Raw genomic sequence first — 57,671 nt, forward strand, 5'->3', positions numbered from 1 at the left:
GTGTATCAGTCAGTCTGGCAAAATTGCCTTGAAGCACTCCAGTCTGAATTGCCGGCTCAGCAATTCAGCATGTGGATCCGCCCTTTACAGGCCGACAGTTCGCATGACGCTCTGACCTTGTTCGCGCCAAACCGCTTTGTGCTGGATTGGGTTCGTGACAAATACCTGAACCGGATCAATGAGCTGATCCATGACTATTGTGGCGATCATGCGCCCAGATTACGCTTTGAAGTGGGTAGCAGCCAAAAAGCGATGAAAGCGCCGATGCCTGCTGTGGCCACCAGACCAAGTCAAAGTGTACCTGCTCAGCCGGTGGCTGTGGCAGAAGTTGCTGAGCCTGCGCCAAAAACCATAGTGCGTAGCAATGTGCGGGCAAACTATACCTTTGATAACTTCGTAGAAGGTAAATCAAACCAGTTAGCGCGGGCTGCAGCCAGTCAGGTCGCTGACAATCCTGGTACTGCTTATAATCCGTTGTTTTTATACGGTGGCACCGGTCTGGGTAAAACTCACTTATTACATGCCGTGGGTAACGGTATTCTGGCAAAAAAACCGGATGCCAAAGTAATTTATATGCATTCAGAGCGCTTTGTGCAGGATATGGTGAAAGCGCTGCAGAATAATGCGATTGAAGAATTTAAGCGTTATTACCGATCCGTTGATGCTTTGCTTATCGATGATATTCAGTTTTTCGCCAAGAAAGATCGTTCCCAAGAAGAATTCTTCCATACTTTCAATGCCTTACTTGAAGGTAATCAGCAGATCATTCTGACATCAGATCGGTATCCGAAAGAAATCGACGGTGTAGAAGAGCGCCTGAAAAGCCGTTTTGGCTGGGGTTTAACCATTGCGATTGAACCACCGGAACTGGAAACACGGGTGGCGATCCTGATGCGTAAAGCGCAGGAAAACAATATTCGGTTACCGGAAGAGGTGGCATTTTTTGTGGCGAAACGGCTGCGCTCTAATGTGCGTGAGCTGGAAGGGGCGCTGAACCGCATTACCGCCAATGCCAACTTTACTGGTCGGCCTATTACCATCGATTTTGTCCGCGAGTCATTACGTGATTTGCTGGCGTTACAGGATAAATTGGTCACCATCGAAAATATTCAGAAAACGGTGGCTGAGTACTACAAAATCCGGGTTGCAGACTTGTTATCAAAACGTCGTTCCCGTTCTGTCGCCAGGCCTCGTCAAATGGCGATGGCGCTGTCGAAAGAACTGACCAATCACAGTTTGCCGGAAATTGGGGATGCCTTTGGTGGTCGTGACCACACCACAGTGCTGCATGCCTGCCGCAAAATTGAGTCTCTGAAAGAAGAAACTCATGAAATTAAAGAAGATTTCCAAAACTTGATTCGGACTTTGTCGTCTTAATAGGGAAAGTTTATGCAATTTTTCATTGACCGTGACACGCTGCTGAAACCATTGCAAATGGTGTCTGGTGCCATCGAGCGCCGTCATACTTTGCCTATTTTGTCGAACGTGTTGCTGGATGTCACGCCGGAGCGGTTATCGCTGACCGGCACCGATTTAGAAATTGAGCTGGTGGCGGCAGTGGCACTGACGCAGGTGCAAACGCCGGGGCGGGTGACTATTCCGGCGAAAAAATTGCTGGATATTTGCCGGTCGTTACCAGAAGGTTCGCCGCTGCACATTTCGTTGCAAGGTGACAACTGCATTGTCAGCACTGGCAAAAGCAAATTTACCTTATCGACGCTCAGTGCCAGTGATTATCCAAATCTGGAATCCTGGCAAGGCGAAGTGGAGTTTGATTTAAGTCGGGCTCAGTTACGTAAGTTACTGGACGACACTGCTTTTTCGATGGCCAATCAGGACGTGCGTTATTACCTGAACGGCCTGTTATTCGAAGTTGATAACGGCACTTTGCGCACTGTGGCGACTGACGGGCACCGACTGGCCCTCAGCTCAATGGAACTGGCCGTGACTGCTGGCCAGCAAAAACAAGTGATTATTCCGCGTAAAGGTGTACTCGAACTGATGCGCTTGCTGGCGAACGACGATCAAATGATTCGGTTGGCGATAGGTCAGAATCATATCCGGTTGCTGGATAGCCAGTTCAGTTTCAGTAGTAAGCTGATTGACGGCCGTTTTCCGGATTATCGTCGGGTGTTACCACGCAACAGTTCTAAACAAGTGACAGCGCATCGCTCGGTGTTAAAAGATGCTTGTGTGCGTGCTTCTATTTTATCGAATGAAAAATACCGGGGTGTGCGTTTTACTTTAAGTCCGGGCGAGTTACAGATTGTGGCAAATAATCCGGAGCATGAACAAGCCGAAGAAGTGATTGAAGTCGAATACCAGGGCGATACCCTGGAAATTGGCTTTAACGTTGGGTATGTGCTGGACGTGTTAAATACGCTCGCCACCGATCTGATCATTATGCATTTAAGTGATGCCAATTCCAGTTCGCTGGTCGAAGGTGTTGGCAATCAGGGCGCCTTATACGTCGTGATGCCAATGCGGCTGTAGTTTTGTTCTGATGGCGCTGGCGCAGTTACAGCTGACTGAGTTTCGCAACATTGCAGCCGCCAACCTGCAATGTTCGCCTGCGCTCAATTTGTTTTATGGCGAAAACGGCAGCGGCAAAACCAGTTTGCTGGAAGCCATCTACCTGTTGGCGCATGGTCGTTCTTTTCGCACCAGTAAACCGCAGAAACTGATCCGGGACCTACAGTCACATTTTGTCATTCACGGTAAGGTGCAGTGGGCGCAGCAATTGCTGAGTGTCGGTATGCAACGGGATCGGCAGGGTGATTGGCAGTTGAAGTTGAATGGTGAAAAAGTGCAGCGGGTGGCCGATATCGCAACTTTATTACCAGTTCAGTTGATTACACCTGACAGTTTTCGGTTGTTTTTTGGTGGGCCGAAAGAGCGGCGGCAATTTTTTGATTTGGGATTGTTCCACGTGGAACCATCCTTTTTTGAGCACTGGGTGTTCTTTCATAAGGTTTTAAAACAACGTAATGCCTTATTAAAAAGCAAACAGCCTTATAGTGACTATTACCATTATTGGGATCAGCAGTTGGCGACGTCCGCTGTGGTGATGCAACAATTGCGGCAAAAGTATATTCAGCAATTAACGGTCGCATTGCAGCCGTTAGTGGCTGACATTCCTGCCTTGCAACAACTCGAGTTAGAGCTGATTGCCGGCTGGCCGCTGCGGCAAGCGGATGCTGCAGAGTTTAGTCAGTTGCTCCGTGATCAGTTTGCGACCGATTTGAAATTTGGCTTTACCCAGCTTGGGCCACAGAAAGCTGATTTGCGGATTAAAGTTGCAGGTCAGTATGTTGATGAGTTTTTGTCACGTGGTCAGCTGAAGGTGTTGTTGTTTGCGCTGAAAGTAGCGCAAAGTAATTTAATTTTTTCCAGTGGCCATAAACAGCCACTGTTGTTGATCGATGATTTGGCGTCTGAGTTGGATGACCACTCCAAACGGCAAATCTTTAGTTTTTTACATCATATCAATTCGCAGGTTTTTATCACTGCAATTGAAGCTGCTCAGGTCTTACCGCATGTGTCAGACACTGAGGTTGGATTGTTCCACGTGGAACATGGGCAGATAGTACGGACGGATGAACATGGCCGAAGAACATAATTATGACTCCTCCAGTATCAAGGTACTGAAAGGTTTAGACGCAGTCCGGAAAAGACCGGGCATGTATATTGGTGATACCGATGATGGTTCAGGTTTGCACCACATGGTATTCGAAGTGGTGGATAACTCCATCGATGAAGCATTAGCTGGCTATTGCAGTGATGTCTTTGTGACTATTCACAGCGACAACTCTGTGTCGGTGCGTGATAACGGCCGTGGTATTCCAACCGATATGCACGAAGAAGGGGTGTCGGCCGCTGAAGTTATTATGACAGTGCTGCACGCCGGTGGTAAGTTCGACGACAACTCCTACAAAGTATCCGGTGGTTTGCACGGGGTCGGTGTGTCGGTAGTGAATGCTTTATCGGACAAATTGGAACTGACGATTCGCCGCAAAGGCAAAGTGCATAACCAGATTTATCGGTTAGGTGTACCGGACGAGCCGTTAAAAGTGATCGGCGAAACGGATAGCACAGGCACCGAAATTCGGTTCTGGCCAAGTGGTACCATTTTTACCGATATCAATTATCACTATGACATTCTGGCAAAACGGCTGCGCGAACTGTCATTCTTAAACTCAGGTGTCAGTATTATTCTGACCGATGAGCGGGATGATAAAAAAGACCACTTTAAATATGAAGGTGGTATCGAAGCTTTTGTGCAGTACCTGAACCGGACTAAAACGGCGATTCACCCGAAAGCCTTCTATTTTTCTGCCACCAGAGAAGATGGTATTTCGGTCGAAGTGGCCATGCAGTGGAACGATTCCTTCCAGGAAGGTATCTACTGTTTCACCAACAATATTCCGCAGCGCGATGGTGGTACTCACTTAGCTGGTTTCCGCTCGGCGCTGACGCGGGTGCTGAATACCTATATCGATGCTGAAGGTTATGCCAAAAAGATGAAGGTGTCTGCCACCGGTGATGACGCCCGTGAAGGTTTAACCGCTGTTATTAGTGTCAAAGTGCCGGATCCAAAATTCAGCTCACAGACCAAAGACAAGCTGGTTTCCAGCGAAGTGAAGTCTGCTGTTGAAAGTGTGATGCATGAAAAGCTGAACGAATATCTGCTGGAAAACCCGAACGACTCCAAAATCATTGTCACCAAGATTGTGGACGCAGCCCGCGCCCGCGAAGCAGCGCGTAAAGCGCGGGAAATGACGCGGCGTAAAGGGGTACTGGATATTGCCGGTCTGCCAGGTAAATTGGCGGATTGTCAGGAAAAAGACCCAGCATTATCTGAACTTTACCTGGTCGAGGGTGACTCGGCGGGTGGTTCTGCCAAGCAGGGCCGCAACCGCAAAAACCAGGCGATTTTGCCACTGAAAGGTAAAATCCTCAACGTTGAAAAAGCCCGCTTCGATAAGATGATTTCATCTCAAGAAGTTGGCACGCTGATCACGGCCTTAGGTTGTGGCATTGGCCGGGAAGAATATAACCCGGACAAAACCCGTTACCACAGCATCATCCTGATGACGGATGCTGACGTCGACGGCTCGCACATCCGCACGCTGCTGTTGACCTTCTTCTACCGGCAAACGCCAGAGTTGATTGAACGTGGTTACATTTATATTGCGCAGCCACCGCTATACAAAGTGAAAAAAGGTAAACAGGAGCAGTACATCAAAGACGATGCGGCGATGACTGAATACCTGACCACTTTGGCATTGGATGAAGCGACGCTGCATGTCAATGCCGATGCACCAGGCATTGGTGGTGCGCCACTGGAAGCGCTGGTGGGCCAGTACCACAAGTGTAAAGCGACTATTGAACGGCTGGGTCGTAAGATCCCACTGAACCTGCTGAACGAATTAGTGTACGTGCCAGGCATCACGGTTGAGATGTTAAAAGACGCCACGCTGACCAAAGAGTGGGTGGCTAAGCTGGCGAAACGCCTGCAGGAAAAAGAAGGTGATGGCTCCAGCTATACCTTTGATGTCACTGAAGATCGTGAGCGTAACTTAACCTTACCGAAAATCGTCATCCGCCAGCATGGTATCGACAACGAATACGTGCTGCATTATGACTTTATCACCTCGATTGATTATGGCCGTATCGCTGCACTGGGCGATGCTATCCGCGATCTGATTGAAGAAGGTGGTTACATCCGCCGCGGTGAAAAAGTCAAACCAGTCACCAGCTTTGTCGAAGGTCTGGAATGGCTGATGACCGAATCGAAAAAAGGTCTGTATATCCAGCGTTATAAAGGTCTGGGTGAAATGAACCCGGAACAGCTGTGGGAAACCACCATGGATCCAAACACCCGCCGGATGCTGCGGGTAACCATCGAAGACGCCATCGGTGCCGACCAGCTGTTTAACACCCTGATGGGGGACGATGTCGAACCACGCCGCGCCTTTATCGAAGAGAATGCACTACGGGTGGCGAATCTGGACGTGTAAGTCAGTTCTAATTATGAGATGTTTGATTTATTGATAAAAAGCCGCTTTTTTTGAAGCGGCTTTTTTAATTCAAAAAGAGATACAAAAAAATTGTGAAGATATGAACTGGGGAGGGATTTAGGGATATATCACAATAACTTTCCCTTTCTCGTGATGCATAATCAGAACCTATTCCTGAACCACACAATCATCTCTAAACTTATGTTTTAAATAAAGCTTCGCTTGATACGCAGACTTCATGCGTACAGCTTTGTTAAAGGTAAAGAGACTAAATAACAAAATACTAAATGCGAGCCAAACGAATGATTTCTGGTTGCTGATTGTTTTGTTTATCCGCTCAATTTGTTTTATATCGGTGAAAAATTGACAGATATTAAGAATATTTGCTGGTTTTAATTTTGATTGCGTGGAAATTAATGCTAAATCGAATTGTTTTTGTAAGCAAAGATCGGGAGTTATTCGCCAGTCATGATCACTGACCTGAAAAGGCTTGATCACTATGCTGTATGCAGCATCATGCTTTAACCACATCCACTGTGTTTCATCTTTGAATTTGACCAAAGCTGCATCATTAACTGCTAGCCCACATAAAACAACGGAAAACATAGCGAGTATTAAAGTGAAGCCGAAGAAGTAAGCATAAGCTAGTCGGTAATAGCCTTTCCTGACTTCTCTTTTTTCCATATCAAAGAGGTCATTAAGCTTGGTAAGCTTTTGGAAATCCAGCTCATTCCGGTCAACCCACTTTATAAATTGATTCACCTCTTTGATGGACTTAGCTCTGGTATTAAACAGAGCATTGAAATGTTCAACGTCTTTGCGTTCGTTCCAGAATTCAGTAACAGCAGGATTATGAAATTCTCTGCCGCCAGTCACTATTGCATAGAGCCTGTTTAGCAAGCCATAAGATGTGCCAGTTCTGAAGCGAAACCAGAGCACTAGGTAGGCTGTTAAAAGAACAATTGATAGCCAGGGGGCAATGTCAGCGACAAGCTTTAACGATTCGATTTCCATGGTTAGTACTCATTAATTTTTGATTGGTTTTTGGTTAGTAAGCTATTCTGAAAGTCAGAATTTGAAATATCCGCCATGTTAAACAATTGCATGAGAATAATGTTCATTGAGATAAACGAATTTTCAGTAAGTGATCATATACTTCAAAAGTTGAGCTGGAACAATATATTGCTGAATTGTGGCCCTGCGCCAACCTCACTCAATGGCCAGATATTGTTGATGAAACAATGCGGCTGTATTGGCTGGCGTCAGCTGGATGTCGGTGCCGCTGATATGCTCATGCTCATTAAGCAGCAGTTGGTTGCAGCCAAACGCTGCCCAACCCCGTCTTGGCGATCTGCTGGCATGTCAGACTGAGTAAGCAGACATGCCAAAGTGATAGCTCACGAGCAGCTGGATGACATTAAGCAGCGCTTTGTGCTGCTCTCCAAATTGTCTAAATGCCTGGGGTGCTGAACTGAACTCAGGTTACCTGATGCGCTACTTTGCGACTAAAAAAGTGTATCAGAGAGAAAATCTGGCATTTAAGCCTGGCGATGAATGGTGTAAAAAACAATCACGACTGGTTGGTTGTTTAAACCTGAAATTCTGACATTAATACAGATATCAGAAACAGTTAATTTTGACATGCGGGATGACCTCTGAGCAGTAAAATGATCTGATCCAGTAGTACTGGACACCGCGCTAAGTGAGTAAAATCACATAACGAGGTGACTATGACAATCAAAAAGAACCGCAAGACTTATACCGCTGAATTTAAAGCAGAAGCCCTGAAATTGGCTGAACGTGTTGGCGTGGCTGAAGCCGCCCGGCAGCTGAAGATTTACGAAACTCAGATCTATAACTGGCGTAATGCTGCAGAGAAAAAATCCACAACCAGCCAGCGCGAAGCTGAACTGGCCGCTGAAGTCGCGAAGTTACGCCGGCAATTGGCTGATCAGGCTGAGGATTTAGCCATTCTAAAAAAGGCCGCAACCTACTTCGCCAAGAATCAAAAGTAGCGACTTTTGAATTTATGCTGGAGCACCAACACCGGTTCCGTCTGCAGCGCATGGCGGCCGTGTTTGGTGTATCGCGAAGTGGGTATTATCAGTGGCGTCGCACCGGTGCAGAACCTGGCGAGAAAGCGCAGCTGCGTGCAGCCCTGGATCAAAAAATCAGTCAGGCTTTTACGCAAGGTAAACAGCGTGACGGTGCCCGCCGTATTCAGGTTGAGCTTGCTGAAAATGGCGATAAAGTTGATTTGAAAACGATATTTAACAGCATGAAAAGACAGGGATTAAAGGCCAAAGCCGCGCGGAAATTTAAGACAACCACAGACAGCCATCACCAGCTGCCAGTAGCGCCAAATCTGCTGGAACAGGACTTTAGCAGCGATGCGCCAAACCAGAAATGGGTGGGTGATATCACGTATTTGCTGACCAATGAGGGCTGGCTGTATCTGGCCGTGATCATTGATTTGTACTCGCGCGCCGTGATTGGCTGGTCGATGAATGTAAGGATGACGGCAGAGCTGACGTGTGATGCATTAAAGATGGCGCTGTTCCGGCGTGGTTTCCCTGAAGGGGTTATCGTGCACAGCGACCGGGGCAGCCAATATTGCTCGATGGCTTACCGAGATCTGATTGCAAAACATCAGCTTACGCAAAGCATGAGTCGCAAAGGCAACTGTTGGGATAATGCGGTAGCGGAAAGCTTCTTCCATACGCTGAAGGTCAAATTGCTCAAAGATGAACCGTTAACGGACCGGGCCACGCTGAAACAACAGGTATTTGAATATATTGAAGTTGATTACAACAAAACCAGACGGCATAGTGCTATCGGTTATCTCAGCCCAGAAAACTATGAGCTAAAGAAAATAGCTTAGTGGCGTGTCCAGTGTTGGCGGATCAGATCAAAATTCTATTCATTGTTGAATGAGCACAGTTAAGCTCATGAGTCAGCTGTGCTGATCTGTTTGCAACAAGCGACCTCAAACAAGTTGAGTTTGTCGAATAAGAACGGCGAAACAAGAATGCTTTGGCTAACAGTCCATTCTGCTGCAGCACTATCAATTGGTTCAAAGTTTTGTGCTGGGTTGATAACGCGTATAAAAAGCGGAATGATCGAAGAGGGCCACATGAGTTCTACAGGAATAGCTGCTCGGATTGGTAACTGGATTTTGTCATAGCTAAGGTTGAGCACAACCTTGAGTGGGTTGAGGTGTTGCCGTCGAAATAACCACAGCATTTGCGCAGCCAAAGCGCAAAATGGCAGCAATCCACTAATTTTCCGCTCATTCCGACAGAAAATGCCGCGAAGCGCTACAGAAACGCCACGTAAATGGGTATACTTTTCGGTCATTTTTGCAGACTTCCTTCAGCGAACAGGTGCGCCTTTTATGCACAATTACGATATCAAAACTTTTCAGGGACTGATCCTGGCTTTACAGGATTATTGGGCACGCCAGGGTTGCGTCATTGTGCAGCCACTGGATATGGAAGTGGGCGCCGGGACTTTCCATCCGATGACCTTCTTACGCTCGTTGGGACCTGAGCCAAGCAATGTGGCTTATGTGCAGCCATGCCGCCGGCCGACCGATGGCCGTTATGGCGAAAACCCGAACCGCTTGCAGCACTATTATCAATTCCAGGTCATTCTGAAGCCGTCGCCGGACAATATTCAGGAACTGTATTTAGGTTCACTGCGCGAACTGGGTCTTGATACCCTGGTGCATGATATCCGTTTTGTCGAAGACAACTGGGAATCACCAACGCTGGGTGCCTGGGGCCTGGGTTGGGAAGTTTGGTTAAACGGCATGGAAGTCACGCAGTTCACTTATTTCCAGCAAGTCGGCGGCCTGGAGTGCCGGCCTGTGACCGGCGAAATTACCTATGGTTTAGAGCGTCTGGCGATGTATATCCAGGGCGTAGACAGTATCTATGATCTGGTCTGGACCGATGGCCCTATGGGGCTGGTCACTTATGGTGATGTGTTCCATCAGAACGAAGTGGAACAATCGACCTATAACTTCGAATACGCTGATGTGCCGGCACTGTTTGCCGCTTTTGATCAGCACGAAGCTGAAAGCCATAAGCTGATTGAACTGGGTTTACCTTTGCCAGCCTACGAAAAAGTGATGAAAGCATCGCATGCATTTAACCTGCTGGATGCCCGTCATGCCATTTCTGTCACTGAGCGGCAACGTTATATTTTACGCGTCCGTACCTTAGCCAAAGCTTGTGCTGAAGCTTATTACGCCGCCCGTGAGAAGCTTGGCTTCCCGTTATGCCGTAACCAAACCCAAGCCAAGCAGGAGGTTTAAGTGGTGCAGGATTTTATTGTTGAGATCGGGACTGAAGAGTTACCGCCAAAGGCGCTGCAAACCTTAGCAACAGCCTTTGAACAGAATATTATTGATGAGCTCACCAAGCTCGGTTTGGCTTTTGCAGGCAGTGCCTGGTACGCGGCGCCCCGTCGGTTAGCGGTGCGGGTGAATCAACTGGCAGCGCAACAGGCAGACAAAATCGTTGAGAAACGTGGTCCGGCCTTAGCAGGCGCTTTTGATGCCGCTGGTGAACCAACCAAAGCGGCGCAAGCCTGGGCTGCATCCAATGGTATCAGCGTGGCACAGGCTGAGCGGCTGGAAACTGATAAAGGCGCCTGGCTGGTGCATAAAGCCACAGTCTTGGGTGCTGCCACCGTCAGTTTATTGCCAGCTGTGGTGACAACAGCACTGGCGAAATTACCCATTGCCAAGCCAATGCGCTGGGGTTATTCCACCGCCGAATTTATCCGGCCTGTGCATACCGTGGTGATGTTATACGGCAATGACATAGTACCAGCCACTGTACTTGGCAAAACCTCTGGCCGTCATACCCATGGCCATAGATTCCATGCGCCGGCATTGGTGGAAATTGCCAATGCAGATAGTTATTTAGCCACGCTGGAACAGGCTTATGTGGTGGCTGATTACGCCAAGCGCCGCGCCTTTATTGCCGCTGAAGTAGCGAAAACGGCCGCCAGCTTACAAGGTGTGGTCGCGCCTGATGAAGCCTTGCTCGATGAAGTCACCTCGCTGGTGGAATGGCCGGTGGTGCTGGTAGGGAGCTTTGAAGAGCGTTTCCTGCAAGTACCTGCTGAGCCGCTGATTTCAACGATGAAAGACAATCAGAAATACTTCCCGCTGCTGGATAGCCATGGCAAGTTACTGAATAAGTTTATTTTTGTTACCAATATCAACAGCAAAGATCCAAGCCAGATTATTTCCGGTAACGAAAAAGTGGTGCGGCCACGGCTGACCGATGCCCAATTCTTCTTTGGGGTGGATCAGAAAACCAAGCTGGCCGATCGGCTGGACAGCTTAAGCACGGTGTTGTTCCAGCAAAAGCTGGGCACCTTGCGCGAGAAGTCAGAGCGGATTGCCCAGTTATCCGCTTATATTGCCGGTAAAATTGGTGCCAATGTGGAGCATGCCGAGCGCGCCGGTCTGTTATCCAAAACCGATCTGATGACCAATATGGTCGGTGAGTTCCCGGAAACACAAGGCATTATGGGGATGCACTATGCGAGGCTTGATGGCGAGCCAGAAGCGGTAGCACTGGCGCTGAACGAGCAGTATCAACCACGTTTTTCTGGTGATTTGTTACCAGCGCAGCTGGAAAGCTGTGCTGTGGCCATTGCTGACAAAATGGACTCGCTGGTGGGTATTTTTGGCATCGGCCAGGCACCAAAAGGCGATAAAGACCCCTTTGCGCTGCGGCGTGCCGCCATCGGCGCACTGCGGATCATGGTAGAAAAACAACTGCCACTTGATCTGCTGGAGTTAATTGCCGTTTCACAACAAACCTTTGGCGACAAACTGACCCAAGCCACAGTCGCGGATGAAGTGCTGGAATTTATGCTGGCGCGTTTCCGTGCCTGGTATGAAGCTGAAGGTTATGCGGTTGACGTCATTCAGGCGGTGTTAGCCCGTCGGCCAACCAATCCGGCCGATTTTGACCGTCGGGTGAAAGCGGTGGCCGAGTTCCGTAAACTGGACGCCGCCAGTGCTCTGGCTGCAGCCAACAAGCGGGTGGCCAATATCCTGGCAAAAGTGGAAGCTGAGTTACCGCAGCAGATCAACAGCAATCTGTTACAGCCAGGTGCCGAACAAGAGCTGGCCAACGCACTGGCAGCCAAGCAGACTGAGTTAAGCCAGCTGTTCCAGGCCGGTGATTACAACACAGCATTAAGTACCTTGTCGTCGTTACGGCAGGTGATTGACCAGTTCTTTGATGAAGTGATGGTCAATGTCGAAGATCAGGCGGTGCGACAAAACCGGCTGGCGCTGTTGAATCAACTGCGGCAGGCGTTTTTATTTGTCGCCGATATTGCTGTGTTGCAATAACGGCACTTGCTAAGTCAGATTCAGTTAGACAAAAAGGAGCTTCGGCTCCTTTTTTGCAATTGGCGAAGCCAAATCAACAACTCACCAGATTGCGGCCATTGGCTTTAGACTGATACAGTTTTTGGTCGGCCAACTGAATAGCCTGCAGAAACTGGCTGGCGTCCGTGGCCGCCGCCACGCCAAAACTACAGGTAATGACTAAATCCGGATGTTCTGCCAATAACCTTTGCTGGGCAATGGCGGCCCGCACTTTGTCAGCCACTTTGCAGGCATCATTCAGTGTCGTGTGCGGCAGCAACAATAAAAACTCTTCGCCACCATAACGACAGGCTAAATCCTGGGTGCGTAATTTATGCCGGAATAACAAGGCGATTTGCTGCAACACTAAATCGCCCTGACCATGACCAAAACTATCATTGATGTGTTTAAAGTGATCCAGGTCCGCCATCATCACCGCCAATGGAAAAAAATGCTCCGGCTGTTGCAGAAAATGTTCCGGCAGCGCTTCGTCAACAAAACGCCGGTTGGCCAGTTGGGTCAGCGCATCGGTATTGGCTTCGTTCTCTTTACTGCGTTGTAATAATGCCATTGACTGATGGCTGCGTTCACGAAAATGTTCGTTGATCCAGCTGACGGCCGTCAATGTGATTAACGATGCAATAAAACGTGATTTTTCGGCGTCCTGGTACTGCGCAATAATCAAATCCGGCCAATACAGCAGCAGTGCCAGCAATAGACATAATACTAAACTCAGGCTTAAACCATAACGGGAGCCGAGCAGGCCAAAAATAATGGGTGGAAACGGAAAAGCCCAATACAGGGCGGTATTGTGGTAGCCACCTTGCGCCACCAGCCCCAACACAAAGATCGACACCAAAGCGCTTTCTATCCAGCAGGCCAGCTCTAACTGCTGGCTATAGTGAAACCAGCCAGCATTGAGTAAAAACACGGCCGCACTGCCAAACAGGATCAGTTGCAACAAGGTGTCGTCATGCCACAAATGCTGAATGGCCAGCACCAGCATCATGGCAGAGGTGATATAGCTGACAAACAGCAGGATAAAACGGCGGCGGACCTGATCAATGGTTGCTGCTTTGCTGATCAAAGGTTTAGGCTGTACCACATCACAGGATCCAGAGCAGATGAATAGCATTGAGTCTGGAGTGGTAACGCCAAAATAACAAGTTTAGCCGGCGTTTTTTTTCAGCAGATAACGATATGGCAGGCTACTGGTGTCTTGAGCCAGTAATTCATGCTCCATAAAACGGCAAAAAGCCGGAATATCGCGGGTGGTCGCCGGATCGTCGGCAATAATCAGTAAGGTCTGACCCGGTTGCATCTTGCGGATACAAAGCCTGGTCATCATCACTGGCTCAGGACAGCGCAAACCCAGCGCATCCAGTTGTTGGTCAGCATGGAGAAACAAATCCGACATCAGCTTTATCCGCAGCAATAAAAGCCGTTATGGTAACGGCTTGTGCGGTTGATTTCAAAAAAAATGACTGGTTGGCAATCGGCGGCAAGGTGACACAAGGCGTCAGCAAGTCGCCAAGCCTATCAAGATGACTGCAGCAACTGATAATAATAATGCACGCGATCCCGTGGCACGCCATCGACCACATCCAGTTGTTCATGTGAAAAGATAAAACCAAGTTTCTCGGCAGCGCGGCGGGAGCGCATATTGTTGCTGCCAATACAAAGCCAGGCCACCTCGGCAAACTTTGCGGCATAATCCAGCATCAGTTTTTTCAGTTCAGCATTGGTGCTGCCGCCCCAATAAGGCCGGGTTAAAAAGGTATAACCAATGACGATATGGCGTTTGACCGGATCCCAGTCGTAATAACGACTACTGCCAATCACTTGTTGCTTGTGATGATCGATAATAGTAAAAGCACTGCCCGAAGCCAGCGCGCCTTGCAAAAAACCGGCAAACACCTCGCGCTGATAGCGGTTCGGTTCCGGATGCTGTTGCCAAATCAGTGGATCGCTGGCGGCCTGGGTTAAATCGTCAAAATGCGCCGCTTGCAAGGGTAACAAAGTGATATGTTGACCTGTTAATATGGCTGGTAGTGGCAGCTCTGTCATTGTTGTTCCCTTTGATTGTTATTAACTTATTTTTGACAATTTAACATAAAACAAAGCAAAGATCTGCCACCCGGTGTTGTCCTGAAATCGCGATAGCTGGCGGATAAAGGATGCTGTAAGGTCAGACATGAGCAGCGAATTGCACATTGATGAGATGAGAGGTGAAGCTATGCATTTTTTATTAATTTACCACACCACCGCCGATTATATCGCAAGGCGTGGCGAATTCCGGCTGGCTCATCTGGCGTTGGCCTGGCAGGCCGCTGAACGTGGTGAATTGTTGTTAGGTGGTGCTGTTGGTGAGCCGGCAGATGGCGCCATGTTGTTGTTTCGTTGTGACAGTGCCGACATTCCGGCCGCTTTTGCCAAAGCCGATCCTTATGTTGTAAACGGCCTGGTCAGCAGCTGGCAAGTGAAACCCTGGCATACTGTGGTTGGTGATACTGCGGCGACGCCAGTTAAACCTTAATCATCAGCGGCCTGCTTGCTTGTTGGTGCTGTAAATGACATAAAAAAGGGCTGAGTCTCAGTCAGCCCTTTGCAGATCCTTGGTCAGCAGACAAAATGGTTCAGTTAGCCATCAACCCGCTCAAATACCGTCGCAATGCCCTGGCCTAAGCCAATACACATAGTGGCTAAACCGTATTTGCCGCCTTTGCTTTCCAGCACGTTCAGTAAAGTGGTCGAGATCCGCGAACCAGAACAGCCCAGTGGGTGACCGAGTGCAATAGCACCGCCGTTTAAGTTAACCTTGGTTTCTTTCACTTCAAGCAAACCTAAGTCTTTCATCACCGGCAGCGCCTGCGCCGCGAAAGCTTCATTCAGTTCGAAGTAGTCGATTTGACCAATGTCTAAGCCGGCGGCTTTTAACGCCTTTTTCGAGGCTGGCACCGGGCCGTAACCCATGATAGATGGGTCGCAACCGGCCACACCCATGCCAATGACGCGGGCGCGGATTTTCAGGCCCAATGCGCGGGCTTTGTCTTCGCTCATCACCAGCATGGCAGAAGCGCCATCGGATAAAGCTGAAGAGGTGCCAGCCGTGACTGTGCCGTTGGCCGGATCAAACACCGGACGCAGCGCAGCTAAGGATTCCACGGTAGTTTCCGGGCGAATCACTTCGTCGGTATCAAACAGCTTCAGCACGCCATCGGCGTCATGGCCTAAACAGGGCAGAATTTCGTTTTTAAAACGGCCTTGAAGCGTTGCTTCATGCGCTAAGCGATGTGAGCGGGCACCAAATTCATCTTGGTCCTGCCGGCTGATGCCATGCATTTTACCCAGTAATTCAGCAGTTAAACCCATCATACCGGCAGCTTTCGCCACAGAAACACCAAGGCCAGGGTGGAAATCGACACCGTGGGTCATTGGCACGTGGCCCATATGCTCCACACCACCGATGAGATACACTTCACCCATGCCCATGGCAATAGAGCGCACGGCATCATGCAGCGCCTGCATCGACGAACCACAGAGACGGTTAACGGTCACTGCCGGCACTGAATGCGGAATACCAGCCAATAAGGCGGCGTTACGCGCCACGTTAAAACCTTGTTCCAGCGTTTGTTGCACACAACCCCAAATCACGTCATCAATCTCGCTTGGATCAAGACCAGGGTTACGTTCTAAAATGCCGCTCATCACATAAGCAGACAGTTGTTCAGCGCGGACATTACGGAAAATACCGGCTTTTGAGCGACCCATCGGGGTCCGGATGCAGTCGACAATCACAGCTTGTTTCATGGTAATTCTCCGCAATTAAACCGGGTAAAACACCTGGCCGTTGGCAGCCATGGCGCGGGTTTTGTCAGTCACCTGGTAGATTTCACCCAAGTGCGCGTATTGGTCGGCCATGGCTACAAAGTTGGCCAGGCCAATGGTATCAGCATAACGCAGCGGACCACCGCGGAACGGAGGGAAACCTAAACCGTAAATCAAGCCCATATCTGCTTCAGCCGCTGATGCAACTATGCCTTCTTCTAAACAGCGGATCGCTTCGTTGATCATCGGTACCATAGTGCGGGCGATAATTTCATCGGCCGAGAATTCTTTGGCTGGTGCTGCGATACCTGCTAACAAAGCGGCACTGGCGGCATCCAGGTCTTTTTTCGGTTTACCTTTGGCATCTTTGCTGTAGGCGTAAAAACCGAGGCCATTTTTCTGGCCAAAACGCTGGGCGTTGTACATAGCGCTGACCGGGTCGTTATCAACTTTTGCCATCCGGGTCGGGAAGCCATCTGCCATCACGTCAGTACAATGATGGGCAGTGTCTAATCCCACCACATCCAGCAGGTACGCCGGGCCCATTGGCCAGCCGAATTGTTTTTCCATCACTTTGTCTACTTTGGCAAAGTCAGCGCCATCCAGCACTAATTTGCTAAAACCGGCGAAATAGGGGAATAACACGCGGTTGACGTAAAAACCTGGGCAGTCATTAACGACGATGGGCGATTTCCCCATTTTTGCCGCATAGGCCACCACGGCAGCGATGGTTTCATCTGAAGTATCTTTACCGCGGATAATTTCCACCAATGGCATCTGGTGCACCGGATTAAAGAAGTGCATGCCACAGAACCGGCTTGGATCTGCTAAATTCGCCGCTAAGGTATTGATCGAAATTGTTGAAGTGTTGGAGGTGATAATCGCATCCGGGCCAACCACAGTTTCAATGTCTTTCAGCACAGCGCCTTTGATTTTCGGGTTTTCGACCACGGCTTCGACTACGATGTCGACACCTTTGACGGTTTCATTCGACAGTGTTGGCGTAATAGACGCAATCACTTTGGCCATGCCAGCCGCATCTAAGCGTTTGCGCTCCACTAATTTGCCGAGCAGCTTCATGGCTTCGCCCATGCCCAGTTGCAGCGCTTTATCGTTGATATCTTTCATCACCACCGGCACGCCTTTGGAGGCTGACTGGTAAGCGATACCGCCGCCCATAATGCCTGCGCCCAATACTGCTGCTTTATGGATGGCTTTTTTCGCCAGTTTACCGGCTTGTTTGGCTTTGCCTTTGAGCAACTGATCGTTCAAGAACAAACCAATCTGGGCGGTCGCTGCATCGGTTTTCGCCAGTTTGGCAAAACCGGCGTTTTCCAGCGCCACAGCGCCAGCACGGTCTAACTGGGCGGCTTTTTCAATGGTTTCGACTGCCAGCATCGGTGCCGGGTAATGTTTACCGGCATTGGCGAACACCATGCCTTTGGCGGTATTGAAGCTCATGATGGCTTCAGTTTTATTCAGTTTGAGTGGCGATAATTTGGCGGCGCGCTTTTTGCGCCAGTCCAGCTTGCCGGCAATGGCGTCCTGGACCATGGATAAGGCCGCGGCCATCAGTTTGTCTGGTGCCACTACGGCATCTATTGCGCCTTCTTTTAACGCTTGCTCAGCGCCACGCTCTTTGCCGGTGGTGATCCACTCCATCGCAGTGTCAGCGCCAACAATCCGTGGTAAGCGGGCGGTACCGCCAAAACCAGGCATCAGACCGAGTTTAACTTCCGGTAAACCAATTTTGGTGCTGGTATCCGCCACCCGGTAGTCAGCCGTTAACGACCATTCACAGCCGCCGCCTAAGGCAAAACCTTTTAAAGCGACGACTGTTGGAACTGGGAGATCCTCTGCCAGGTCGAAGATGTCGGACGCTTGTTTAATCCAGGGAATTAAATCTGCCTCCGGCTTTTGGAAAGTAGCGAGGAATTCAGTAATATCAGCACCAACGATGAAGGTTTCTTTGGCACTGCTGTAGATTAAACCTTTGAGATTGTTATCCTGATGCAGGATTTCCAGCGCTGCGCGGCAATCAGCCAGCGTCTGCTGGTCAAATTTGTTTACCGAGCCGGCTGCGTTAAAGGTAAACTCGGCAATACCGTCGGCAATGTATTGCACGGTAATGCTGGAACTCTGGTAGATCATGGATGTTCTCCTTCGTCGCATGGGTGACAGATGCTTTTATATTGCAACAGGTCAGATGAGTCTTGTGCAGGTCCAGTGTGTCGCGGTTCAGAAAAAAATTCAACCGTTATTTAAACGCTTGTTTGAATTGGCCGTCGGCACCTGTGTAACTATAGGTGGTATTTATACAGATGTGGCAACTGAAATTCTGGTTATCAGGGACAACCCCGGCGCGCGCTTTAGTGCTGGCGTCGGCCTTAGGGATGTTGACACTGCCGGTGCTGGCTGCACCGTCGGATGCTGTGCTGCGTGAGCGTTTTCTGCAGGCAGAAAAGGGCATTCACAAAGCAACGCCGGAGCAAGCAGCGCGGATGTTGCGTGATCTGCATGATTATCCGCTGAAGCCATATCTGGAGTTGGAATTACTGAGCCGTTCGCTGGGGGATACCGGCCGGGTGCAAAACTTCCTTAACCAACATCAGGGCTCACCGCTGGAATGGACGCTGAAAAAGCGCTGGCTGATGTATTTGGCCAGTGTCGGCCTCAGTCAGCCTTATCTGAAAAATTATCAGATGGGCAGCGATACGGTGCTGGATTGTTATGCGCTGCAATTGCGGCTGCAAAATGAACCCGCCGCTGGGATCTGGCCTGCAGTAGCAGACATCTGGACTGTCGGTGAGTCCAGACCGAAAGAATGTGATGCGTTATTTAGCCGCTGGCAAAAAGCCGGCCAGCGTACGCCTGAGGTGATCTGGGCACGGCTGAAGAATGTCGCCAATGGTGGCGACGAGCGGATTATTCCTTATCTGCGCACTTTACTGCCGAAGAATCAGCAGTATCTGGGCGATAAATGGAAGCAAGTGATGGAAAATCCCGGGCTGGTGCAACGACAAAAGTTCCTGCCGCTGAAACATCGCTGGGAGCGGGAGATCCTGGCTTATGCGCTGAAAAAAATGATTTGGAAACAACCGGAACAAGCGCTGAAGGTATGGCAGCGTTTTGAAGCCGATCCACAGTTTACTAAAGGGCAACGTATTGATGTAGCAAGGCAGTTTGCTATCGCGTTGGCCAGTAAGGATGATCCGCGTGCCAGTAAATTTATTGCCATGGTGCCGGTAGAACTGAAAGATGATTTGTTTATTCAGTGGCAACTGGCGTCGTTATTACGGCAACAGCGCTGGGCTGACGTCGAAAAAATGCTGCTGGAACTGCCGCAGGAAAGTCTGAAAAAAGATCATCTGCAGTATTGGCTGGCACGCTCTTATCAGCAGCAAGGCAAAACTGATGCCGCCAGGCAAGTGCTGGCGGATGTAGCCTTGCAGCGCAGTTATTATGGTTTTATGGCGGCGGCTAAACTGGGATTAAAACCCAGCCTGGCGCACAAACCTGTGCCGGTAACGGCAGCGCAATACCAGGCTTTTAAGCAAAGTGGTTCTATTGCCAGGATGTATGAGTGGGAAGCCATTGGCCGGCCAAACGCCGCCAAACGCGAGCTGACTTTCCTGCAAAAATACGGTTCGGAAACGCAGAAGCTCAGTGCGGCCAAGTATGCTTATGATAAAGGCTGGTATGACAGAGCGATTTTCGCGCTGGCGGATGCCGGTTATTGGGATGACGTTGATATGCGTTTCCCGATGGTGTTTAACAAAGAAATTCAGAAGCATGCCAAGGCAGCCAGGGTTGATCCGGCCTGGGCTATGGCAATTACCCGGCGCGAAAGTACCTTTATTCCGACGGCAAAATCGCCGGTCGGAGCCCATGGTCTGATGCAAATTATGCCGCAAACCGCCAAGCACATCACGGGCCGGCGGGTGGCGGTAGAAACTTTGTATAATCCGAATACCAATATCGATATGGGCACCGATTATCTGAATTATCTGATGCGGCAAAATGACAATAATCTGGTGTTTGCCACCGCTTCTTATAATGCCGGTTACAGCAGAGTGAAAAGCTGGTTGCCAAAAAACGGCCAGATGCCGATTGATATCTGGATTGAAACCATTCCCTTTAAAGAAACGCGGGAATACGTCAAAGCTGTGCTGGCTTATTATCAGATTTATAATATCCGGATGAACCAGTCACACGATGTGTTTGTACCTTTAAGTACGATGCAGGTCGGGCAGGCGTCTTAACCCTGACGACTTCGTTACATTTGCCAGCCGGCAACAGGTGAACGCCTGGTTGCCGCTGTTTTTCACTATCACAATGGGATCAGCCATGCGACCAGCTTACCAATCTTTGTACGCCGCTCACTTGTTTGAGTTACAACAACGCACCAAAGCCGTATTAGCCCGGGAAAATCTGGATGCGCTTGTCATCCATTCCGGCCAGGCCAAACGGCAGTTTCTCGACGATATGGATTATCCGTTTAAGGTCAATCCGCTGTTTAAAGCCTGGTTACCACTGGTAGACAACCCGCATTGCTGGTTGCTGGTGGATGGTATGAATAAACCTAAGCTGGTGTTTTATCTACCGGTCGATTTCTGGCATAAAGTACCGGATGCGCCGACTGACTTTTGGGCTGGCTTTTTTGATATTGAACTGATTGATAAACCCACCAAAGTAGAAAAACTGCTGCCTTATGACAAAGCGCGACTGGCTTATCTGGGGGAACAGCTGGAACTGGCGCGGGCGCTGGGTTTTACTGAGTTAAATCCGGAAGGGGTGCTGAGTTACCTGCATTATCACCGCGCTTATAAAACCGATTATGAGCTGGCCTGTCTGCGGGAAGCCAACCGTATTGCGGTGACCGGTCATCGTGCCGCCGAAGCAGCATTTCGCGCCGGTGGCAGTGAATTTGACATCCAGCTGGCCTATTTAGCCGCAGTGCAGCAAAGCGAAAATGAAGTGCCGTATGGCAATATTATTGCACTGAATCAGAACGCGGCCATTTTGCATTACACAGTGCTGGCGCGGCAGCAGCCTGCAGAGCATCACTCGTTTTTAATTGATGCCGGCGCTTCTTTTCATGGGTACGCTGCCGATATTACCCGCACTTACAGCGCGCAGGATAATGAGTTTGCCGCTTTGATCCAGGCGATGAATGCGGTGGAGTTGCAGTTGGTCGATAGCCTCAAACCTGGCATCAAGTACACTGAAGTACATTTAACATCGCATCAACTGATTGCCAATGTGCTGGCGGATTTTGATCTGGTGCAGCTAGGGGCCGATGCAATTGTCGAAACCCAGATCAGCCGCACTTTTTATCCGCACGGCATTGGCCATCACCTCGGCCTGCAAGTGCATGATGTGGGTGGTTTTATGGCAGATGAGCGGGGTACTCACGTCAGTGCACCGGACAATCATCCGTTTTTGCGTTCGACCCGGCTGATTGAACCTGGCATGGTGTTTACCATTGAACCAGGGCTGTATTTTATTGATTCATTGCTGGCGGATCTGAAACAAACTGAGCATGGCAAATACGTCAACTGGCATAAAGTCGATGCTTTCCGCAAATTTGGTGGCATCCGCATCGAAGACAACGTCATCGTCCACCGTGATCGCAATGAAAATATGACCCGCGAGCTGGGTTTGGCGTGATTGGCTGGCCGTATCAACGCCCAGTGTTTGCCCTCACAACGAAGCACTTTGATTGCGCTGCTTCGTTGTGTGTGACCTGAAGGAGCAGGATCAGATGACAACACAACCGATATTACCAACTAACCAGTTAATGTTAAGACCTTTTTCCCTGAGTGATGCGCCAAGGTTGCAGTTGCTGGCAGGGGATCGCCGGGTGTCGGTGATGACGGTGAATATTCCTTATCCTTACACGGATGGTCTGGCCGAGCAATGGATCAGCTCACATGCCGCCAGCTACCAACAGGGCGATGCCATTATTTATGCCATCACCCTGGCGCACAATGATGAGCTGATTGGCACTGTCAGTCTGACCCAACGCACCAGCGCTGACGCCAATCTCGGTTACTGGATTGGCGTGCCGTACTGGGGGCAGGGCTATTGCACCGAAGCCGCGGCTGCTTTGCTTGAATTCGGCCTGAAGCAGTGCGGTATTCCGCTCATTTATGCCAGACATTTGCAGACCAACCCAGCTTCGGGCCGGGTCATGCTGAAGAATGGTTTTCGTCATATCCGCACCTTAAGTCTGGATATCCATGGCAAAACCCTGATCATGGAGCATTACGAGCGCAGCGCATAACGGTCATCGATTGTCGGTTGTCACGGATCCGGCGGCAACAGTTTGGTGTAAAATGACCGGGCATCCTCGTATGCTTTGGTTTTATTGTTTGATGATTGGAGTCTGACCAGATGATCCCTTGGTATCTTGCCAGCGCTGTGGTGGCAAAAACGTCGTTATTAGGTTTAGGTGCAGTCACTTTATTGCTGTGTCTGTTGGCATTGCTGGCTCTTCGGCTGTTTGGCGGCAATTTAACCGCGCCATTACGACAGCGCATTGGCCAAATTTTCCGCACCGGTCTGTATTTGCATCTTGCCACTTACCTGATGCTGCTTGTCAAAATGTGGCTGCTTGAAGGCTGGCAAGATGTGCCGGCATTTTTACTCAGCCATCTGGTACTGCACCATGCTTTTTCGGCGCTGATTGCGACTGTGCTGATTGTGCTCACGATCCGGATTTATAACCACCGTAGTGCCGGGGTGTTGTAGTTGTTGACGGGTTGGTCGTTAGTCCGTGAAAACGGATAGTTTTTGTTTTTTTAGCCTGCAGCTGGCGGTTTTGTCACAGCGTTTCGCCGTTGGCGAGTTTCTTTCTTTTGCTTCGCCAAAAGAAAGAAACCAAAGAAAAGGCGACCCCGGATCGCTCGAAAGCCCGCAATAAAATCAATGGTTTGAGGCGCTGGGGCAACTCGGCCGCCGCTAGCGTCGGCGGCCTCAGACACTCCCCAGCTTAAAACCTCAAACCACTAATTTTATTTCGGCTCGCTCGACGGGGTATGAAACTGATTGAGTTATGTTCTCATTTTACTTGTCAGTTAAAATACGCCAGTTCCAATCTCGATAGGGTTATTAGACATATTAAAATTTTTAACAACTTTATTTTCATCAAAAAGCAAAACGAGTTCATGTCTTGTGCCTTTTGCTTTCGTGCCAGCGATACCTAAGGTGAAAACCACTGAACCAACAGTTTCGGGAGTTAGCGCAGAGGTATCGTCATATTGATATGTCCAGATTGCCAGGCCGCCATCAGTGAAGCTTGTTTGGAAAGGTGAGCCGAAATGAGCTTTAACATCATTTTGCGTGGTTTTACCTACCGTGATTATTTGTTGAATATCTGCTTCTGTGATCCCTTTCAGTTTGACACTCCCAACATTGGCACATCCTGCAACTAGTACTGAAAATAATAAAGTTATTACAGTGGCTTTTATCAATGACATAACAAGTCCCTATCTTAAAATTTCCATTAATTTGATACGATAAAATTATAATAAGAATAACTATTTTCAAAATAATTACAATAAGAGGGCAGGTGGCTAAAGTCCAGCAGGATCCCCCACGAATGAGAGTATGAAAACGCAATTGGCATGCAGTGTGCCACCACAGTGCAACCTAAAGTGGCACTGTGGTTTAAAGGCAAACCACTGTTGATGATTATAAAAACAACGCACTGACCTGGAATAAGCGTTCCACTTCGCCGATGTACTTTTTATCCACCAGGAACAAAATCACATGGTCGTCGGTGGCTATTTCGGTGTTGTCGTGGGCGATCATCACTTCGTCACCGCGGACTATGGCGCCTATGGTGCAGCCTGGTGGCAGTTTGATTTTGCCAATGGTCTGGCCGACCACTTTCGAGGTGGTTTTGTCGCCGTGCGCAATGGCTTCGATGGCTTCGGCGGCACCGCGTCGCAGCGAATACACGTTGACGATATCGCCGCGCCGGACGTGGGTCAGCAGTGCTGAGATGGTGGCTTGTTGCGGTGATACTGCAATATCGACTTCACCGCCTTGCAGTAAATCGACATAAGCGCCGCGTTTAATCAGCACCATGGTTTTTTGCGCGCCCATCCGCTTGGCTAACATCGCGGACATAATATTGGCTTCGTCATCGTTGGTGACCGCCAGAAATACATCCACCTGGTCGATGTTTTCTTCTTCCAGTAACTCTGGATCTGAAGCATCGCCGGCGTAAACCACAGTGTTTTCCAGCGCGCTGGACAGATATTCGGCCCGCTCTTTACTGCGTTCAATCAGTTTCACACTATGGGTTTTTTCCAGCGCTTTGGCCAGACCAAAACCAACATTACCACCGCCGGCAATCATAATGCGGCGATAACTGGATTCCAGTTTTTGCAGCTCGCTCATTACGGCGCGGATATGCTTAGTCGCTGCCACAAAAAACACTTCGTCGTCGGCTTCAATAATAGTGGTGCCAATAGGTTTGATAGCATGGCCACGACGGTAAATGGCGGCGACCCGGGCATCAATATGCGGCATATGCTCGCGCAGCGTAGAGAGCGCATGCCCGACCAGTAAACCGCCATAATAGGCTTTTACCGCCACCAGGCTGACTTTACCACCAGCAAATTCAACGACTTGTAAGGCGCCAGGATAATCAATCAAGCGGCGGATATAGTCAGTGACCAGGGTTTCTGGCGCGATAAAGTGGTCGACCGGCATATCATCTTTATTAAACAGCTGATCGCGGTATTTAATGTATTGGTTGGTCCGGATGCGCGCTACTTTGGTCGGGGTATTAAAAATACTGTACGCCACCTGGCATGCGACGATATTGACTTCGTCGCTGTTGGTGACAGCAATAATCATATCGGCATCTTCGGCGCCGGCTTTTTTTAAAATATCCGGATGGGCACTGTGACCATGCACCACCTGTAAATCCAGCTTGTCTTGCAGCGCGCGCAGTTTGTCGGCATTAATATCAACCACAGTGATGTCGTTTTCTTCACCGACTAAGTTTTCAGCCAGGGTTGCACCGACTTGGCCAGCACCTAAGATTATGATTTTCATCCGTTTGCCTTTTTCTGCAGTTTGGCGTAAAAGAAGCCGTCAGCGGCTTGTTCACCGGGTAACAATTGCCATTGACTTGCTGTAATATCCAGCCCGAGCGCCACTGCGCTGGCATCTGGATGATGCGCCAGAAATTGCTGAATTTGTTGCTGGTTTTCCGCCGGCAATACGCTGCAGGTGGCGTATAACAAAGTGCCGCCTGGTTTGAGCAAAGGCCAAATCTGGATCAGAATTTGTTGTTGCAGTGTCGCCAGCGCGGCGATATCAGCGGCTTTGCGCAGCCAGCGAATATCCGGATGGCGACGAATCACGCCGGTGGCAGAGCAGGGCACGTCCAGCAGGATGCGGTCAAATTGCTGGCCATCCCACCATTGTTTGGGGGTAGCGGCATCAGCGGCCCGAATGTCGGCCTGATGACCCAGTCGTTGCAAGTTGTCGCGCACCCGTTGTAACCGGCTGGCGTCTTTATCCAGCGCCAGCACTTGTGCGGCGGGGGCAAGCTCCAGCAAATGACCGGTTTTACCGCCAGGGGCACAGCAGGCATCCAGCACACGTTCACCATCTTGTGGCGCTAACAACAGGGCCGCAAATTGTGCTGCTAAATCTTGCACGGCAAACCAGCCATCGGCATAACCCGGCAGCAGCAATACATCCATCGGTTGTGTCAGCAAAATGGCTTGTGGCAAGCGGGGTTCTGGCTGGCTAAAGGCTATGTCAGCTGCACTGAGCGCTGTGGCGAAAGCTTCGACGGAGATCCGACGCGTATTTACCCGTAGCCACAGCGGCGCTTTTTGCTGGTTAGCCGCCAAAATGGCCTGCCATTGCTCAGGATAGGCCTGTTGCAGTGACTGCACCAACCAGGATGGATGGCAATGTTGCACCGCAGCGGGCGCCTGGGTTAACTCAAACAGTTCAGGTTTGCGCTGTACCGAACGCAACACGCCATTGATCAGCTTGGTCATCGACTGACCTTTCAAAGAGCGCGCCGCTTCCACTGTTTCACCAATAGCCGCGTGATCCGGTACCCGCAGAAATTTCAGCTGATAGATGCCAACGTAAATTAAAAACTGCAGGGGTCTCAGTTGTTTAATCAGCGGTTTGGCCATCAGTTGCTGACAAACAAAATCCAGCAGCGGTAATTGCCGCATCACGCCAAAACAAATTTCTTGCAGCAGTGCTTTGTCGGCTGGGTTGTCGAACTGTTGCTGTGCTTTGGGCAGTACATCCGACAACGATTTGCCCTGATCGACCACTTGGTAACAACAAGTGGCGGCAACGGCCCGTAAATTAGCGCTCATTGTGGCGAACCTGCGGCCTGAGCAGAGATCAGTACTGTGCCGACGCTAAACCATTCAGCGCGGCCATTAAGGAAATCAGCTGCCGCCATGGCTTTTTTGCCGGCAGGTTGCAGCAACTGTAACAGCAGCACACCTTCAGCGGTGGCGATGGCGATACCTTTTTTATCGGCCCGCAGCACTGTGCCAGGTTCGGCTGTGGTGCTGGTCGCTTCGACACTGGCTTGCCAGATTTTCAGCTGTTGCGTTGCCAATTGCGGTTGGCTGGCGGCTAAATGTTGCAGTGACAGATAACTGACCGGCCATGGATTAAAAGCGCGGATTTCGCGTTCCAAGGCGGCAGCAGACTTATGAAAATTCAGCTCTGCTTCTTCTTTACTGAGTTTTTCGGCGTAGTTAGCTGCGTCATCAGCTTGCGCCACTGCCTTGGCTTGCAGCGCCGGTAAATCTTGCAGTGCGGCCAGCAGGGCTTGAGGCCCAATGGCCGCAAGTTTGTCGTAGAGGCTAGCTGAAGTGTCGCTGGCACTGATCGGTAAACTGGCGGTGCTTAACATAGCGCCGGAGTCCAGGCCTTCATCCATTTGCATAATAGTGACGCCGGTCTCACTGTCGCCTGCCCAGAGTGCGCGCTGGATCGGGGCTGCACCGCGCCAGCGTGGTAACAATGAACCATGCACGTTAATACAACCCAGTCTTGGTGTCGTCAGCACGACAGCAGGCAAAATCAGCCCATAAGCGACCACAATCATCAAATCAGCCTGTAACGCTGCTAGTTCCTGTTGGGCTTTGGCTTTTTTTAACGATTTCGGCTGATAGACCGGCAGTTGATGTTGCAATGCCAATTGTTTGACCGGACTGGCTTGCAATTGTTGACCACGACCTGCGGGTCTATCGGGTTGGCTGTAGACGGCGACGATCTGATGGCCAGCATCCAGCAACGCCTGCAAATGACGGGCGGCGAAATCCGGCGTACCGGCAAAAATAATACGTAATGGAGTCACTTCAAATCCTGTGATGGCTTAACGTGCCGCGTTGCGGGCTTCTTTTTCCAGCTTCTTCTTGATCCGATCCCGTTTCAGCGGTGACAGGTAATCGATAAATAACTTACCCAGCAGATGGTCCAGCTCGTGTTGTAAACAAATTGCCAGCAGGCCATTCGCCTTTAATTCGAACCACTCACCTTGGGTATTTTGTGCTTTGACGGTGACTTCGGCCGCCCGTTCCACATTGGCATAACTTTGTGGCACCGACAAACAGCCTTCTTCATAAGTGGTATCACCGCTTTTGGCGATAATTTCCGGGTTGATCAGCACCAGCGGCTGGTCGCGGCTTTCAGAGACATCGATCACCACCACGCGCTGATGGACATTGACCTGTGTGGCCGCCAGACCGATACCATTTTCGGCATACATGGTTTCCAGCATATCCGCCACCAACTGGCGGGTCTGGTCAGTAATAGTGGCTACTGGCTTGGCAATAGTGCGTAAACGATCGTCGGGATAATGCAATACGGTTAAGACTGTCATGGTACCTACAAAATTGTGCGTTGTTTAACTATCTGTGATATGGTCTAATTTTAGCCATTAATCGAAAGTATTAATAGCGCAGTCTGCAATAATTCCCCTGAGTCCGAGCCCAAGGAAGCTGGCATGCTGAAAATTATCACCCTCTGTGTCGCTGCTTTGTGCCTTTGTTTTTCGCTGGCAACCTCAGCCCGGCAGTTGACTGTCAAAGCTGATGCACCAACCAGTTATGTGGTAAAAGAAGGCGATACCTTATGGCATATTGCCGGATTATACCTCGAACACCCTTGGTTGTGGCCACAGTTATGGCAAGTGAATCCGCAAGTACAAAATCCACATCTGATTTATCCCGGCGACAGGCTGATGTTAAGTTATGATGCCAACGGCCGGCCGCAATTAGCGTTGAATCAGCACAGCATCAGGTTATCGCCTGATACCAGCGGCCCTGTGGCGGGTCGGGACGTGCGTGCTGCGGTGCAAAAACTGAGTCCGCGCAGCCGGCAAACCCCTAAAGTCAGTCAAGCGGTGACCACTTTACCTCTCAGTATGATTCGGCCTTTTTTAACCTATGAGCAAGCGCTCAGTCAGGAAAAAATCGATGCGCTGCCTTATGTGCTGGGTGCCAACGAACAAATCAAAAATGCCAATGACAACCATCTGTTGTATGTCAGGGGCAGGTTAAATCCAGCCACTGGCTATGGCATTTACCGGCAGGGTAAGGCTTATCTTGATCCGGACAGTCAAGCCTTGCTGGGTTATGAAACCATTTTGGTCGCAACGGCCCGGGTGTTAAGAACAGGTGATGGTCTAGCTGAACCGGCTACAGTGCAAATTATTGATATTAAGCAAGAAATTAAGCAGGGTGATAAATTATTACCTGCGGCTGAAGGTCAATCGTTACCGGCTTTTTTTACCATGCGCCAGCCAGAGCGCCCGATTGAAGGCACCATCATCGATACCACTGCCGATTTACGCGAGTTTTCCAGCTGGGATATTGTGGTATTGAATCGGGGTGAGCAGGATCAGATCAAACCAGGTCATATGTTTGCGATTTACCGGCAATCACCGACAGTGGTCGACAGCAGTAAAGGCCCGGTGTATTTATCCGATGCCAGTAAATACCAGAAGTTAACCGGTGGCATCAACGGCGCTGTGTTGCCGATGCCAAAAGAAAAAGTGGGTCAGTTGATGGTATTTAAAGTCGCAGAATTAAGCAGCTTTGCTATTGTTACTTCCACGGTAAAACCGATCAGAGTTGGCGATATGATCGGCGACTTATAGGGCTTAGCCTGCAAGGAAGCTAGCATGGACGATCTGGCGTTATGGCTGGCACTGGCTTCAGTGCCGGCAATGGATTTGCACCGTTTGCAGCGTTTACTTGAACATATTCCGCTGACCGAGTTTTTTGGCGCTAGCCCCACGCAATTACAACATTATGGTCTGACTGCCCGCCAGAGCGAATTGTTACTGGCTCCTGATCATCCACGGATTGATGCTTGTCAGCGCTGGTTGGCGGCAGCGCCAGATCGGCATTTTATCCGTTGTATTGATCCGGACTATCCGCCGTTGCTGCGGCAGAGCAAACAACCGCCACTGGCCTTATTTGTCGTCGGGCAGCCAGCCTTACTGCAGCAACCGCAATTGGCGATTGTCGGTAGTCGGCAACCAACGCCCAGCGCCCGTCAAACTGCCTTTGAATTTGCCGCAGCCCTGAGCCAGGCGGGTCTGACCATTTGCAGTGGCTTGGCACAGGGCATTGATGGCGCCGCCCATCAGGGCGCTTTGTCGGTGCAAGGCGGCACAGTGGCTGTGCTAGGACATGGCTTGCAACATATTTATCCGAAACAACATACTGCTTTAACCGCCCAGATTGCGGCGCAAGGTGCTTTAGTCTCAGAGTATTTGCCGGATCAGCCGCCAAGGCCGGAGTTTTTCCCGCTGCGCAACCGGATTGTGGTCGGGCTGAGTGTTGGCACCCTGGTGGTGGAGGCGGCGCTGAAAAGTGGCTCCTTGATCAGCGCCGGTTATGCTGCTGAATACAGCAGGGACCTGTTTGCTATTCCAGGTTCTATTTACAATCCGCAGGCTGCCGGTTGTCATCAGTTAATTCAGCAAGGGGCTAAATTAACCACTTGTCCGGCCGATATTCTGGATGAACTGGTGGGATTTCAGCCAATCAGTCTGAAAGCACAGCCGGAACGTAAAAATAATTGTCAGCAAGCCTTGTTCGAAACCGGCTTGTTGGCTAACGTAGGAGATGAGGCTACGGCAATTGACGTCATCGCGGCGCGGGCGCAATTACCAGTAGCTGAAGTATCCATTGCCCTACTTCAACTGGAACTGACCGGTGAAGTAGCAGTAGTACCTGGTGGCTACATTCGAGTGAGGAGGGCCTGATTATGTTTGATATCCTCGTCTATCTGTTCGAAAACTATATTCATAACGAATCGGAAATCTATGTTAATCAGGCTGATTTGACCCGTGAGCTGGTCAAAGCTGGTTTTCATGATGACGATATTTTTAAAGCGCTGCGTTGGCTGGAAAATCTGTCGAAGTTACAGGAAAGCCACGTTAAACCTTATTTAACCAAAACCAATTCGACGGCTGTGCGCATTTTCACTGCCGACGAGCAACGTAAGCTGGATGCGGAATGCCGCGGTTTTCTGCTGTTTCTCGAACAAATTAATGTGCTGGATTTACCCACCCGTGAAATGGTGTTAGATCGGGTGATGGACTTAGACAGTAAAGAAGTCAGTCTGGAAGATTTAAAATGGGTGGTATTGATGGTGTTGTTTAACGCGCCAGGCCATGAAACAGCTTATGCCCAGATGGAAGATTTAATTTTTGAAGAGCCAACCGGACCGCTGCATTGATGCTGGCCGCGGTTGAATAAAAACCGGCTGCTAAGGCCGGTTTTTGCTGAGTGGCCGCACCGCGCTCACGCTGAACTGTGCAATAATAGCGTTTTTCTGACCTTGGGCGTCTGGTTATGTCTGAAGCTCCGTTGTTTGCCATTCCTGCGCACAAACAAATCTGTCCTTTGTGCCAGCACGAGCTGGTAATGAAGTCCGGTAAACATGGGCCATTTCTTGGCTGCAGCAATTATCCCTGTTGTCACTATATCCAGAATTTGCACCCGCATGACAGCACTGTGGTGAAACTGCTGGCGGATAGTCCTTGCCCCAGCTGTGGTTCGGTGCTGGCGGTGAAAAATGGCCGTTATGGCATGTTTATCGGTTGCAGCAATTTCCCCGAGTGTCATTTTATTGTGCACGAAGAGGCTCCCGAGGTAGCTGATGTGCATTGTCCGCAGTGTCAACAGGGCAAATTACTCGAGCGCACCAGCAAATACGGCAAAACCTTTTATGGCTGTGAACGGTATCCGGTTTGTGATTTTGTGCTGAATCTTAAACCTGTTGCCGGCACTTGCCGGCATTGTGGTTTTGGCTTATTGGCAGAGAAAACGACAGCGCATGGAGCTAAGTTAGTGTGCGCCAGCAAAAAATGTCAGTTACCGCAGGCGGACTGAACCGCACAAATGCTGGTGGTGTTCAGTGAGCATGGTCGTGGTCATCAAAGAGAAAGGCCCAACCGGGCCTTTATTTATCTGCGTTCAGCATGGGCGATGCCTATCACCACAGTGGTTATACCTGTTGCTGCAGTTGAGCGGCGACCTCAGCCACTTCCGGGAACTGTGCTGCTGGTAACAACTGAGCTAGTGCGACAAAACGTTCGGCCAGTTCAGCCACTGAATTGCCACAAATATTGATATGACCCATTTTGCGACCGGCTCTTTTACCTTTGCCATACCAGTGCAGATGACAAGACGGCAGCGCCAGTATTGCCGGATTCACCTGATCTTCACCGAGAATGTTCACCATCACTGTTGGCCGTACCAGCGCCGTGCTGCCCAGTGGCAAGCCACAGACTGCACGCAGATGGTTTTCAAACTGACAGGTATCGCTGCCTTGTTGCGTCCAGTGGCCGGAGTTATGGACCCGGGGCGCAATTTCATTCACCAGCAGTTGATCGCCAACCTGGAAAAACTCCAGTGCCAGCACGCCGACATAATCCAACCGGGCCGCCACAGCATCAAACATTTGTTTGGCTTGCTGTTGCAGTTGCTGCTTTGCAGGGACTGCCAGTGACACCGCCAGGACGCCGTTTACATGGTGATTTTCGGTCAGTGGATACACCACAGTTTCACCTTTGGCATTACGGGCACCAACCAGACTGACTTCGCGGTCAAAGCGCACAAACTGTTCGGCCACTATCGCTTGTGGCAACGTATGATCGGCACCTGCCATAAAGCTGGCGATATCAGCCCAGATAGCGGCGGCATCTTCGGCGTGTTTCAGCCGCCACTGGCCTTTACCATCGTAACCAGCCAGTGCGCTTTTCAGCACCAGTGGCAGACCAAGTGCGGCAATAGCCGCCTGAAATTCAGCTTCAGTCGTGACAATACGGTAGCCGGCATTGGCAACACCAGCGGCATCCAGCAGTTGCTTTTCCTGTCTGCGGTCGCCACCGGCTTTGATGGCCGTACTGTTGGGGAAAAACTTACCGCTTTGCTGGCAAATCTCCTGCACCGGATAAGGGATATGTTCAAATTCGGAGCTGACTACGTCGGCCTGGGCCACAGCTTCGGCCAGCGTCAGGCTGAAGGGTTGCTGGGTCAGTGGATGTAGTACGGTGTCTGTGTTGACGTCATAAGCCAGCACCTGCACATTCAGTGGTGCGCCTGCCAGTGCCATCATCCGCGCCAGTTGACCGGCGCCCATTACTAAAACCTGCATCAGTAGTCCTTAGCCGGATCCGGCTGGCTCAGCACTGAGTCTGTTTGTTCCTGCCGGAATGCATCAATTTTTTGCATTAACGCTGCATCGCTGGTGGCCAGAATTTGCGCAGCCAGTAAACCGGCATTGGCGGCACCGGCATCACCGATAGCGAGGGTGCCCACCGCCACCCCTTTAGGCATTTGCACAATAGATAATAATGAATCCAGCCCTTTTAAGGCTTTCGACTGCACAGGTACGCCCAGCACCGGCAAACTGGTGAAAGCGGCAGCCATCCCAGGTAAGTGGGCGGCACCACCGGCTCCGGCGATAATCACTTTTAAACCGCGACTGGCGGCGGCACCGGCGTACTCAGCCAGCAAGTGTGGGGTTCTGTGGGCAGACACGACAGTGGTCTCGTAACTGATGCCAAATTTGTCTAACATGTCCGCTGCATTTTTCATGGTGGGCCAATCAGATTTTGAACCCATAATGATACCGACTTTCATTGCTGTTTCCTCAAAACCGCCAGCTGCTGGCATAATAGCCGGCTATTATAGCCATCTGGCCGTGGTCAGGAAAATATTTGTGCACCGCTACGCCAGTAAGGCGTGTCACCCGGAGTTGAGTGTTATGCTATCTGAGACTGAATTAAACAAAGCAATCAAAGCGTTAACCGACGGACAAGTGATTGCTTATCCGACAGAAGCGGTGTTTGGTGTGGGTTGTGATCCGGATAATCAGCAAGCCATCGCCTTATTGTTAGCGTTAAAACAGCGGGAAAAAAGCAAAGGACTGATTTTAATCGCGGCGGATTATCAGCAACTGTTGCCTTATGTCGATGACAGCGCGTTGTCGGCTGAACAAAGAGAGCGGATGTTGCAAAGCTGGCCCGGCCCCGTCAGTTGGGTGCTGCCAGCCCGGGCTGGTCTGACAGATTGGCTGACCGGGCAGTTTGACACTATTGCGGTGCGGGTCAGCGACCATCCGCTGGTGCAGCAACTGTGCCGTGCCTATGGCAAACCGCTGACCTCGACCAGTGCCAATTTATCAGGTTTACCGGCTTGCCGCAGTGCCGCTGAAGTCCGGGCGCAATTAGGCGGGCAATTACCCCTGGTGCTGGATGCAGCGACAGGGGGTCGGTTAAATCCAAGTGAAATCAGAGATATCCGCACCGGACATATTTTCCGTGCCGGTTAACTGTCAGGCCAGACGGATCAGTCTGGCACAGGAGTAGAAGATGCAGACAGCAATGTCCCAGGTTGATAAAGCCCAGGTGAAAGCCTTTTTACTGGCGCTGCAAGACCAGATTTGTGCCAGCCTGGCCGCCGCCGATGGTAAGGCGGCGTTCGTAGAAGACAGCTGGCAACGGGCTGAAGGCGGCGGTGGCCGCAGCCGTGTGCTGACGCAGGGGGCCGTGTTTGAACAGGCCGGTGTCAACTTTTCCCATGTGTTTGGTGATAAAATGCCGGCTTCGGCCACGGCGCACCGGCCTGAACTGGCTGGTCGCGGTTTTGAAGCTATGGGCGTGTCACTGGTGATCCACCCGCTGAACCCGCATGTGCCAACCAGTCATGCCAATGTGCGGTTTTTTATCGCCGAAAAAGCCGGTGAAGCACCGGTCTGGTGGTTTGGTGGCGGTTTTGATTTAACGCCTTTTTATCCGGTGGAAGCGGATGTTCGGCACTGGCACCAGGTCGCGAAAGATTGTTGTGATCCTTTTGGTGCTGAGGTGTATCCGGCGTATAAAAAGTGGTGCGATGAATATTTTTATTTAAAACATCGGGCCGAAACCCGGGGTGTTGGCGGATTGTTTTTTGATGATCTGAACGAATGGGGTTTTGAGCGCAGTTTTGCCTTTATGCAAAGTGTCGGCAATGGCTTTTGTCAGGCGTATTTGCCCATAGTGGCGGCGCGTAAAGACACGCCTTATTCTGAGCATCAGCGCCAGTTCCAGCTCTATCGTCGTGGCCGTTATGTGGAGTTTAATCTGGTGTTTGACCGCGGCACGCTGTTCGGCCTGCAAAGTGGTGGTCGCACTGAATCGATTCTGATGTCAATGCCGCCGCTGGTGCGTTGGGAATATGGTTATCAACCGATAGCGGATTCGGCGGAAGCTGCGTTGTATCAACGTTATCTGCAACCGCAGGACTGGCTTGGCCTGAATCAATAATAAAAGTCAGCAGCAAGCTTTGCTTGTTGTTGCTAAGGAATAAACAATGAAATCTGTCCATGTGTTGTTGTTATGTGGTGGTGGCAGTCCTGAGCACGAGGTATCGCTGCGCAGCGCGAACTTTATCGAACAACAACTGAATTTGCTGCCTGATGTGCTGGTCACCCGGGTTGAAATGCAGAAAGACCACTGGCTGGATCAGGCGGGGCACTTGTGTGTGCTCGGGCTGGACCGGCAGCTGCATATTAATGGCCGCAGTCAGCGGGTTGACTTCGTCGTGCCTTGTATTCATGGTTATCCGGGCGAAACCGGTGATCTGCAATCGATGTTGGAATTAGCGGGTTTACCTTATTTAGGTTGCGGCCCAGAAGCCAGTACTTTATGTTTTAATAAAGTCAGTACCAAGTTGTGGTTATCCGCGGTAGGTATCCCTAATACGCCTTATGTGTTTTTAACTGACAGCAGTGCCGACAGTCTGGCGCAGGCACAACAAGCCTTGCAGCACTGGGGGCGGGTGTTTGTGAAGGCGGCCAGTCAAGGTTCCTCGGTGGGTTGTTATTCAGCGTCGACAGCGGAAGAACTGCAACAAGCGATCCATGCTGCCTTTGGTTATTCTGAGCAGGTGCTGATTGAAAAAGCATTAAAACCACGCGAGTTGGAAATTGCGGTGTATCAATACGGCGATGAGCTGGTTGCAACCCGGCCTGGCGAAATTTGCCTGCCGCAGAATCAGTTTTATACCTTTGAAGAGAAATACAGCGCCGCCAGCCACACCACCACCAGTCTGGCACCTGCCGGTCTGACCGAGGCGCAGATTGCCACCATGCAGCAGTTAGCGTTGAAAGCGTTCCGTCAGTTGAAGTTACGGCATTTATCTCGGGTCGACTTTTTCCTCACGGAACAAGGTGATATTTTACTGAATGAGATTAATACCTTTCCTGGCATGACATCCATTTCGATGTTCCCGCAAATGTTGGCACATCACGGCCATCAATTTACCCAGTATCTGCAGCAGATTATTCAGCGCGCAGTTCCAATAGCCAGTTAATACCGACCAAAGCTGGCGTAGCGATTCATACCGCTACGCCAGCTTATTAATCTGCTTTGTTGATCATATGGCTGGCCAACTGACCTAAAGCCTCAGCTAAACCGGCCCGCAACATTTTGTCTGTCACCACTTCGGCTAAAGCCGTATTCATACAGAACATCCATTGATCACGTAGCGTCGGACTGACCGGAAAGGGCAGATGGCGTGCTCTTAACCGTGGATGACCGTATTGTTGTTCAAACAGCGCCGGGCCACCGAGCCAGCCGGACAGAAATTCATAGAACTTCTGCCGGATCACATCCAATGGCAGCGGATGGATAGCATATAACTCGGCCGCTTCAGGCGCCGTTGCCATAATGTCGTAAAAACGGTTGGCCAGTCGGCGTGTCGCATCTTCGCCACCAATCAATTGATATGGGGTGACTTGTGGTGTCGGGTGGCTCTTGCTATCGTCAGCTTTAAACATCTTTTTCAGCAACTTTATCATGGTGGTTAAGTGGACCGTTACGCAGTATTCGGAAACCCGATTGGGCATTCAAAATCGCCGTGGATCCATCGCCAGTTTGCGGCGCAAACGGGTCAGGATCTGCAATATGAGGCTATTTTAGCACCGCTTGCTGGCTTTGCCGACAGCTGGCAGCAGTTTGTCGCGGCTGGTGGTCGGGGTGGTAATGTCACAGTGCCGTTTAAAGAACAGGCTTTTGCACTGGCGCAAGTACTGAGTAGCAGGGCGCAGCAAGCGGGAGCTGTGAATACCTTGTATCTGGATCGACAAGGGCAGCTTTGTGGTGATAATACTGATGGCCTCGGCTTAGTGGCTGATTTGCGCCGGTTAGGGGCTGAGTTAGTGGGGGCCCAGCTGCTATTGTTGGGCGCCGGTGGTGCCAGCCGTGGTGTGATTGGGCCTTTATTAGCGGCCGGGGTGGCCAAGATCCACATCGCCAACCGGACAGCAACAAAAGCGCAAGCGATTGCGGCGTTATTTGGTCCGGAAGTAACTGCATCAGATTACAACGCCATACCGAATCAATCCTGGCCGCTGGTTATCAATGCTACCTCTAGTGGTTTGACAGGTGCTCGGCCCGAGCTGGCGCCGAATCATTTACAACATTGTGTATTGGCCTATGACATGATGTACGGCAAAGAACCGACGGCTTTTTTATGCTGGTGTCAGCAGCAGGGAGTCGCAGCCTGCGCTGATGGTTTAGGCATGCTGGTGGCACAAGCGGCGGAAAGCTTTTACCTTTGGCGCGGGATCAGACCTGACATCAGGCCGGTACTGGCGGCTTTACAGGCGCAGTTATGAATCAGCAACTGATCTTTAATCATGACTTTGTTTATGATGCCAGTTATCAGGCCGTTTGTTGTTCGGTGCTGCAGGCTGGTTTACGACTGAACATCCGTATCCGATTACCTGAAGGCTGGTTAGCCGATGCCTGGCTGACGCAGGTGAAGGAAGATGCGTTTTTTTGGGAAGATGAAATTGAAGCGGCGTTAGACGCAGAGCAAACCGATGCTGAGGGCGTGCTCTGGTTGGATGGCAGTATCGGTTAAGGTAAAACAGGGCTCGATGTTGCTACTATATATAGTGGCAACATCTAAGCTTGGTTATTGCTCTGCCAAGTACTCATCTTTTAATCGTACATAGTTGTCGGCAGATGTTTTCAGGAAAGCGCGTTCGGCGTCATTTAATGGCCTTGCTTGTTTGACTGGGCTTCCTACATATAAATAACCCGATGTCAGGGTTTTACCAGGTGGCACTAAACTACCAGCGCCAATAATGACATCGTCTTCGACCACAGCATCATCCATCACGATAGCGCCCATGCCAACCAGAATACGGTTGCCCAGAGTACAGCCGTGCAGCATACATTTATGGCCAACAGTTACATCCTCACCAATCAGGAGTGGAGAACCGGCCGGATTTTTCTGGCTGGGCCGGGATACATGCAGGACGGAACCATCCTGCACATTGGAGCGGGCACCGATGCGGATGATATTGACGTCGCCTCTGGCTGCAACTAAAGGCCAGATGCTGACATCTGCTGCTAATACGATGTCTCCGGCTAAAACAGCGCTTTCATCAACATAAACCCCCTGGCCAAGGCTTGGGCTTACACTTTTATAAGAACGTATAGTCATATCAAACTCCTGTGCTGATGCGAAATTATGCGACAATTGTTGGAAAAAAGCACCTTTCGTTTGAAAAAGAAGCTGTCACACCTGAAAGTGAAAGTTTTCTTTAAATCGCGCTTGCGCCCTGCTAAAAACTGTCTATAATGCGCCCCATGCCGACGGGGTGGTGCGAAAGCAGCAAGCCGGGTGAGTTTGAAGAAAGTTGAAAATGTCGATAAAAAGACGCTTGACACGAAATGAAAACTGACTAAAATGGCCGCCTCGCAGCGACGACAGGTTGAAAGGTCTGAAAGTTGTGGTGAGGTAGAAATCAGTAATGGTTTCTGAGGTAAGGCAGGTTGAGCAGAGAAGCTCATTTAAATAGTGAAATTCTCTGCTTGACTTAAATTCTGGGAAGTGTAACATACGCCTCCCGCTTCGTGGTCGAAGCACGCTCTTTAACAATTAGCAATCAATCATCTGTGTGGGCACTCGATTCATGAGATTCGCAAAACGAATTAACTGAGTATGAGTGACCAGATAGTAAAATATTTAGTCAGTAATACTGAGCAGCTACTTAGGTAGCGAAAAAACTTTTAATTGAAGAGTTTGATCATGGCTCAGATTGAACGCTGGCGGCAGGCCTAACACATGCAAGTCGAGCGGGGTTTTCGGACCTAGCGGCGGACGGGTGAGTAATGCGTAGGAAGCTACCCGACAGAGGGGGATACCAGTTGGAAACGACTGTTAATACCGCATAATGTCTACGGACCAAAGTGTGGGACCTTCGGGCCACATGCTGTCGGATGCGCCTACGTGGGATTAGCTAGTTGGTGAGGTAATGGCTCACCAAGGCGACGATCCCTAGCTGGTTTGAGAGGATGATCAGCCACACTGGAACTGAGACACGGTCCAGACTCCTACGGGAGGCAGCAGTGGGGAATATTGGACAATGGGCGCAAGCCTGATCCAGCCATGCCGCGTGTGTGAAGAAGGCCTTCGGGTTGTAAAGCACTTTCAGCGAGGAGGAAGGGTTGGTCGTTAATAGCGGCTAACTTTGACGTTACTCGCAGAAGAAGCACCGGCTAACTCTGTGCCAGCAGCCGCGGTAATACAGAGGGTGCAAGCGTTAATCGGAATTACTGGGCGTAAAGCGCACGCAGGCGGTTGGTTAAGTCAGATGTGAAAGCCCCGGGCTCAACCTGGGAATTGCATTTGAAACTGGCCAACTAGAGTACGTGAGAGGGGGGTAGAATTCCAAGTGTAGCGGTGAAATGCGTAGAGATTTGGAGGAATACCAGTGGCGAAGGCGGCCCCCTGGCACGATACTGACGCTCAGGTGCGAAAGCGTGGGGAGCAAACAGGATTAGATACCCTGGTAGTCCACGCCGTAAACGATGTCTACTAGCTGTTCGTGGTCTTGTACTGTGAGTAGCGCAGCTAACGCACTAAGTAGACCGCCTGGGGAGTACGGTCGCAAGATTAAAACTCAAATGAATTGACGGGGGCCCGCACAAGCGGTGGAGCATGTGGTTTAATTCGACGCAACGCGAAGAACCTTACCTACTCTTGACATCTAGCGAAGATTGTAGAGATACGATTGTGCCTTCGGGAACGCTAAGACAGGTGCTGCATGGCTGTCGTCAGCTCGTGTTGTGAAATGTTGGGTTAAGTCCCGCAACGAGCGCAACCCTTATCCTTAGTTGCCAGCACGTAATGGTGGGAACTCTAGGGAGACTGCCGGTGATAAACCGGAGGAAGGTGGGGACGACGTCAAGTCATCATGGCCCTTACGAGTAGGGCTACACACGTGCTACAATGGTACGTACAGAGGGAGGCAAGCTGGCGACAGTGAGCGGATCTCTTAAAGCGTATCGTAGTCCGGATCGCAGTCTGCAACTCGACTGCGTGAAGTCGGAATCGCTAGTAATCGCAAATCAGAATGTTGCGGTGAATACGTTCCCGGGCCTTGTACACACCGCCCGTCACACCATGGGAGTGGGTTGCAAAAGAAGTAGGTAGCTTAACCTTCGGGAGGGCGCTTACCACTTTGTGATTCATGACTGGGGTGAAGTCGTAACAAGGTAACCCTAGGGGAACCTGGGGTTGGATCACCTCCTTACCTATAGCGAACTGATGTTTCGAAGTGTCCACACAGATGATTGATTGCAGAGATAGAGCAAAACAGTTAGAGGCCATCAGGCTTATAACGAAGAATGTTTGGCTTAGTGCAAGGCGCAGGCTGAGCGAGCGAAGGAGTGTACTGTAGTACATGACTGAGTGAGCAAAGAATGCAACGCAGCAATAAGACGAACAGGCAAGTTAGAATTGGTCTGTAGCTCAGGTGGTTAGAGCGCACCCCTGATAAGGGTGAGGTCGGTAGTTCGAGTCTACTCAGACCAACCAAATTTTATATTTGGGGTTATAGCTCAGCTGGGAGAGCGCCTGCCTTGCACGCAGGAGGTCAGCGGTTCGATCCCGCTTAACTCCACCATTCCTTAGAAAGCTTCTAAAGAATAACTGATTGATTGCTCGCAAAATTCAAATCAAAGCGCACTTGTTGGTGTGATTTGATTTGAGTTTATCTCAAAATGCTCTTTAACAATTAGGCAAGCTGATAGTAGTAAAAATAAAGGTCAACAATTTTATTGTGAACCTTAAGCACAAACTTACGATTTCCAAGACAATTTGGGGTTGTATGGTTAAGTGACTAAGCGTACACGGTGGATGCCTTGGCAGTCAGAGGCGATGAAGGACGTGCTAACCTGCGAAAAGCTGTGAGAAGTCGGTAAGAGACGTTAGACTCACAGATGTCCGAATGGGGAAACCCACCAGATTTATCTGGTATCGTATGATGAATACATAGTCATACGAGGCGAACCGGGAGAACTGAAACATCTAAGTACCCCGAGGAAAAGAAATCAACCGAGATCCCCTTAGTAGCGGCGAGCGAAAGGGGGCTAGCCCTTAAGTTGGTGAAGAATTAGTGGAAGGCTCTGGAAAGTGCCGCGATACAGGGTGATAGCCCCGTACACGAAAAGTCTTCATCAGTGAAAACGAGTAGGACGGGACACGAGACATCCTGTTTGAATATGGGGGGACCATCCTCCAAGGCTAAATACTCCTGACTGACCGATAGTGAACCAGTACCGTGAGGGAAAGGCGAAAAGAACCCCTGTTAGGGGAGTGAAATAGAACCTGAAACCGTGTACGTACAAGCAGTGGGAGCCCCTTCGTGGGGTGACTGCGTACCTTTTGTATAATGGGTCAGCGACTTACATTCTGTAGCGAGGTTAACCGAATAGGGGAGCCGTAGGGAAACCGAGTCTTAACTGGGCGAATAGTTGCAGGGTGTAGACCCGAAACCGGGCGATCTACCCATGAGCAGGTTGAAGGTTGGGTAACACTAACTGGAGGACCGAACCCACTAATGTTGAAAAATTAGGGGATGACTTGTGGGTCGGAGTGAAAGGCTAATCAAGCTCGGAGATATCTGGTTCTCCTCGAAAGCTATTTAGGTAGCGCCTCGAGCGAATACCATTGGGGGTAGAGCACTGTTAAGGCTAGGGGGTCATCCCGACTTACCAACCCTTTGCAAACTCCGAATACCAATGAGTACTACTCGGGAGACACACGACGGGTGCTAACGTCCGCCGTGAAAAGGGAAACAACCCAGACCACCAGCTAAGGTCCCAAAGTCATGGTTAAGTGGAAAACGATGTGGAAAGGCATAGACAGCTAGGAGGTTGGCTTAGAAGCAGCCACCCTTTAAAGAAAGCGTAATAGCTCACTAGTCGAGTCGGTCTGCGCGGAAGATGTAACGGGGCTAAACCATGCACCGAAGCTGTGGACTTGCACTATGTGCAAGTGGTAGAGGAGCGTTCTGTAAGCCGTAGAAGGTGTCTTGTGAAGGATGCTGGAGGTATCAGAAGTGCGAATGCTGACATAAGTAACGATAAGGGGAGTGAAAAACTTCCCCGCCGGAAGACCAAGGGTTCCTATCCCATGCTAATCAGGGTAGGGTAAGTCGGCCCCTAAGGCGAGGGCGAAAGCCGTAGTCGATGGGAAACGGGTTAATATTCCCGTACCGACAGTACTGCGATGGGGGGACGGAGAAGGCTAGGCAGGCATGGCGTTGGTAGTCCATGTGAAAGTATGTAGGTTGGGTGTTTAGGAAAATCCGGACGCCTAAGACTGAGATACGAGACGAGCCACTAAGGTGGTGAAGCTGTTGATGCCACGCTTCCAGGAAAAGCCTCTAAGCTTCAGGTACTTGTCGACCGTACTCGAAACCGACACAGGTGGTCAGGTAGAGAATACCAAGGCGCTTGAGAGAACTCTGGTGAAGGAACTAGGCAAAATAGTACCGTAACTTCGGGAGAAGGTACGCTCTTGGGTGTGAAGGACTTGCTCCGTAAGCATCTGAGAGTCGCAGTGACCAGCTGGCTGCAACTGTTTATTAAAAACACAGCACTCTGCAAACTCGAGAGAGGACGTATAGGGTGTGACACCTGCCCGGTGCCGGAAGGTTAATTGATGGGGTTAGCGCAAGCGAAGCTCTTGATCGAAGCCCCGGTAAACGGCGGCCGTAACTATAACGGTCCTAAGGTAGCGAAATTCCTTGTCGGGTAAGTTCCGACCTGCACGAATGGTGTAATGATGGCCAGGCTGTCTCCACCAGAGACTCAGTGAAATTGAAATTGCGGTGAAGATGCCGTATACCCGCGGCTAGACGGAAAGACCCCGTGAACCTTTACTATAGCTTGGCACTGAACATTGACCCTGTATGTGTAGGATAGGTGGGAGGCTTTGAAGTTGTGACGCTAGTCACGATGGAGCCGTCCTTGAAATACCACCCTTGCATGTTTGATGTTCTAACGTGGGCCCCTAATCGGGGTTGCGGACAGTGTCTGGTGGGTAGTTTGACTGGGGCGGTCTCCTCCTAAAGAGTAACGGAGGAGCACGAAGGTTGGCTAAGTACGGTCGGACATCGTACGGTTAGTGCAAAGGCAGAAGCCAGCTTAACTGCGAGACAGACACGTCGAGCAGGTACGAAAGTAGGTCTTAGTGATCCGGTGGTTCTGTATGGAAGGGCCATCGCTCAACGGATAAAAGGTACTCCGGGGATAACAGGCTGATACCGCCCAAGAGTTCATATCGACGGCGGTGTTTGGCACCTCGATGTCGGCTCATCACATCCTGGGGCTGAAGTCGGTCCCAAGGGTATGGCTGTTCGCCATTTAAAGTGGTACGCGAGCTGGGTTTAGAACGTCGTGAGACAGTTCGGTCCCTATCTGCCGTGGGCGTTGGATGATTGATTGGAGTTGTTCCTAGTACGAGAGGACCGGAATGAACGAACCGCTGGTGTTCGGGTTGTCATGCCAATGGCACTGCCCGGTAGCTACGTTCGGAACGGATAACCGCTGAAAGCATCTAAGCGGGAAGCCGGCCAAGAGATGAGTCATCCCTTGTACCTTGAGTACACATAAGGGTTGTTGGAGACCACAACGTTGATAGGTGAGGTGTGGAAGCGTAGTGATACGTTAAGCTAACTCATACTAATTGCCCGAGAGGCTTAACCATACAACGCCCAAGTTGTTTTGCAGTAAGTGTGCGACTACTATCAAGAGCTACTAAGAATTAGTAATCAAAGCTTGTCTAAGTTAAAGAAGCTAAACAGTTTTTGCCTGGTGGCAATAGCGCTGTGGAACCACCTGAATCCATTCCGAACTCAGAAGTGAAACGCAGCTGCGACGATGGTAGTGTGGCAGATGCCATGCGAGAGTAGTACACCGCCAGGCTCCCAATAAATAAAAAAGCCCCAGTCGAAAGACTGGGGCTTTTTTATTTATCGTGATTCTGGCGCTGGAGTACTTGGAGAGTAGTACAGTGAAGCCCGAAATAGACAACGCCAACCATTTGGCGTTGTCCGGGCTGAACGGCCCTGAGCTCTGCGAAGGGCATGAAGGCTCCTCATAAAGCAAAAAGGCCCAGTCGTTAGACTGGGCCTTTTTGGCTTTATGGGATCTAGGCGGAATATTGGTCGAGCTTGGCATTGCCATGCGAGGTAGTACAGTGAAATCGGGGTTTCAAAAAGCCAACAATTTGGCTTTTTGCCGATTGAACGCCCTGAGCTCTGCGAAGGGCATGAAGGCTCCCAAACTCGCTAGGCTTTTTTATTTATCGTGATTCTGGCGCTGGAGTACTTGGAGAGTAGTACAGCGAAGCCGGGAATTAGAGAAGCCAACAATTTGGCTTCTCTCCGGCTGAGCAATCCCTCGCTCTGCGAAGGGCATGAAGGCTCCCAAACACCTTTGCTGCTAAATCCAATCGATAGATGCTCGCATTCAACTCAATAAAAGCTGTAACAGCCGCAACTGACTGGTCAGTTATCCCGGCTGCTGACTAGTATCGTGCTAAATCGGCAATTGTAGTGAGTTACTTGTGTATCGAATTATGCAGCATTTTGTGGTCGCGACCTGTCTTGGCAGCTGTTTGACAGTGAGTGCCAGTCAACCTTTGCAATACGAAGATGTTTTCCAGCTGGAGTTTGTATCACAGCCGCAGATCAATAAAGACGGCTCTGAAGTGGTGTTTGTGCGCAATCGTTTTGATCAGGCGCTGGACAAGCGCATGGGCTCTTTATGGCTCAGTCAGACCAAAACGGGCCAACTCAGGCCAATAGTGGCTGAACAGGCGGATATTAGTGCGCCACAATGGTCACCGGATGGTAAAAAGTTATTGTTTGTCTCTGCAGCTTCGGGCAAACCACAGATCCATGTGCGTTGGCTGGATAGCGGCCAAATGGGACAAATCAGCCATTTGCCTCATGCGCCAACCGATATTAGCTGGTCACCTGACGGTCAATGGCTGGTTTTTTCGATGTTTTCCCCAATACAGCGCAAGAATCCAGTGACCCTGCCGGGGAAACCTGAACAAAACGACTGGGCTAAAGCGCCGGTTTATATCGATACCATGCAATATCGGACTGATGGCCGTGGTTATTTAGCTGCCGGATACCGGCAGCTGTATTTGATGGCTGCGGATGGTGGCACTCCAATACAACTCACCAGTGGCGATTTTGATCATGCCGGTGCGATCAGCTGGCAACCGGATAGCAAAGGCTTTTATTTTTCAGTGAACCGCCAGTCTGATCAGCGGGCTCAGGCGCAGAATAGCGATATTTATCTGCTGACATTGGCTGATCAAAAACTCAGTCAAATCACCGATAGATTTGGTCCGGACCATTCACCCGCTTTATCCAAGGATGGCCAATGGCTGGCTTATCTGGGCTACGATGATAAAAAACTGGCGCACCAGGCCAATCAGTTATATGTCAAACATCTGCGCACAGGAGAAGTCAGGCCTTTAACTGCGAACTTAGACCGTCAGATTGACAGTTTCCAGTGGGACGCTGACAGCGACGGCATTTATATCCAATATGATGATCAGGGCCAGGGTAAAATAGCGCTGCAATCCCTGCAAGGCAACAGCAAAGTGCTGGTTGAGCAAGTCGGTGGCAGTTCTTACAGCCGGCCATATACGGGGGGCAGTTTCACCGTCTCTGCCAATGATAAAATTGCTTATACCCGCATGTCCAGTCTGGCTCCGGCCGAGCTGGAATTATGGCAGGCTGGCAAAATTAGTGCACTGACCAAGCTCAATGCTGATGTGCAAATGTCGCGTGATATCGGCAAAGTTGAAGAATTTTGGCTGGAATCATCGCTTGATCGGCGCAAATTGCAAAGCTGGTTAATATATCCGCCAGGCTTTGATCAAAGCAAAAAATACCCGCTTATTCTGGAAATTCATGGCGGTCCCCATACGGCCTATGGTCCGGGTTTTGCGATGGAATTGCAGTTGATGGCAGCGCAAGGTTATGTCGTGCTGTATAGCAATCCACGCGGTAGTACCAGTTATGGCATGGAGTTTGCCAATTTGATCCACCACAATTTCCCCAGTCAGGATTACCAGGATTTAATGGATGCAGTCGATGCGACCATTGCCAAGGGATTTATTGACCCGGAGCAACTATTTGTCACAGGCGGCAGTGGCGGTGGTTTGTTGACCAGCTGGATTGTTGGCCATACGGATAGATTTAAAGCGGCCGTGGCGGTCAACCCGGTGATCAATTGGTTTAGTTTTGTGCTGAACGCTGATATGTATAACTATTTCAGTCAATACTGGTTCCCTGGGATGCCATGGGAACAACCAGAGCATTATCTGAAACATTCGCCAATCAGTTATGTTGGCAAGGTGAAAACGCCGACGATGCTGCTGACCGGGGAATCTGATCACCGCACGCCGATTTCTGAAACTGAGCAGTTTTATCAGGCCTTACAGTTACGGGGTGTGGATACTGCGATGGTCAGGATCCCAGGGGCATCACATGCCATCCACCACAGACCCAGTAATATGATGGCTAAACCCGCCTATATTATTTATTGGTTTGAAAAATACCGGCCGAAAGCCAATTAATCTTCGCTGGCACCAGCGTGGCAACTTGTACTGTCGTTGCACCTAAACACAAGCAGCGGCACGTCCCTGTGATAGACCACGCCGGGAAACTATGACCAGACGTCCTGTCTGGTGGTCAGTCACAACTGAGGTTGTAGGGTACAGTTGTGTCTGTCGTGCTGTTTAATGGATCAGATAGGCATAAGCCGTGGTAAAAGCGGTTTCCTGAAACGCTTTTAAGCCAGTATCTTTAAATACCACTGGCACCGGATGCGCCGCTAGTTTGTCTTTGATGGCGGCATTGGTGCAAATTACAGTCTCTACTGTATTGATCAGTTGTAAGGCCGCTTCAATTTTAAAACCAACAGCAGAGCCAGCAAACTTACCTTTTTGTGCCCGTTCCCGAATAACAAACTTATCAATTTTGTAGTCTTCCGCCAGTTTTGCCATCGTAAACTGGAACTTGCGCATTTGTTCTGTATCCTGGTCTTTTTGCAGCGGGAAACGCACCTGACGGCAATCCGGCAGATCAAACAGGCCATTTTCCATTTCCATTAAACATAAAATGATTTCGCTGCCTTTTATATCAACACCACATACCCGCATTTTTCATTACCCACTGGATGATTAACCGGTGGTTATTATGCCATGTAACCCTAAGCGCAACCAGTTACAGTTCAGGCTAGCAGAGGGCTAGCGCTCATCATCCAGTTCGAATTGACTGATGGCCAGATGTTGATAAAAAAAGCACTGCTCCTGCCACCAGTGATAACAAGCCGTGACCAGCTGCGCCGGTGATAACCATGTCAAACTAAGCGGTGTGTAGTGCATCATGACCTCCGTTGTTGGTTGCAGGTGATGCTCCCTGTACAAGGAGCACCACCTTGGTAAATGCGGCTTATTTCGGTGCCGCCACTGAGGTGTGCATTGCTGCGACCAATGGCTGATTGATTCTGGCCGTCAGTTTTTCCAGGTTATGGCTGATCACAGCATGATCGGCCAGGGCATCTGCCCGCTGAAAATCCGCCAGCGCGCCAAGATGATCGCCAGTTAAACTTTTGGCAACACCGCGATTGCTATAAGCGTATGAACGTAATTCACGCTGCGATGCCGAGCCTTTTAGTTTGCCGTCCCGCCCTGCAACAACCGCCTGATGACAAGCGGTATTCGCTTCTGACCACCGTTGTTGTTTGCTATACAACACACATAAATTCATTTGTCTGGCAAATCGATCCGCCGGTAATGCTGGTGCCTGTGCCACTGTAGCAGGGTCAATGCTGTTCGCACTGATCAAGGCTGCCAGCGGATCTTCGGCAATCACCACCATTTGATAAGCTTGCTCAGTTGCGCTACCGGCAAAACTGACCAACAACAAAGAGGTGGCCCATAAGCGACGTTTCAGTATCAGTTTCATGGTTGAACTCCCGGTTGTTACACGGCAACACCTGTTGCCGTTGCAGCAAGAATAGGGTTGTTCCCTTATGTCTTACAAACGAGAAAAATCGACCTGACAGCTGAATCGGATTCAACTGTCAGCTGATGCTTAACGGAACTTTTCCAATACCCAGTTCGTTAATAACTGAATTTCCGGTCTACTGTCGTCGGCTTCATGTTGCACCAGATAGTAGTGATCCCTGGTATGGAGTTCATCTTCAAACAACCGGACCAGGCTGCCATTGTCAAACCAGGCCTGGCTGATCGGCAATGGGATCAGTGCAACGCCAAGCCCCTGCTGTGCCGCCCGGGCCACGCTAAACATACTGTCGAGCTGAATAATTTGTTTAGGCCGAAAATCATCATAACCTGCTTGATCTGCCCATTGATGCCAGCACCAGGGTCTGGCCTGATGCACGATCAGCGGCACGGTTTCCAGTGCAGGTAGCCCGCCATCTGTGGCCTGTAACCGCTGATACCAATCCTGGCTACAGGCCGGTACATAGCTGATGGGAAACAACTGATGACTGGGTTTGTCGGTTGGTTTACTGCTGGCCAGTACAATTTGCAGATCGGTGTGGCGACTGCTTTCCTGTCGAGACTTCACGGTTTCCAGGCGCAGATTAATTGCCGGATGCTGCGCTGACCAACCCACCAGTCTGGGTACAAAAAACTCGCTGGCAAAAAACTCCGGTAAGGTAATACTGACAACCTGCTCCCGCTTGGTTTGGCAAAATTCGCTGATAGTACTCGCCAGACCCTGCATTAATGGCTGGATCGACTGATAAAAACGCCGTCCTTCACTGGTCAGCACCACGGCCCGGGTTTGGCGTTCAAATAAGCTAAAACCCAAACTTTCTTCCAATTGTTTAATTTGATGGCTGACCGCCGAAGGTGTCAGATACAACTGGCTGGCCGTTTCTTTAAAACTTAAACATTCGGCGGCGACGCAAAAACAGCGTAAACCGCGTAATGGGGTATGAATGGGCATCGGATTCGATCAGCAGTAAACAAGGATTGCCCTGAGACAGCAACTTATGCACCAAAAATTAAGTTATTGTTTTAGATTGATAAATTTTATTTGTTTTGTACCTATTGAGCTGGGGATGGGCAACAGTGCGCTGTTCTGGTGCAAGTGCCTGATGAAAGTACAGCACAAAGCATTCAGTGTTGATGTTTCAGTAATTCCAGCTCACAGTGCAATAAAAAGTCCCAGGCTTCCAGTTGACGTCTGGCTTGTTCTGGTTGTTCGGCCCAGACAATCAAGCCCAGGTTACGGACTAACAAGGCCGATAATCCCAACTGATGTTGCTGCTGTACTAACTGCTGCAACTGTGCCAGATCGGTGGCATCAGTCAGCATGGCCAGCGTCAGCTGTTGTTGTGGATTTTGCTGCAGTACATGTTGTAACTGATAACCGACAAACTGATGCTGGTTGGTCTGAACCAGCTTACTAAATAACAGCGCACTGCTGGATTGCACCTGCAGCACCACTTTCGCCTGGTGAACCTGCTGATAAATGCTGGTATGTAACTGATGGGTGACGACTACGGGCTCAGCGGTGGTTGTCGGCCAGCAAAGTGGTTGCAGATCCTGTGGACTCAGTTCAGCTTTGTCTTTGTGATGGGGTGTGATGAGTGCTTGCTGCAAAGCGGTCCGGATTGAAAAACTACCGCTGCCGGCAGGTACCCATTGCCGCGCGCTGATCCAGCGACCGAGCGTACACAAAGCAATGGCATAGGGATTTAATTGGTTGGTTGTCATGTTCATCTTTATGTTTAGACGTCTATACGTGAAACTGTCTGAATGATACCACTGGCCTCAGGCTCAGGCCAAGCCGTTTTCTTGCGCGCTGGCAGACAGCGAAAGCGGAATAATGCTAGCATCAGCCAGATCCGGTCACGATAGGCGAGCAAGGAGCTTTATGGAACTGCGCAGTAAGTTGCCCTGGGTGGGCACCACCATTTTTAGCCAAATGACTCAGTTGGCGACTAGCTATCAGGCGATTAATTTATCGCAGGGCTTTCCTGATTTTCCCGCGGCAGCTCCTTTATTAGCAGCGCTGAATCAACAGGTGATGGCTGGCAATAACCAATATGCACCGATGGTTGGGGTATTGGCGTTGCGTCAGCAAATTGCGGCATTAACCGAACGTTGTTATGGCAGAGTGCTGAATGCGGAGACCGAGATTACGGTAACCTCTGGTGCCACTGAAGCTTTATTTGTTGCCATTCAAGCTGTGGTGCGACCTGGTGACGAAGTGATTGTGTTTGATCCTGCCTATGATAGCTATCAGCCGGCGGTGGAGTTGGCGGGTGGTAAAACTGTCCACATTCAACTGACGGCCCCTGACTATCAGATTGACTGGCAAGCGGTGCATCGTAGAGTGACGCCGCAAACCAGATTGATCATTGTCAACAGCCCGCATAACCCGACTGGTACTGTATTTTCCCCGGCTGATTGGCAGGCGTTGGCGGATCTGGTGCAGCAACATGGCTTATTTTGTATCAGTGACGAAGTGTATGAACATATGGTGTTTGAGCCCGCAGCGCGTGGCAGTGCCAATCAAATGCCGGCCTTGCTGGACAGAACATTTATCATCAGCTCTTTTGGTAAAACCTTTCATGTCACTGGCTGGAAGCTGGGTTATTGTGTAGCGCCGCCGAACCTGACATTAGAATTGCGGAAAATTCACCAATATGTCACTTTCTCAAGTTTTACCCCGGCGCAATATGCGATAGCCACAGTGCTGGAACAGGCTCCTGAGCTGGTGACTGGTTTAGCAGATTTCTATCGGCAAAAGCGTGATTTGTTTGCCTCCTTGTTAGCTAGCAGCCCCTTTAAATTATTGCCCTGTGCCGGCAGTTATTTTCAGCTGGCAGATTATAGTGCGATCAGCACCCGGTCTGATGTCGAGTTTTGTCACTGGTTAACTGTTGAACACCGGGTGGCGGCGATCCCGCTATCGGTATTCTCACGGCAGGAACAGGATAGTAAAATTATTCGGTTTTGTTTTGCTAAACAAACAACGACCTTACAACAAGCGGCGGATTTTTTATGTCAGATCCAGTCTTAACCGGCAGCAATTTACGGGTTGCTTTGTTACAAACTGAATTGGTTTGGCAGGACGCGGCTGCCAACCGTGAGCATTTTAGCAGGCTGTTCAGCCAGTTAGCTGCAGTCGATCTGGTGGTGTTACCGGAAACCTTTAATAGTGGTTTTTCGATGCAAAGCAGCTTGATTGCAGAAACGATGCAGGGCGACACAGTGCTATGGCTGCAACAGCAGGCGGCTTTATATCAGTTTGCCATTTGTGGTTCCCTGGCGATTCAGACAGAGCAGGGGGTTTGTAATCGCTTGTTGTGGGTGCAGCCGGATGGCCGGATGGACTATTACGACAAACGGCATTTATTCCGCATGGGCGGTGAGCATCAGCATTATGTCGCTGGCTCGCAGCGGCAGATTGTCCACTACCGGGGTTTCCGGCTGAATCTGCAAATCTGCTATGACCTGCGTTTTCCGGTGTTTGCCCGCAATCAGGGCGATTATGACGTGCTGATTTATGTTGCCAACTGGCCGGCAGCCCGACGTCAGGTCTGGCGCACCTTGCTGGCGGCCAGGGCGATTGAAAATCAGGCCTATGTGCTGGGTTGTAACAGAGTGGGCATCGATGGCAATGGTCTGGAGTACAGTGGGGATTCTGTGGTGCTGAACTATCTGGGCGAACCGCTGGCTACAGCAAGTGAAGGTCAGGCGGCCGTATTGCTGGCCACTTTGGAACTGGACACCTTGCAACAAGGCCGGCAAAAATTTCCGGTGGCGCTGGATGCGGATGCTTTTTGTCTGATTTAACCTAAGCTGCTTTGCTTTATATTATTTAACTTATTGCTATCAATTGTAAGTTATAAATCATTGTTTTTTCTTGCAAGGATGTACTGAAGATGCTGTTTAAAATTCGTCTGGCTGTGCTTTTGGGGTTGGTCTGGCTGCTGCAGTCCTGTGGTGGTGCAGACACGAGTGAAAAAGCGACACAATTGACGCTGACCCTGTCCTCAGAAGTGCTGGATGCTGGTTTTCCGGAGCAGTTTAGTTATGTGACGGCCACGGTGCGGGATCAGGACAATAAATTGTTGCTCAATGCTCAGGTCGAATTCAGCACCACCCTGGGTAGTTTCAGCCCTGCAGCACCGTTACTGAACACTAAAGTACCGACGGATCGCGGTGAGGCATCTGGGCGTGGTGAAGGTCAGGCCATCGTCAAACTGTACCCTGGCGCTGTAGCCGGTGCGGCCAGAGTGACAGCTTATGTCAATGGCGTGCAACAAACCGCGACTGTGACTATTTCTGGTCAGGCGCCGTTGCCGGTGGATCCTGTCGTCAGTCAGTTACAAGTCACGGTGGCAAATCCGGCGCTGGTGGTCACTGGCACTGGTGGGCAGGACAGCACCAATATTCAGATCCAGTTATTCAACCGCGCTGGTTTAGCGGCCGGGGATGGCCCGGCTGGCCTCGACAATTTGCTGGTACAATTGATCGCCAGACCCAATGGCGGTGAAGTACTGCAAGGCCAACAGGCGAGTGGCGCTCTGGTCAGAGACAGTCAGCAAGTCAGGTTGAAAAGCCGCAATGGGGTTGCCACGCTGTTGTTGCAAGCGGGGACTCTGCCTGGCGTGTTAGAACTGAGTGTTGAAGCCTTGAATGAACAAGGATTACCGCTATCACCGGCGGTAAAAACCAGCGTGTCAGGATTGAGCATCGCATCAGGTCCGGCCCACAGTATTGCGGTCAGTTATCCACGGCTTGACAGTTTAACCAACCTTGGCAACGGCTTGTACCGGCGTAAAGGTGGTTTATTGGTGACAGATCGGCACGGTAATGCAGTGCCAAATGGCACAGTGGTCAGCTTGGGGGCCCTGGATTCAGTGTTGTTGTCGAATATGGCTCCAGCCCTTCATTATGGTGCGTTTCAAAGTGTGGCCGCAGGCGATGCCAGCGCCCAACAAGCGAGTCTGTTGTTAACGGATCCGTCCAATGCCTTGTTTAAAAGTGCTTATAATCTGCGTAACAACCTCAATCGTTATATTCAACAGGGTGATCGGGTGTTGCTGCCGAATGCGCAGGCTGGCGATAAAATCCGTTTTGTGGCGGCTGCACCTGTTGAAAACCAGCAATTGGCGTTGAATAAAGCCTGGTCGCAAAGTTATAACCAATTACAGTATCTGGTCGGCGCCGCGCTGGTCGGGGTGCAAATCGCCGGCGAAGCCGCAACAGGCAGTACCGATTTGGTCCCGGGCCAGGCGATCGTCAAAGACGGTTATGCCACGTTTTATCTGACGTATCCGGCCAATCAGCAAACCTTAAGGCTTGGTTGCCTGTCCGATCCACAACAAGATAGTCGTTATCTGCCGCTCGGATCAGCTCAGGTTTGGGTGATGGCGGAGGTGAATGGGACTGCTGCCACCACGCTGGATCGTCAGGCCTGTTTTGCTGGCTTATTACCCTTCACGCTGAGTGCAGATACCACTCAACTGAGTGGTTCGGGTACAGTATTGCTCAAAGCGCAGGATGCCAGCTTGATTAACCTGCCTTTTACTGACTTCACTGTCACCGTCAGTTATGACAAAAATGACGGTGGGCTGCTGGTCACCCCGGCTTCGGCATGCGCGGGTCAAACCGGGTTAAGGACAAATCAGCGTGGCGAGTGTTTATTGCAGTTGACAGTCACTGGTGGTGTCAGTGCAGATCAAGCGAAAGTAAAGATCCAACTGTCGGACAGTGGCAGTCAGGTTGAGCTGACAGTGACCAAAGCCTGAACTACATTTGTCAGACAATAATGCTAAAAAACGGCACTTTCTGTAATAAAACTACATAAAGTGCCGTTTTAACCGCTTTTTTATAGTATAATTCTAAAATACTGTAATTTTAGTACAAATCGACGAGGCCGCATGTCACGCTTTCATCCCACCGCATTGATTTTCTCTGGTTTTTTTTTGCTGGGGATCCTGATTATTTTATGGGGGGTGTTGCTGCCGGATCTGACCCGCAGTTTGCAGATGAGCGCAGCACAAAGTGGCTGGTTCTTTCTGGTGATGGCGCTTGGCACTATCAGTGGCGCTTATCTGGGTGGCAAATATGTGCAAAAATTTAATTTTCTGAAGCTATTTGCCGCGCTGGCGCTGGCTGAAACGCTGTTGTTGTTGCTGATTTCATTCGTCGAGACCTCAACCGAGCTGATGATCGGTATTTTTCTGTTTGGTTTGTTCTGCTCTGTGATGTTTACCATTGGTCATACCTTGATTGCTCGCTTGCACGCCAATAAAAGAGCTCAGATGATGGGGTTGATGGACTTTATGTTTAGTCTCGGTACTCTGGCGGCACCTTTTCTGGTGGTGGTGTTGTACTGGTGGATGGAAGACTGGCGTTGGCCATTGCGGTTGTTGGCGGTATTGCTGGTGGGCCTTGCGGCTTATGCCTATTGGATTGCCAGGTTGATCCAGGCGACGCCGGCTCAGGCTGCCGCGCCGCGCCAGACATTGTCTTATGGCGCAGTATTAAAACAGCCGGCTTTTGTCGCCCTGGTGTTAGCTATGTTGGGTTATGGTGCGGTGGAATGGGGCAATGGCAACTGGTTTGTCAGCTATGCCTCGACCGCCTTGCAATATCCAACTGAGCAGGCACGGCTGGTGTTTGCCTGGTTTACCGGCGGTATGGTGCTGAGCCGGTTAGGTTTTGCCTTTTTATTACCCTGGTGCGGCGCGCGTTTGTTATTAAGGTTGTTAGCCGCCCTGATGCTATCTGGAGCCGTGCTGCTGAAGCTGGCGGAGACATCCAGCGTGCTGGCGCTGGCGAATTTTATGCTGGGGCTGGGGTTAGGAGGTTTGTTCCCGTTATTACTGGCAACCGCGATGGATCTGGATCCACAAAACGGCGCTGTGTTGTCTGGCCTGGCCAATATTGGGGGCTCGGTTGGCTGTCAGATCGCAGCGTTAGGCACGGGGCTGTGGGCCAATAGCGCGGGTATCGGTACTGCCTTCTGGTTACTGCCGATAGCTGCTTGTTGGTTATTTGCCATGGTATGGCTATTCAGTCGTCGCGCCACGCCACGGCAAGCGCAGGCTTAACATCTTCTTATATTTGGCCGTCTGGCAGTTTATTCGCTGCCAGCTGCGCAATAATCATGCATTCATCAGACGAAAATCTGCTTTAACTGCTGACCGGATCTTGCATCCGGCGTCATTTCAGGGCATAACAGGCTGCCCATAGTCACAACGAGTTTTCACTGGATGAATTCATCTATTGATTGGGCTTTACTGCAACAACAAGCCCGTACTGCCGCTGAGCAGGCATATGCCCCTTACAGTCATTTTCCGGTTGGTGTTGCCGTGCTGGCCGCCAGTGGTAAAATTTATACCGGCTGCAATGTCGAAAATGCTTCTTATGGTGGCACCACTTGTGCCGAGCGTAATGCTATAGCTGCAGCTGTGGTCGCCGGTGAGCGGCAGTTCAGCGCTTTGCTGGTGTATACCCCGCAGGAAAAATTAACCCCACCTTGTGGTATTTGCCGCCAGGTCATTGCCGAATTTTTTACCCCCCAAAGTCCAATTGCCAGTGCGAATCATCTGGATCAGTTACAGCAATGGAGCTTAGGTGAACTGTTACCAAGTGCTTTTACGCCTTTGTATCTGGCCGAAAGCAACAAAGTTGATACCAGTAAAAGCAGCAAATAACGGAGTCTGATGTGTATTTACCGCAGGAAATTATCAAATTAAAACGTAATGGTGGCCAGTTACCAGAAGTCGCTATCCAGCAATTTGTCCGTGGTATCACTGATAACAGTTTCAGTGAAGGTCAGACGGCCGCGCTGGCAATGGCGATTTACTTAAATGGCATGCAAACCGAAGAAACAGTGGCTTTAACCCGTGCCATGCGCGACTCAGGTTCAGTATTGAACTGGGCTGGCAAACTGAATGGCCCGGTGGTGGATAAACATTCGACCGGCGGTGTGGGTGACAAAGTCAGTCTGATGCTGGCGCCAATGATTGCCGCTTGTGGCGGTTATGTGCCGATGATTGCCGGCCGTGGTCTGGGTCATACCGGTGGCACAGTCGATAAACTGGAAACTATTCCGGGGTATAGCTGTACCCAGCCACTGGCAAAAATTCAGGCTGAAGTGGCCAGGCTGGGCTGTGTGATCGTCGGGCAAAGTGCGGAACTGGCACCCGCCGATCGGCGTTTGTATCTGATCCGCGATGTCACTGCGACTGTCGAATCTATCCCGCTGATCACCGCATCGATTTTGTCGAAGAAACTGGCCGCCGGGCTGGATGTACTGACGATGGACGTCAAAATTGGTTCAGGTGCCATTATGAAAAATGTGGCCGACGCTACAGCGCTGGCGACCAGTATTGTCAATACCGCCAAAGGTGCAGGGGTCAAGACGCAGGCGTTATTAACGGATATGAATGAATGCCTGGGGGCGACCGCCGGCAATGTGCTGGAAGTACTGGAAACACTGGATTATCTGACCGGGAAATATCGCGAACCAAGGCTGCATCAGGTGACGTTAGAGCTGGGCGCCAGCATGCTACAACTGGCAGGTCTGGCGAAAGACAAAGCCAGCGCGGTGGCCGCACTGGAACTGAGTTTAACCTCAGGCAAGGCGGCTGAAATTTTTGCCCAGATGGTCAGCGCTCTGGGCGGTCCGGTTGATTTGCTGGAGAAACCACAGCACTACCTGGCGGCAGCAGCTGTGGTGCAGGATATTCTGGCGCCTCAGGCGGGTTATCTGGCCGCGAGCGACACGACTGCGGTGGGTATGGCGGTGGTCAGATTAGGTGGTGGCCGGGCGCATCCGCAGCAAGTGATTGATCCTGCAGTAGGTTTCAGTGATGTATTGGCGCTGGGCTGCAAAGTACAGGCTGGCGATCGGATTGCCCGTGTCCACGCCGCATCAGTTGAGGCCGCCGCAAAAGCCACGGCAGAATATCTGGCAGCCCTAAGCTGGTCGGATCAGACGGTAAACTTAGCTCCAATTGTACATAAAGTGATTGATTAATCAGCACTCTTACTGCTACAACTGGCAATGGATTGCCAGGATTTGCCAAGGAGAGCCTGCATGTCTTTACCTTTTCCTCCGCCAGTGTTTATGCGCTGGCTGGAACTGAAAATTCCCCCCTTGTTGTGGTGGTTGATCTGCGTCGGATTGATGTGGTTGCTGGCGCAGTTCTGGCCACTTTATCATTTCAGCCAGATCTTCACCGCCTGGCGTATCGCTCTGGCTGCCGGTTTTATCCTGATGGCGCTGGTGATTGGTCTGGCTGCGGTCTGGCGCTTTCGCCAGGCAGCGACTACTGTTCATCCTATGCAACTGCAACTCAGCACCAGTCTGGTGCAAGATGGGATCTTCCGCTATAGCCGTAATCCGATGTATCTGGCAATGCTGCTCGGCTTAGCAGGGGTGGCCTGTTGGCTGGCGGTGTTGTCAGTCTGGTTGGGGTTGCCATTATTTCTGCTCTTGATCCAGCAGTATCA

General features: G+C 50.5%; 50 protein-coding genes, 2 tRNA genes and 3 rRNA genes (1 of these 55 running past the window's edge). 34 read left to right on the top strand and 21 right to left on the bottom strand.

Features of this window, described 5'->3' with window-relative positions; all coding sequences use genetic code 11:
* The 4 genes from dnaA to gyrB are packed head-to-tail and all read left to right on the top strand — an operon-like array spanning position 1 to position 6,020.
* Positions 1-1,377: a chromosomal replication initiator protein DnaA gene (dnaA, locus tag AC53GJ_RS00005; protein ID WP_496730491.1), complete on the top strand. Its 1,377-nt coding sequence runs from the start codon at positions 1-3 to the stop codon at positions 1,375-1,377.
* Positions 1,378-1,389: 12 nt separating this feature from the next.
* Entirely contained in the window at positions 1,390-2,493 is a 1,104-nt protein-coding gene (gene dnaN, locus AC53GJ_RS00010; protein WP_496730492.1) for a DNA polymerase III subunit beta, read from the top strand.
* Positions 2,494-2,503: 10 nt separating this feature from the next.
* On the top strand, positions 2,504-3,619 hold the full coding sequence (gene recF / locus AC53GJ_RS00015) for a DNA replication/repair protein RecF (RefSeq protein WP_496730493.1): 1,116 nt from the start codon (positions 2,504-2,506) through the stop codon (positions 3,617-3,619).
* Positions 3,603-6,020, top strand: coding sequence for a DNA topoisomerase (ATP-hydrolyzing) subunit B (gyrB, locus tag AC53GJ_RS00020; RefSeq protein WP_496730494.1), 2,418 nt, complete (start codon positions 3,603-3,605; stop codon positions 6,018-6,020). The genes recF and gyrB overlap by 17 nt, the downstream gene beginning before the upstream one ends.
* A gap of 168 nt (positions 6,021-6,188) precedes the next feature.
* On the opposite strand, the gene AC53GJ_RS00025 is transcribed toward gyrB, so the two are convergent.
* Positions 6,189-7,034, bottom strand: a complete 846-nt coding sequence (locus AC53GJ_RS00025) for a DUF6216 family protein (protein WP_496730495.1) — start codon at positions 7,032-7,034, stop codon at positions 6,189-6,191.
* Between the two features lie 716 nt (positions 7,035-7,750).
* On the opposite strand from AC53GJ_RS00025, the gene AC53GJ_RS00030 reads away from it, so the two are divergent.
* Positions 7,751-8,901, top strand: a protein-coding gene (locus AC53GJ_RS00030) for an IS3 family transposase (protein WP_496730496.1) whose coding sequence is annotated in 2 segments (ribosomal slippage) — positions 7,751-7,994 and positions 7,994-8,901 — 1,152 coding nt in all. Because the reading frame shifts where the segments join, the coding sequence is not laid out codon by codon here.
* Between the two features lie 65 nt (positions 8,902-8,966).
* Here the strand turns inward: AC53GJ_RS00030 and AC53GJ_RS00035 are convergent.
* Positions 8,967-9,377: a hypothetical protein gene (locus AC53GJ_RS00035; protein ID WP_496730497.1), complete on the bottom strand. Its 411-nt coding sequence runs from the start codon at positions 9,375-9,377 to the stop codon at positions 8,967-8,969.
* A gap of 37 nt (positions 9,378-9,414) precedes the next feature.
* On the opposite strand from AC53GJ_RS00035, the gene glyQ reads away from it, so the two are divergent.
* Both glyQ and glyS read left to right on the top strand, forming a co-directional pair.
* Complete coding sequence (glyQ, locus tag AC53GJ_RS00040; protein WP_496730498.1) at positions 9,415-10,338, top strand: glycine--tRNA ligase subunit alpha; 924 nt, start codon at positions 9,415-9,417, stop codon at positions 10,336-10,338.
* Positions 10,339-12,402, top strand: coding sequence for a glycine--tRNA ligase subunit beta (gene glyS / locus AC53GJ_RS00045; protein ID WP_496730499.1), 2,064 nt, complete (start codon positions 10,339-10,341; stop codon positions 12,400-12,402).
* Positions 12,403-12,475: 73 nt separating this feature from the next.
* Here the strand turns inward: glyS and AC53GJ_RS00050 are convergent, their stop codons facing one another.
* The 3 genes from AC53GJ_RS00050 to AC53GJ_RS00060 all read right to left on the bottom strand — a co-directional run bounded on the left by AC53GJ_RS00050 (position 12,476) and on the right by AC53GJ_RS00060 (position 14,487).
* Positions 12,476-13,525 (bottom strand): GGDEF domain-containing protein, encoded by a 1,050-nt coding sequence (locus AC53GJ_RS00050; protein WP_496730500.1) that lies wholly within the window; start codon positions 13,523-13,525, stop codon positions 12,476-12,478.
* A 63-nt stretch (positions 13,526-13,588) separates the two neighbouring features.
* On the bottom strand, positions 13,589-13,837 hold the full coding sequence (tusA, locus tag AC53GJ_RS00055) for a sulfurtransferase TusA (protein WP_496730501.1): 249 nt from the start codon (positions 13,835-13,837) through the stop codon (positions 13,589-13,591).
* Positions 13,838-13,959: 122 nt separating this feature from the next.
* The gene (locus AC53GJ_RS00060; RefSeq protein ID WP_496730502.1) at positions 13,960-14,487 is read right to left on the bottom strand and encodes a GNAT family N-acetyltransferase; all 528 of its coding nucleotides are present in this window, start codon (positions 14,485-14,487) and stop codon (positions 13,960-13,962) included.
* A gap of 169 nt (positions 14,488-14,656) precedes the next feature.
* On the opposite strand from AC53GJ_RS00060, the gene AC53GJ_RS00065 reads away from it, so the two are divergent.
* Positions 14,657-14,956 carry a YciI-like protein gene (locus AC53GJ_RS00065; protein WP_496730503.1) on the top strand — a complete coding sequence of 100 codons (300 nt, stop codon included), beginning with the start codon at positions 14,657-14,659 and terminating at the stop codon, positions 14,954-14,956.
* A 104-nt stretch (positions 14,957-15,060) separates the two neighbouring features.
* Here AC53GJ_RS00065 and fadA read toward each other — a convergent pair whose 3' ends face one another.
* Both fadA and fadB read right to left on the bottom strand, forming a co-directional pair.
* Positions 15,061-16,230, bottom strand: a complete 1,170-nt coding sequence (gene fadA, locus AC53GJ_RS00070; protein WP_496730504.1) for an acetyl-CoA C-acyltransferase FadA — start codon at positions 16,228-16,230, stop codon at positions 15,061-15,063.
* Positions 16,231-16,245: 15 nt separating this feature from the next.
* Complete coding sequence (fadB, locus tag AC53GJ_RS00075) at positions 16,246-18,399, bottom strand: fatty acid oxidation complex subunit alpha FadB (RefSeq protein WP_496730505.1); 2,154 nt, start codon at positions 18,397-18,399, stop codon at positions 16,246-16,248.
* A gap of 170 nt (positions 18,400-18,569) precedes the next feature.
* Here fadB and AC53GJ_RS00080 point away from each other — a divergent pair, with 170 nt between their 5' ends.
* The 4 genes from AC53GJ_RS00080 (at position 18,570) to AC53GJ_RS00095 (ending at position 23,001) form a co-directional block, all read left to right on the top strand.
* A complete protein-coding gene (locus AC53GJ_RS00080; protein WP_496730506.1) occupies positions 18,570-20,510 on the top strand; it encodes a transglycosylase SLT domain-containing protein in 1,941 nt (646 codons plus the stop codon).
* An 85-nt stretch (positions 20,511-20,595) separates the two neighbouring features.
* Complete coding sequence (pepQ, locus tag AC53GJ_RS00085; RefSeq protein WP_496730507.1) at positions 20,596-21,918, top strand: Xaa-Pro dipeptidase; 1,323 nt, start codon at positions 20,596-20,598, stop codon at positions 21,916-21,918.
* 94 nt (positions 21,919-22,012) lie between these two features.
* Positions 22,013-22,534 (top strand): GNAT family N-acetyltransferase, encoded by a 522-nt coding sequence (locus AC53GJ_RS00090; RefSeq protein WP_496730508.1) that lies wholly within the window; start codon positions 22,013-22,015, stop codon positions 22,532-22,534.
* Between the two features lie 110 nt (positions 22,535-22,644).
* Complete coding sequence (locus tag AC53GJ_RS00095; protein ID WP_496730509.1) at positions 22,645-23,001, top strand: hypothetical protein; 357 nt, start codon at positions 22,645-22,647, stop codon at positions 22,999-23,001.
* A 326-nt stretch (positions 23,002-23,327) separates the two neighbouring features.
* Here AC53GJ_RS00095 and AC53GJ_RS00100 read toward each other — a convergent pair whose 3' ends face one another.
* From AC53GJ_RS00100 to def, 5 genes are all read right to left on the bottom strand, one after another.
* Entirely contained in the window at positions 23,328-23,729 is a 402-nt protein-coding gene (locus tag AC53GJ_RS00100) for a hypothetical protein (protein ID WP_496730510.1), read from the bottom strand.
* A gap of 214 nt (positions 23,730-23,943) precedes the next feature.
* Positions 23,944-25,320 (bottom strand): Trk system potassium transporter TrkA, encoded by a 1,377-nt coding sequence (gene trkA, locus AC53GJ_RS00105; RefSeq protein ID WP_496730511.1) that lies wholly within the window; start codon positions 25,318-25,320, stop codon positions 23,944-23,946.
* Positions 25,317-26,618, bottom strand: coding sequence for a 16S rRNA (cytosine(967)-C(5))-methyltransferase RsmB (gene rsmB, locus AC53GJ_RS00110; RefSeq protein ID WP_496730512.1), 1,302 nt, complete (start codon positions 26,616-26,618; stop codon positions 25,317-25,319). Before rsmB ends, trkA begins: the two co-directional genes overlap by 4 nt.
* A complete protein-coding gene (fmt, locus tag AC53GJ_RS00115) occupies positions 26,615-27,616 on the bottom strand; it encodes a methionyl-tRNA formyltransferase (protein ID WP_496730513.1) in 1,002 nt (333 codons plus the stop codon). The genes rsmB and fmt overlap by 4 nt, the downstream gene beginning before the upstream one ends.
* Positions 27,617-27,634: 18 nt before the next feature.
* Entirely contained in the window at positions 27,635-28,141 is a 507-nt protein-coding gene (gene def / locus AC53GJ_RS00120) for a peptide deformylase (protein WP_496730514.1), read from the bottom strand.
* Between the two features lie 123 nt (positions 28,142-28,264).
* Between def and AC53GJ_RS00125 the strand changes: the two genes are divergently transcribed.
* The 4 genes from AC53GJ_RS00125 to AC53GJ_RS00140 all read left to right on the top strand — a co-directional run bounded on the left by AC53GJ_RS00125 (position 28,265) and on the right by AC53GJ_RS00140 (position 31,667).
* On the top strand, positions 28,265-29,419 hold the full coding sequence (locus AC53GJ_RS00125; RefSeq protein ID WP_496730515.1) for a LysM peptidoglycan-binding domain-containing protein: 1,155 nt from the start codon (positions 28,265-28,267) through the stop codon (positions 29,417-29,419).
* 24 nt (positions 29,420-29,443) lie between these two features.
* The gene (dprA, locus tag AC53GJ_RS00130; protein ID WP_496730516.1) at positions 29,444-30,535 is read left to right on the top strand and encodes a DNA-processing protein DprA; all 1,092 of its coding nucleotides are present in this window, start codon (positions 29,444-29,446) and stop codon (positions 30,533-30,535) included.
* Between the two features lie 2 nt (positions 30,536-30,537).
* Positions 30,538-31,011 carry a DUF494 family protein gene (locus AC53GJ_RS00135; protein ID WP_496730518.1) on the top strand — a complete coding sequence of 158 codons (474 nt, stop codon included), beginning with the start codon at positions 30,538-30,540 and terminating at the stop codon, positions 31,009-31,011.
* Between the two features lie 188 nt (positions 31,012-31,199).
* Positions 31,200-31,667: a DNA topoisomerase family protein gene (locus AC53GJ_RS00140; RefSeq protein WP_496730519.1), complete on the top strand. Its 468-nt coding sequence runs from the start codon at positions 31,200-31,202 to the stop codon at positions 31,665-31,667.
* A 115-nt stretch (positions 31,668-31,782) separates the two neighbouring features.
* Here the strand turns inward: AC53GJ_RS00140 and AC53GJ_RS00145 are convergent, their stop codons facing one another.
* Together AC53GJ_RS00145 and purE are read right to left on the bottom strand one after the other, a co-directional pair.
* On the bottom strand, positions 31,783-32,934 hold the full coding sequence (locus AC53GJ_RS00145; RefSeq protein WP_496730520.1) for a 5-(carboxyamino)imidazole ribonucleotide synthase: 1,152 nt from the start codon (positions 32,932-32,934) through the stop codon (positions 31,783-31,785).
* On the bottom strand, positions 32,934-33,422 hold the full coding sequence (purE, locus tag AC53GJ_RS00150) for a 5-(carboxyamino)imidazole ribonucleotide mutase (RefSeq protein ID WP_496730521.1): 489 nt from the start codon (positions 33,420-33,422) through the stop codon (positions 32,934-32,936). The genes AC53GJ_RS00145 and purE overlap by 1 nt, the downstream gene beginning before the upstream one ends.
* A gap of 124 nt (positions 33,423-33,546) precedes the next feature.
* Between purE and tsaC the strand changes: the two genes are divergently transcribed.
* Genes tsaC through AC53GJ_RS00165 form a run of 3 tightly spaced genes read left to right on the top strand, consistent with a single transcriptional unit; the run spans position 33,547 to position 36,134 of the window.
* Positions 33,547-34,113, top strand: a complete 567-nt coding sequence (gene tsaC / locus AC53GJ_RS00155) for an L-threonylcarbamoyladenylate synthase type 1 TsaC (RefSeq protein ID WP_496730522.1) — start codon at positions 33,547-33,549, stop codon at positions 34,111-34,113.
* Positions 34,114-34,165: 52 nt separating this feature from the next.
* A complete protein-coding gene (gene hemF, locus AC53GJ_RS00160) occupies positions 34,166-35,086 on the top strand; it encodes an oxygen-dependent coproporphyrinogen oxidase (RefSeq protein ID WP_496732834.1) in 921 nt (306 codons plus the stop codon).
* A gap of 46 nt (positions 35,087-35,132) precedes the next feature.
* A complete protein-coding gene (locus AC53GJ_RS00165) occupies positions 35,133-36,134 on the top strand; it encodes a D-alanine--D-alanine ligase (RefSeq protein ID WP_496730524.1) in 1,002 nt (333 codons plus the stop codon).
* A 46-nt stretch (positions 36,135-36,180) separates the two neighbouring features.
* Here AC53GJ_RS00165 and AC53GJ_RS00170 read toward each other — a convergent pair whose 3' ends face one another.
* Positions 36,181-36,600 (bottom strand): group II truncated hemoglobin, encoded by a 420-nt coding sequence (locus AC53GJ_RS00170; protein WP_496730525.1) that lies wholly within the window; start codon positions 36,598-36,600, stop codon positions 36,181-36,183.
* A 30-nt stretch (positions 36,601-36,630) separates the two neighbouring features.
* Here AC53GJ_RS00170 and aroE point away from each other — a divergent pair, with 30 nt between their 5' ends.
* Positions 36,631-37,440, top strand: a complete 810-nt coding sequence (gene aroE, locus AC53GJ_RS00175; RefSeq protein WP_496730527.1) for a shikimate dehydrogenase — start codon at positions 36,631-36,633, stop codon at positions 37,438-37,440.
* The gene (locus AC53GJ_RS00180) at positions 37,437-37,688 is read left to right on the top strand and encodes a DUF1488 family protein (RefSeq protein ID WP_496730528.1); all 252 of its coding nucleotides are present in this window, start codon (positions 37,437-37,439) and stop codon (positions 37,686-37,688) included. The genes aroE and AC53GJ_RS00180 overlap by 4 nt, the downstream gene beginning before the upstream one ends.
* Before the next feature lie 54 nt (positions 37,689-37,742).
* Here AC53GJ_RS00180 and AC53GJ_RS00185 read toward each other — a convergent pair whose 3' ends face one another.
* Positions 37,743-38,276: a gamma carbonic anhydrase family protein gene (locus tag AC53GJ_RS00185; RefSeq protein WP_496730529.1), complete on the bottom strand. Its 534-nt coding sequence runs from the start codon at positions 38,274-38,276 to the stop codon at positions 37,743-37,745.
* Between the two features lie 570 nt (positions 38,277-38,846).
* On the opposite strand from AC53GJ_RS00185, the gene AC53GJ_RS00190 reads away from it, so the two are divergent.
* The 6 genes from AC53GJ_RS00190 (at position 38,847) to AC53GJ_RS00215 (ending at position 46,727) form a co-directional block, all read left to right on the top strand.
* Positions 38,847-40,371, top strand: a 16S ribosomal RNA gene (locus tag AC53GJ_RS00190).
* A gap of 207 nt (positions 40,372-40,578) precedes the next feature.
* Positions 40,579-40,655 (top strand) — tRNA-Ile (locus AC53GJ_RS00195).
* Between the two features lie 12 nt (positions 40,656-40,667).
* A tRNA-Ala gene (locus tag AC53GJ_RS00200) sits at positions 40,668-40,743 on the top strand.
* A gap of 206 nt (positions 40,744-40,949) precedes the next feature.
* A 23S ribosomal RNA gene (locus AC53GJ_RS00205) occupies positions 40,950-43,832 on the top strand.
* A gap of 103 nt (positions 43,833-43,935) precedes the next feature.
* Positions 43,936-44,050: ribosomal RNA gene (rrf, locus tag AC53GJ_RS00210) — 5S ribosomal RNA — on the top strand.
* The 16S, 23S and 5S rRNA genes sit together here with 2 tRNA genes alongside, the layout of an rRNA operon.
* A gap of 643 nt (positions 44,051-44,693) precedes the next feature.
* On the top strand, positions 44,694-46,727 hold the full coding sequence (locus AC53GJ_RS00215) for a S9 family peptidase (protein WP_496730530.1): 2,034 nt from the start codon (positions 44,694-44,696) through the stop codon (positions 46,725-46,727).
* 162 nt (positions 46,728-46,889) lie between these two features.
* Here AC53GJ_RS00215 and AC53GJ_RS00220 read toward each other — a convergent pair whose 3' ends face one another.
* The 5 genes from AC53GJ_RS00220 to AC53GJ_RS00240 form a co-directional block, all read right to left on the bottom strand.
* The gene (locus AC53GJ_RS00220; protein ID WP_496730531.1) at positions 46,890-47,312 is read right to left on the bottom strand and encodes a DUF3010 family protein; all 423 of its coding nucleotides are present in this window, start codon (positions 47,310-47,312) and stop codon (positions 46,890-46,892) included.
* An 87-nt stretch (positions 47,313-47,399) separates the two neighbouring features.
* Positions 47,400-47,540: a hypothetical protein gene (locus tag AC53GJ_RS00225; protein ID WP_496730532.1), complete on the bottom strand. Its 141-nt coding sequence runs from the start codon at positions 47,538-47,540 to the stop codon at positions 47,400-47,402.
* Between the two features lie 64 nt (positions 47,541-47,604).
* Positions 47,605-48,120, bottom strand: a complete 516-nt coding sequence (locus AC53GJ_RS00230; protein WP_496730533.1) for a hypothetical protein — start codon at positions 48,118-48,120, stop codon at positions 47,605-47,607.
* Between the two features lie 129 nt (positions 48,121-48,249).
* Positions 48,250-49,131 (bottom strand): LysR substrate-binding domain-containing protein, encoded by an 882-nt coding sequence (locus AC53GJ_RS00235; protein ID WP_496730534.1) that lies wholly within the window; start codon positions 49,129-49,131, stop codon positions 48,250-48,252.
* A gap of 173 nt (positions 49,132-49,304) precedes the next feature.
* Positions 49,305-49,904, bottom strand: a complete 600-nt coding sequence (locus AC53GJ_RS00240; protein ID WP_496730535.1) for a class II aldolase/adducin family protein — start codon at positions 49,902-49,904, stop codon at positions 49,305-49,307.
* A gap of 160 nt (positions 49,905-50,064) precedes the next feature.
* On the opposite strand from AC53GJ_RS00240, the gene AC53GJ_RS00245 reads away from it, so the two are divergent.
* From AC53GJ_RS00245 to AC53GJ_RS00275, 7 genes are all read left to right on the top strand, one after another.
* Entirely contained in the window at positions 50,065-51,216 is a 1,152-nt protein-coding gene (locus AC53GJ_RS00245) for a methionine aminotransferase (protein WP_496730536.1), read from the top strand.
* Positions 51,198-51,992 (top strand): amidohydrolase, encoded by a 795-nt coding sequence (locus tag AC53GJ_RS00250; RefSeq protein WP_496730537.1) that lies wholly within the window; start codon positions 51,198-51,200, stop codon positions 51,990-51,992. Before AC53GJ_RS00245 ends, AC53GJ_RS00250 begins: the two co-directional genes overlap by 19 nt.
* Positions 51,993-52,081: 89 nt before the next feature.
* Positions 52,082-53,953 (top strand): Ig-like domain-containing protein, encoded by a 1,872-nt coding sequence (locus AC53GJ_RS00255; RefSeq protein ID WP_496730538.1) that lies wholly within the window; start codon positions 52,082-52,084, stop codon positions 53,951-53,953.
* Positions 53,954-54,085: 132 nt separating this feature from the next.
* Positions 54,086-55,261 carry an MFS transporter gene (locus AC53GJ_RS00260; protein WP_496730539.1) on the top strand — a complete coding sequence of 392 codons (1,176 nt, stop codon included), beginning with the start codon at positions 54,086-54,088 and terminating at the stop codon, positions 55,259-55,261.
* A gap of 162 nt (positions 55,262-55,423) precedes the next feature.
* The gene (locus AC53GJ_RS00265; RefSeq protein WP_496730540.1) at positions 55,424-55,867 is read left to right on the top strand and encodes a cytidine deaminase; all 444 of its coding nucleotides are present in this window, start codon (positions 55,424-55,426) and stop codon (positions 55,865-55,867) included.
* 11 nt (positions 55,868-55,878) lie between these two features.
* The gene (gene deoA / locus AC53GJ_RS00270) at positions 55,879-57,195 is read left to right on the top strand and encodes a thymidine phosphorylase (RefSeq protein WP_496730541.1); all 1,317 of its coding nucleotides are present in this window, start codon (positions 55,879-55,881) and stop codon (positions 57,193-57,195) included.
* 60 nt (positions 57,196-57,255) lie between these two features.
* On the top strand, positions 57,256-57,671 hold the 5' portion of the coding sequence (locus AC53GJ_RS00275) for a methyltransferase family protein (protein ID WP_496730542.1). The gene runs 85 nt beyond the window's last position; 416 of the gene's 501 nt are visible here — the first part of the coding sequence; its start codon is at positions 57,256-57,258; its stop codon lies beyond the right edge, outside the window.

It is taken from the genome of Rheinheimera sp. B2H12 (genome assembly GCF_059620065.1).

Bases quoted from the DNA above. Each gene is read 5' to 3' on its own strand.
- dnaN (WP_496730492.1), top strand. From the start codon at position 1,390: ATGCAATTTTTCATTGACCGTGACACGCTGCTGAAACCATTGCAAATG.
- recF (WP_496730493.1), top strand. From the start codon at position 2,504: ATGGCGCTGGCGCAGTTACAGCTGACTGAGTTTCGCAACATTGCAGCC.
- gyrB (WP_496730494.1), top strand. From the start codon at position 3,603: ATGGCCGAAGAACATAATTATGACTCCTCCAGTATCAAGGTACTGAAA.
- AC53GJ_RS00025 (WP_496730495.1), bottom strand. From the start codon at position 7,034: ATGGAAATCGAATCGTTAAAGCTTGTCGCTGACATTGCCCCCTGGCTA.
- AC53GJ_RS00035 (WP_496730497.1), bottom strand. From the start codon at position 9,377: ATGACCGAAAAGTATACCCATTTACGTGGCGTTTCTGTAGCGCTTCGC.
- glyQ (WP_496730498.1), top strand. From the start codon at position 9,415: ATGCACAATTACGATATCAAAACTTTTCAGGGACTGATCCTGGCTTTA.
- tusA (WP_496730501.1), bottom strand. From the start codon at position 13,837: ATGTCGGATTTGTTTCTCCATGCTGACCAACAACTGGATGCGCTGGGT.
- AC53GJ_RS00060 (WP_496730502.1), bottom strand. From the start codon at position 14,487: ATGACAGAGCTGCCACTACCAGCCATATTAACAGGTCAACATATCACT.
- AC53GJ_RS00065 (WP_496730503.1), top strand. From the start codon at position 14,657: ATGCATTTTTTATTAATTTACCACACCACCGCCGATTATATCGCAAGG.
- fadA (WP_496730504.1), bottom strand. From the start codon at position 16,230: ATGAAACAAGCTGTGATTGTCGACTGCATCCGGACCCCGATGGGTCGC.
- fadB (WP_496730505.1), bottom strand. From the start codon at position 18,399: ATGATCTACCAGAGTTCCAGCATTACCGTGCAATACATTGCCGACGGT.
- AC53GJ_RS00080 (WP_496730506.1), top strand. From the start codon at position 18,570: ATGTGGCAACTGAAATTCTGGTTATCAGGGACAACCCCGGCGCGCGCT.
- pepQ (WP_496730507.1), top strand. From the start codon at position 20,596: ATGCGACCAGCTTACCAATCTTTGTACGCCGCTCACTTGTTTGAGTTA.
- AC53GJ_RS00090 (WP_496730508.1), top strand. From the start codon at position 22,013: ATGACAACACAACCGATATTACCAACTAACCAGTTAATGTTAAGACCT.
- AC53GJ_RS00095 (WP_496730509.1), top strand. From the start codon at position 22,645: ATGATCCCTTGGTATCTTGCCAGCGCTGTGGTGGCAAAAACGTCGTTA.
- AC53GJ_RS00100 (WP_496730510.1), bottom strand. From the start codon at position 23,729: ATGTCATTGATAAAAGCCACTGTAATAACTTTATTATTTTCAGTACTA.
- trkA (WP_496730511.1), bottom strand. From the start codon at position 25,320: ATGAAAATCATAATCTTAGGTGCTGGCCAAGTCGGTGCAACCCTGGCT.
- rsmB (WP_496730512.1), bottom strand. From the start codon at position 26,618: ATGAGCGCTAATTTACGGGCCGTTGCCGCCACTTGTTGTTACCAAGTG.
- def (WP_496730514.1), bottom strand. From the start codon at position 28,141: ATGACAGTCTTAACCGTATTGCATTATCCCGACGATCGTTTACGCACT.
- AC53GJ_RS00125 (WP_496730515.1), top strand. From the start codon at position 28,265: ATGCTGAAAATTATCACCCTCTGTGTCGCTGCTTTGTGCCTTTGTTTT.
- dprA (WP_496730516.1), top strand. From the start codon at position 29,444: ATGGACGATCTGGCGTTATGGCTGGCACTGGCTTCAGTGCCGGCAATG.
- AC53GJ_RS00135 (WP_496730518.1), top strand. From the start codon at position 30,538: ATGTTTGATATCCTCGTCTATCTGTTCGAAAACTATATTCATAACGAA.
- AC53GJ_RS00140 (WP_496730519.1), top strand. From the start codon at position 31,200: ATGAAGTCCGGTAAACATGGGCCATTTCTTGGCTGCAGCAATTATCCC.
- AC53GJ_RS00145 (WP_496730520.1), bottom strand. From the start codon at position 32,934: ATGCAGGTTTTAGTAATGGGCGCCGGTCAACTGGCGCGGATGATGGCA.
- purE (WP_496730521.1), bottom strand. From the start codon at position 33,422: ATGAAAGTCGGTATCATTATGGGTTCAAAATCTGATTGGCCCACCATG.
- tsaC (WP_496730522.1), top strand. From the start codon at position 33,547: ATGCTATCTGAGACTGAATTAAACAAAGCAATCAAAGCGTTAACCGAC.
- hemF (WP_496732834.1), top strand. From the start codon at position 34,166: ATGTCCCAGGTTGATAAAGCCCAGGTGAAAGCCTTTTTACTGGCGCTG.
- AC53GJ_RS00165 (WP_496730524.1), top strand. From the start codon at position 35,133: ATGAAATCTGTCCATGTGTTGTTGTTATGTGGTGGTGGCAGTCCTGAG.
- AC53GJ_RS00170 (WP_496730525.1), bottom strand. From the start codon at position 36,600: ATGTTTAAAGCTGACGATAGCAAGAGCCACCCGACACCACAAGTCACC.
- AC53GJ_RS00180 (WP_496730528.1), top strand. From the start codon at position 37,437: ATGAATCAGCAACTGATCTTTAATCATGACTTTGTTTATGATGCCAGT.
- AC53GJ_RS00185 (WP_496730529.1), bottom strand. From the start codon at position 38,276: ATGACTATACGTTCTTATAAAAGTGTAAGCCCAAGCCTTGGCCAGGGG.
- AC53GJ_RS00220 (WP_496730531.1), bottom strand. From the start codon at position 47,312: ATGCGGGTATGTGGTGTTGATATAAAAGGCAGCGAAATCATTTTATGT.
- AC53GJ_RS00225 (WP_496730532.1), bottom strand. From the start codon at position 47,540: ATGATGCACTACACACCGCTTAGTTTGACATGGTTATCACCGGCGCAG.
- AC53GJ_RS00230 (WP_496730533.1), bottom strand. From the start codon at position 48,120: ATGAAACTGATACTGAAACGTCGCTTATGGGCCACCTCTTTGTTGTTG.
- AC53GJ_RS00235 (WP_496730534.1), bottom strand. From the start codon at position 49,131: ATGCCCATTCATACCCCATTACGCGGTTTACGCTGTTTTTGCGTCGCC.
- AC53GJ_RS00240 (WP_496730535.1), bottom strand. From the start codon at position 49,904: ATGACAACCAACCAATTAAATCCCTATGCCATTGCTTTGTGTACGCTC.
- AC53GJ_RS00245 (WP_496730536.1), top strand. From the start codon at position 50,065: ATGGAACTGCGCAGTAAGTTGCCCTGGGTGGGCACCACCATTTTTAGC.
- AC53GJ_RS00250 (WP_496730537.1), top strand. From the start codon at position 51,198: ATGTCAGATCCAGTCTTAACCGGCAGCAATTTACGGGTTGCTTTGTTA.
- AC53GJ_RS00255 (WP_496730538.1), top strand. From the start codon at position 52,082: ATGCTGTTTAAAATTCGTCTGGCTGTGCTTTTGGGGTTGGTCTGGCTG.
- AC53GJ_RS00260 (WP_496730539.1), top strand. From the start codon at position 54,086: ATGTCACGCTTTCATCCCACCGCATTGATTTTCTCTGGTTTTTTTTTG.
- AC53GJ_RS00265 (WP_496730540.1), top strand. From the start codon at position 55,424: ATGAATTCATCTATTGATTGGGCTTTACTGCAACAACAAGCCCGTACT.